Genomic DNA, 57,671 nt, shown 5'->3' with positions numbered 1-57,671 from the left:
CTCGTCGGCCTCGGATGCAGCGCGGGCGATCTCCAGATGCTGCTCGAGCTGCTCAACCGGCATCGGCCGGCCCAGCAGATAACCTTGCGCGAAGTTGACGCCGAGCGAGCGCAGTTGCACCAGCTGCTCTTCGGTCTCGACGCCCTCGGCGGTGATCTGGATGCCGAGCCCCCGCGCCAGCGTCACGACCGATAAGATCACGGCGGCACTTTCGTCGCGCACGCTCAGATTGGCGACGAAGGACTTGTCGATCTTGATCTTGTTGAACGGGAACGCCGTCAACGAACGCAGCGACGAATAGCCGGTGCCGAAATCGTCGAGCGCCAGAGAGATGCCGAGGCCCTTCAGCCGATCGATGAAGCTCTCGTTCTCGGCCGCGCGCTCCAGCAGCACCGACTCCGTGATCTCGATCTCGAGACGCTTCGGATCGAGGCCCGACCGCGCGAGCGCCGACTGGATCACGTCGAACAGCTCGGCCTGCTTGAACTGGACCGGCGACAGATTGACGGCGATCTTGACGTCGTCGGGCCATGCGGTGGCGTCGTCGCAGGCGCGCCCGATGATCCATTCGCCGAGCGGCACGATCAGGCCGGTCGACTCCGCAAGCGGGATGAACTTGTCCGGCGGCACCAGCCCCTTGACCGGATGGCGCCAGCGCACCAGCGCCTCGACGCCGCACCGCTCGCGCGTCTCGGCGTCGTAGAACGGCTGATAGTGCACCTCGAACTGGCACTGCGCGATGGCGTCACGCAGATCACCCTCGAGCGTGTTGCGCGCCTCGAGCTCGGCCGACATCGCATCGTCATAGAGCGTATAGCAGCTGCGGCCGGCCGATTTCGAGCGGTAGAGCGCGAGGTCGGCCTTCTTGAGCAGGTGCTCCTGGTCGCGGCCGTGCTGGGGCGCGAGCGAGATGCCGATGCTGGTGCCGATCTCGACGCGCTGTCCGCCGAGCTGGTACGGCTCCGCGATCAGCCGGGTGATGCGCTGCGCGAGCTCGATCGCGGCGGCGCGCTGGTCGGAGGCGCCGGCCTGGATCAGGGCGAACTCGTCGCCGCCGAGCCGGGCCAGCACGTCCTCGTCGCGCAACTGCGATCTCAGCCGCTGTGCCACCTGCACCAGCAGCTCGTCGCCGGCGCCATGGCCGAGCGAATCGTTGACGTTCTTGAAGCGGTCGAGGTCGAGAAGGAAGACGGTGAAGCGGCCGCTCTTCTCGTCGTTGATGCGCTCCATTTCCTCGAGGAAGAAGGCGCGGTTCGCAAGGCCGGTCAGCGCGTCGGTCTGCGCCAGCTCGAGCACGCGGCGATTGGCGAGGGCGAGCTGCAGGGCGTTGCGGCTCGACAGCGCGAGATACACGGCAAGGAAGATCGTCGTCGCCATGCCGGCCGCATACAGCGCCAGCGCGCGATTGTGGCTCGCCATCAGGCTGCCACCGGCGGGCGCCGCCTGGAAGACCCAGTCGGCATCGCCGATGCGCAAGGTCGTCGACCAGATGCTGGGGTCCGCGGGCCAGCGCTGCGGGTCCACGCCGGAGGCATTGATCACGCGCTCGGGCGGCAGCAGGTTGATCGCGAGCGCCGGGCTGTTGGGATTGTTCGCGCGCACCGACTGCAACAGCGTCGGCAGGTCGAACACGCCGATGATGAAGCCAGAGAGATTGCGCCGGCGGTCGGCGACAGTCGTGCGCGACGTCCCCTTGGCATAGACGGGGATGCCGATCATCACGGCGTTATTGCGCTCGTTCTGATTGATCAGGTTCTGACGCGTGCGCAACGCGCCGATCACGTCGTAGTCGCGCGACTGCTCCAGCACGGCGCGATGGTCGGGAATGCTCCAATAGTCGAGACCGTAGACCGGCGAGGTCTTCGCCTCGGTGGAGAAGTAGACCGGATAGTATTCGTCGCTCTCCGGCGCGACGGTGCCGTCGGGATAGGACTTGATGCGAAACGCGGGAACGCCGTCGGTGATCGCCGCCGCCTCGTATTCGCCGCGCTCCTTGCGCTTGATCCGCGGCAGCCACGCTAGCCGCAGCATGCCGCGATGCGACTCGAACAGGCGCGCGCTGAAGGTCTGGTACTCGCTGCGCGTAATGTCGTCGTTGGCGGATTCGAAGCGGGTGCGCAGCGCGGTCAGCCGGCTGACATATTCGTTGACGCCGTTCTGGACCAGGATCGCCTGGGCTTCGGCCAAGCCTTCGAAATCGGTGCGCGCCAGCCGGTTCTCCCAGCGTCCCACGGCAACCGTCCCGACGACCGACAGCACGACGCCGACGCATGCCGCGATGATCGCAGGGCGATAAAGGCGGTATCGCGATAACGAAGCGCGCAGCCTCTCGCGCCCGCTACCGCTGCGAGCATCATCCTTTTCCTGCAGCGTCGGTGCGCTGTACTCTTCAACCTGCAATATGGCCCCCGCCAAACGGCTGCCCCTCACCACGATGCGGCCGATGCTGGCCGCGGTAAGTTAAGGACGGTCAAAGATGATCCGTTGTGGCGTACCAGAAACCGGGGCTTGGTTAACGGCTGACTGTTGAGGGCCGCCCAAAACGCGATCAAGCGCGGGCTACGTCTTTAGCGAGGTCTTCATTCAACACGCCTAGACTGAGTTGTCATCAAGTGTACCCCGTGCATCGAAGATCGCAATGAACTGGTTTTCAAGCCTTCGGATCTCCTTCATTCTCATCTTGATCGCCGGCGTGCTCCCGCTGGGGTCTGCGCGCGCCGACGAGCTCGGCGTCACCAACGACACCATCATGTTCGGCCAGGTGGCGGCGCTGGAAGGCCCGTCGGCCGCGCTGGGCCAAGCGGCGCGCCAGGGACTGCTGGCGGCCTTCAACGAGCTCAACGCCAAGGGCGGCGTCTACGGACGCAGGCTCAAGTTGTTGAGCCGGAACGACGGCTACGACCCCGATCGCTCGGTCGTCGAGACCATCAAGCTGATCTACGAGGACAAGGTGTTCGCGCTGATCGGCGCCGTCGGCACGCCGACCGCGATGGCCACTGCGCCGATCGCGGCCTCCAACGACGTCCCCTTCATCGGGCCGATCTCCGGCGCCGAATTCCTGCGGACGCCTGAATTCCAGAACATCGTCAACATCCGCGCGAGCTACGCGGCGGAGGCGGAAGCCTCGATCAAGTATCTCACCGAAGAGCTTCACCTGACCCGCATCGCGATCTTCTATCAGGATGACGCGTTCGGCCGCGACGTACTGGCCGGCGTGAAGACGCATCTCGATCGCCGCGGCCTCGAGCTCGCGGCCGAAGGCACGTTCGAGCGCAACACGCGCGCTGTCGGCGCGGCGCTCAAGGTCATTCGGCGCGCGGAGCCTGAAGCGGTGATCCTGGTCGGCACCTACGGCCCGTGCGCCGAGTTCATCAAGATGGCGCATCGCAGCGGCTTCAATCCGACCTTTACGGCGGTCTCCTTCGTCGGCGGCAACGCGCTCGCCAAGGAGCTCGGCCCGGAAGGCCGCGGCGTCGTCGTCTCCGAGGTGGTGCCGTTTCCGTGGGACACCGACCTCCGCATCGTCGCCGACTATCAGGCCGCGATGAAGACGCTCGATCCGAGCCAGACGCCGGACTTCATCGGCCTCGAGGGCTACATCACCGGCCGACTGGTGGCGCGCGCCCTGGCGATGACCGGGCCGAACCCGACCCGCGCCGAGCTGCTCCGCATCATCAACGAGGTCGGCCAGTTCGACATCGGCGGGCTGGTGGTCAGCTTCGGCAACGCGCGCAAGGAGAATCCACCGCCGGTGTCGCTGACGGTGATCCAGAGCGACGGCAGCTTCAAGCCGATCTGACCTGAGCGCGCGCGCCCGCCGAACTGATCAGCTTGCCGGCTTCTTCGGCTTCGGCGGGCCTTCCACCGGCGGCAGCGATTTCAGATAGACCGCCATCGCCTTGCGATCCTCGGGCGAGAGCTGCGAGGTGTTGCGGATCACCCGCGCCATCGAGCCGCCGACGTTGTCGCCGTCGGGCAGTTGTCCGGTCTCGAGGAAATAGCTGATGTCGCTCTCGCTCCAGTCCGACAGGCCCTTCTGGGTGATGTTCGGCACGAAGCCCTGACCTTCCGGCTCTGGCCCACCCGCCAGCCGCTGCGCCGAGACGATGCCGCCGAGCGCATTGCGCGGGCTGTGGCACTCGGCGCAATGGCCGAAGGTGCTGACCAGATAGGCGCCGCGATTCCACTCCGCCGGGCGCGAGGCGTTGGCGGCAAAGGGCTTGCCGTCGAAGAACAGCAGCTTCCAGACCCCGACGGTGCGACGGATGTTGAACGGAAATGGCATGTCGTGCGCGCGCGAGGCGCCCGCAACCGGCGGCAGCGTCTTCATGTAGGCGAAGAGATCGCGGACGTCGTCGATCTTCGCGGCCGCGTAGGAGGGATAGGGAAACGCCGGGTAGTAGTGGCTGCCGTCCGGCGACACGCCCCTCACCACCGCATTGACGAACTCGGCCTCGCTCCAGCGCCCGATACCGTCAGTGGGATCGGGCGAGATGTTGGGCGCATAGAACGTCCCGAACGGCGAGCTCAGCGGCAGGCCGCCGCCGAGCTTCAGTCGATCCGGCTGGTTCGGCACGGCGTGACAGGACGCGCAGCCACCGATGTTGAACATCTCCTGCCCGTTGGCGAGATCCGGCGCGCGCGTCGCCGCTGCGAGCGTGATCGTCGACGGCTGGGTCAACCACCAGAACACCGTCAGGCCGGCGGCGCCGAGCACGCAGAGAGCAAGCAGGAGGCGGCGTAGCATGGTGGCTCCGTCACAGCAGGAGGAGATCGTCGGCCCGGCGATCATTACCGGAGCTCGGCGGCGCCGTGATACGTCAGGACGCCCGCACGGCGCAAACAAACGGGGGCGGACGCAATGTCGCGTCCGCCCCCGTGGATGGCAGGTCAGATCAACTGTTCTTGAGACGGAAGGTCTCGTGGCAACCGCCACATTCCTTGCCGATGCCCGGCGCGGTCGCCTTCAGACTGTCGAGATCCTTGATCTTCGCCTTGGCCTCGGTGACGACCTTCGCGAAGCTGTCGATCTTGGCCTTGAAGCCGGCCTGGTCTTCCCAGATCTTCGGCGACGGACCGTAGTCGCCCTCGAACTTGGCGCCCTTCAGGCTCGCCGGATACATCGTCGGCAGCTTCTTGGCGGTGTCCTCGAGCTGGGCCAGAGCGGCATTGACGGCGGCCTGGTCATACGGCTTCTCGCCCTTGACCATCGCGATCAGGACACCGCCGAGGTTCTTGGCGTTGGCCTTCATCGTGTCCTGGCTATGCTTGACCAGATCCTGCTGTGCCATCACGGCGCCGGCCCCTAGCAGCAAAGCTGCGACAGCCACGACAGTCCGCTTCATCAATTCGCTCCTTTGTTGTCACAATCCCGTCCAGCCCACCCGGACGGGTCGCTCGGTTGGTCAACCCCTCAGCCGGCGGATTATTCCGGAATTGAGGCGGATATCGGAGGAGATCCGGAGGGAGAGTACTCAGAGACTATGACGGCGATGCTGCTCCCGGATCGCGATCCAGACGCGCTCCGGGGTCGCCGGCATGTCGATGTGATCGATCTTGTACTCACGCCAGAGGGCTTCGACGATCGCATTGACGACGGCCGGACAGGAGCCGATCGCCCCCGCTTCGCCGGCGCCCTTGACGCCCATCGGATTGGTCTTGCAGGGCACGTTGTGGGTCTCGAAGGTAAAGGACGGCGCGTCGGCGGCGCGCGGCAGCGCGTAGTCCATGAAGCTGCCGGTGACGAGCTGGGCGTCGGAGTTGCTGTAGACCACCTGCTCCATCAGCGCCTGGCCGATGCCCTGCACCGCACCGCCATGCACCTGGCCGGCCAGCAGCAGCGGATTCAGCGTCACGCCGAAATCGTCGACGATGACGTAGTTGACGATCCGGATGATGCCGGTCGCCGGGTCGATCTCGACCTCGGCCACGTGGGTGCCGTTCGGATAGGTGCCGTCGGCGCTGGCGAAGGTGGCGCTGCCCTTGAGCTTGTCAGGATCGACGCCGGGACGCTTGGCGAGGTCGGCAAACGAGATCGCGCGGTCGGTGCCGGCGACGCGGATCACGCCGTCGGCGATCTCGAGATCGCCGAGCCCGGCTTCGAGCGCTTCGGCCGCGATCTGCTTGAGCTTGTCGCCGAGCTCGTGGGTGGCGCGCTGCACGCTGACGCCGCCGGAGGGGATCGAGGCCGAGCCGCCGGTGCCGAGGCCGGTCGCGATCTCGGCCGTGTCGCCCTGATGGATGTGCACGCGCTCCGGCGCCAGGCCGAATTGCTCGGCGACGATCTGGGCGTAGGCGGTCTGGTGGCCCTGCCCGCTCGACTGCGTGCCGATCAGGATGGTGACGTCACCGTTCGGGTCGAGCCGCACGTTGGCGGTCTCCTCGCCCATGGTGCCGCAGACCTCGACATAGCTCGCGAGCCCGATGCCGCGAATGAGACCGTGCTTCTTGGCGGCCTTGGCGCGCTTCGAAAACTCCTTCCACTCGGCGATCTCCATGGCGCGCTTGAGGTGCGCGTTGAAATCGCCGGAATCATAGACCTTTCCGGTCGCGGTCTTGTAGGGCAGCGCGCGCGGCGGGATGAAGTTCTTGCGCCTGATCGCATCGACGGACATGTCGAGCTTGCGCGCGCAGGCGTCGACCAGACGCTCGATGACGTAGGCCGCCTCGGGACGGCCCGCGCCGCGATAGGCGTCGACCGGCACGGTGTGGGTGAAGATCGTGCGCACGCGGCAGTGGAAGGCCTGGATGTCGTAGAGGCCCGGCAGCATGCCGGCGCCGCCATGCGGGATATAGGGCGCGAAGGTCGACAGATAGGCGCCCATGTCGCCCATCAGGTCGACGTCCATCGCGAGGAACTTGCCGTCCTCGGCCAGCGCCATCTTCGCCGTGGTGACGTTGTCGCGGCCCTGCGCATCGCCCATGAAATGCTCGGAGCGGTCGGCGGCCCAGCGCACCGACTTGCGCAGTCGCTGCGCGGCGACCGCGACCAGCGCGTATTCCCGGTAGGGAAACAGTTTTGTGCCGAAGCCGCCGCCGACGTCGGGGCAGATCACCCGCATCTTCTCGGTCGGGATCTTCAGCACGTTCTGGCAGAGGATGTCGCGCAGGCGGTGGCTGCCCTGGCTGCCGGCCGTCAGGGTCAGATGGTCGCGCTTGGTGTCGTAGTCGCAGACCGCGGCGCGGGTCTCCATGAAGCTCGCCACCACGCGCGGATTGACGATGCGGATCTCGGCGACCGCATGCGCCTTCGCGAACGCCGCCTCGACCGCCGCCTTGTCGCCGATCCCGACATCGAACAGCACGTTGCCCTTGTGCTCGGCCCAGACCTGCGGCGCATCCGGCTTGATCGCGTTCACGACGCCGGTCACCGCCGGCAGCGTCGTCCACTCGACCTTGATCGCCTCCAGCGCATCGCGCGCGTGGTCGAGCGTGTCGGCGACGACGAAGGCGATGGCATCGCCGACGTGGCGCACCTCGTCCTTGGCGAGGATCGGATAAGGCGGCGCGGTGAACGGATCGGTCTCGAGATTGAACAGGCACGGCAGCCCGCCGAGCTCGGCGGTGTCCTCGGCGGTCAGGATCAGCGCCACGCCCGGCAACAGCCGCGCCTGGGTGACATCAATGGTGAATTTGGCATGGGCATGCGGCGAGCGCAGCACCAGGGCATGCAGGGCAGCGGATGGCGCGAGATCATCGGTGTAGCGGCCCTTGCCGCGAATCAGCGCGTCATCCTCTTTCCGGAGAACGCTTTGTCCCATACCGAACTTGATCGGAGCTGCCATCTGGTTTCACTTCCCACTGCATTGTCGCGACGATTGGCCAGCATATTGCAGCGGATCACGCCCTCGCGCAAACGGCATATGGCCGCTCCCCGAACACGCGCGGTCAACTCTCGGCAGGCATGCCAGCACGCCATGCTGCAGCGCAAACGTCAGCGCCGCACGAGGGCCTTCAGCCAGCGCGGACCGAACAGCACGAGGATGGCGCCCACGTAGATGACGGCGCCGACGATGATCAGCAGACCGAGAACGGCTTCGTCCTGCATGCGGCCGAGCGACGCGAGCCGGGTCGATGCCACCAGGGCCGTTGCCCACAACGCCGCCGCGAGCACCACGCCGGTCCCGGCGAACTTCAGCAGCGACGAGGTGAGCCGCCGATCGAAGTGCAGATAGCCTTTGTGCACGGCGAAGCCGAGCACCAGCAGCAGATTGATCCAGGCGCCGACGGCCGTCGCCAGCGCGAGTCCGACCTGGGCGAGCGAGCCCATCAGCAGCACCTTCAGCACGACGTTGGCGGTCAGCCCCGTCAGCGAGGCCTTCACCGGCGTCGCGGTGTCCTTGCGCGCGTAGAAGGTCGAGACCGCGCTGCGAATCATCACGAACGGGATCAGGCCCACGGCATAGGCGGCGAGCGTCGCCCCGGCCGCGGCGGCGTCGCCCTTGGTGAAGGCGCCGCGCGCGAACATCGCGCGGGTGATCACGTCGGGGACGGCGAGGAAGGCGGCGACGAACGGCACCGAGAACAACAGCGTGAACTCGAACGCCCGGCGCTGCTGCTCCATGGCGCCATCGTGATCGTTCGCCGTGAGCCGCCGTGACATCTCCGGCAGCAGCACCGTGCCGATGGCGATGCCGATCACGCCGATCGGCAACTGGTTGAGGCGGTCGGCATAATACAGTGCCGAGATCGCGCCGGCCGGGAGGAACGTCGCGATGATGGTGTCGGCGAACATCGCGACCTGCGTGCCCATCGAGCCCAGCGTCGCCGGTCCCAGCGCCTTGAAGAAGGCGCGGATGTCGTCGTCGAGCTTCAGCGGCGCGAACCGCGGCAGCCCGCCATGGCGGGCGAGGTCGCCGGCGAGCAGGAAATATTGCAGGAAGCCGGAGATCAGCACGCCCCAGGCGGCGGCATGGCCGACACCGGGGAAGAACGCCGCCAGCGCCAGGGTCGCCATCATCGCGAGATTGAGGAAGATCGACGCCGCCGCCGCGCTGGCAAAGCGCTGCATCACGTTGAGCATGCCGCCATAGAGCGTCACCAGCGTGATCAGCAGCAGATAGGGAAAGGTGATTCGCGTCAGCGTGATCGCAAGCTCGCGCTGCCCGGGATCGTCGGTGAAACCGGGCGCCAGGATCGTCATCGCCTGTGGCATGAACACCCAGGCGAGGATCAGCAGCACGACCTGAGAGGCCAGCAGCAAGGTGAAGATGCGGTCGGCAAACAGGCTCGCAGACGCCGGCCCCTTCTCGCCATGGACATGCGCGTAGGCCGGCACGAACGCCGCGTTGAACGCCCCCTCGGCGAAGATCGCCCGGAAATGGTTCGGCAGCCGGAACGCGATGAAGAACGCGTCGGCGACCGGCCCGGCGCCGAGAATCGCCGCCAGCATGATATCGCGGGCAAAGCCGGTGAGCCGCGACAGCAGCGTATAGCCGCCGACGGTGAAGATACGTCCGAGCATGGGGGGCTTCTAGAGCATCGGGGGGCGAGTTTGAAGCGGGGAACGTGGCCTCCTTCTGCTTACGGCCAAAGTGTGGCGACTGGGCGCGCGGCCCCCCTCCCCCACTTGCGAGCCGAGCCGGCACACATCGTCTCGGGCTTTTCGCCGCGCCGCCCGGGAAGCCTCTCCCCGCTTGCGGCGGGGCGACTGCCTCCACGTATTGCGTCCGTCTGCTGCCACGTCGTCATGGCCGGGCCTGTCCTGGCCATCCACGTCGTCGGGCGCCTTCGGAACGACGTGGATGCCCGGGACAAGCCCGGGCACGACGGACTAACTCATTGGCAGCGCGTAGGACGAACGAGCGACGGGCAATCCGCCGCGCCCGATGCGAACACTCAACGAATGCCGCGCCTTTGCGCAGATCGTTGATTACGGTATGCAGACGAGACCAACTCACGCATTTTGGTGCGCAACATCAAATGTGACATGATGGCGGACTACGCTGCGCTGATCCGCCCTATGCGCTCGGGAGGTTGCCAAGGTGTCGAGTGACATTCAGGTTGGGGACCGTGTGAGACTGCGTGGCCTACCTGATTGGCTGCTGCATGACCTGCCCGCGAGCGAGCAGGCGGAAATGCGCGCCTTTATTGGCCAGTCATGTGTGGTGAGTGAAATCGACGCTTTTGGCTACTATTGGCTTGGATTCGGTAGGACTATCGTCGACTCGGATGGAACTCGCTGCGGTGGCCATTCATTCTGTGTTCCACGAGAGTTCATTGAACGAGCCCCCATGGACAAGCCTATTCCGCAAGAGTCGCACCTCGACTAATTTCGCGAGCCGCTCAAGCGCATCCCTCTAACCAGTCCGTTTCTGGAAAATATTCCTCTTTCTTTTTCTCCGAAAACATGATTGTATGTCGCCGTCCCGTCTCGATCAGAGGGGCGCTTCGCGGTCGTCACGGACGTTGAGGCGGGATGCGGTGGGCGTGTCGATGTTGCAGCGTGGTTCGCCACGCCGACGAACAACGTCGATGCGCACGGTCAAGTCGCGTGGTCCTGGCATCCCGACGCTGATGCCCCGCGTAATGCGCGAAAGCGCATTGCGCGCACGGTGGCCAAAAAGCCCGGAGCACCGGGGAGAACGCGAAGCAGCCGTCAAAACCATCGCGCGGGGAATGCCGGGATGTCTCGGCTGAACCTGTGGTTCCTGCCGCCTGCATTTTTTCCGCAGGCGGGCCATGGGTGCGGCCAGCGCCCGGCATTCCCCGTGCCCTCTTTTAAGGAGAGGGCATGACGAACAGCAAAGCTCGGACGCCAGATGCGCCGCGAGAAGGTGAACACATGTCTCACCACCGTCATTGCGAGGAGCGAAGCGACGAAGCAATCCAGGACCGCACGCGCAGCCCTGGATTGCTTCGCTTCGCTCGCAATGACAGTGAGCATGCCGGTCGCACGTCGGCACTTGCGACGCTGGCGGGGAGGCGCACCACGCACTCCGCTGTCGTCCCGGACAAGCCTGCCGACGCGAAGCGGCGGCGGGCGCCGATCCGGGATCCATACGCCGTGCAGCCGATGGGGCGCGCGGAACGGGCCGCCTGCCCCTTCCAGACATCACGCGGTATGGGTCCCGGCGTTCGCCGGGACGACAGTGTTTGTTGGAGCTGCCGGTGGGACAGATCATTCATACACGCTGCGGCCGGTCGGGCCGCCAGCGGAGATGCGCGACGATGCGTAAGACCTCAGGCCAGTGCGCCGCGCACGACGTCGATGATGCGCCCTTGCGTCGCCTCGTCCAGATAGGCGTGCATCGGCAGGCTGATGACGTCGCTGGAGAGCTGCTCGCTGACCGGCAGGCCGCCGTCGGCGCTCGGGAAGATGCGGTAGGCGGTCTGCTGGTGCATCGACTTCGGATAATAGATCGCGGTCGGGATGCCCTGCGCCTTCAACGCGGCGGCGAAGGTGTCGCGATCGACGCCCTTGGGCAGGCGGATGGTGTATTGCGCCCAGACCGAGGTGCAGCCGTCGACCAGGCGAGGCACCTTCACGACGTCGGCCAGCGCCGCCGTATAGCGCTCGGCGACGACATTGCGCGCGGCGATCTCGTCGTCGAAGATCTTGAGCTTCTCGAGCAGCACCGCCGCCTGAATCGTGTCGAGCCGCGCGGTGAGGCCGAGGCGGACGTTGTCGTATTTGTCGCTACCGCCGCCATGGGCGCGCACGCTGCGCAGCCGCTCCAGCAGGCCGGCATCGTCGGTGAGGATGGCGCCGCCGTCGCCGAAGCAGCCGAGCGGCTTGGCCGGATAGAAGCTGGTGGCGGTGGCAAGCCCGAAGGTGCCGATGCGGCGGCCCTTGTAGCTGGCGCCAAAGCCCTGCGCGGCGTCGTCGAGCACGAACAGCCCTTCGGCTTCGGCAATTGCGGCGACCGCATCATGGTCGGCGCTCTGGCCGAACAGATCGACCGGGATCACGGCCTTCGGCTTGAGGCCGAGCCGCTTCGCGGTGGCGATGCCGCGGCGGAGCGAGGCCGGATCGATGTTGAAGGTGTCCTCCAGCACGTCGACGAACACCGGCGTGGCGCCGGTCAGCGCCACCGCTTCGCCGGTCGCGCAGAACGTGAAGGACGGGCACAGCACCGCGTCGCCGGGGCCGATGCCTTGGGCCATCAGCACCATCAGCAGCGCGTCGGTGCCGCTGGAGCAGCTCACGGCGTATTTGGCGCCACAATACGCCGCCAGCTCGGCCTCGAGCTGAATGATTTCGGGGCCGCCGAGGAACTGGCAATGCGCGAGCACGCGGGCGACGGCGTCGTCGAGCGACTTGCCGAGCCGCTGGCGCTGCGCGGCGGTGTCGATGAACGGAATGGGCTGATGACGCAGGTGCTGGTTCATGAGCTCTGACAAAGGTTCGGAAACGGAAATGAGGGTGAAGCGGAGGCCTGGGCGGCTAGCCGGCCACGGCGCGCCGCTTGGTGGCAGCCGCCTCGGCCGGACGATGGCTCGAGGTCTCCAGGCACTGCGTGGCGATCGCCAGACTCGCGACGCCCTCGTCGCCGGTGACGGCCGGCGCCGTGCCCGAGCGCACCGCATGCAGGAAGGCGATCAGCTCGGCGCGCAGCGGCTCGTCATGGCCGACCGGGAGATGACGCATCGAGTAGCTGCCGTCCGGCTTGAAGCCGAAGCACTCGGTGACCTGACGGGTGAGCAGATCGCCCATGATGTACTTGCCGCGCGTCGCCACCGTCACGTTTCGCGCCTTGAACGGCGTAAGCCAGTTGGTGTTGATGTGGGCGAGCACGCCGGAGGCGGTGCGGAACTGCAAGAGCGCGATGTCCTCGCGCTCGGCCACCGCGCTCGACAGTTGCGGCTGCACCTCGATGATGTCGGATTCGGTGAACCACCGGATGAGATCGATGTCGTGCACGGCGAGATCGATGACGACGCCGACATTGGACATGCGCGGCGGGAACGGGCCGACGCGGGTGATCGCGATCGACAGGATGTCCTCGCCGGCGATCGCCTTCTTGATCGCGGCCACCGCCGGATTGAAGCGCTCGACATGGCCGATCATCAAAGTGACGCCGGCGCGATGCGCGGCCGAGACGATCTCCCTGCCCTCGTCCACCGTCGAGGCGATCGGCTTCTCGACCATCAGGTGAACCTTGCGCGCGATGCAGGCCAGCGCAAGCTCATGATGCAGATGCGTCGGCGCCGCAATGGTCACGGCGTCGACGCCCTCCGCGACGAGCTGGTCGAGGCTCTCGAAGGTCGGGCAGTTCGCAAGCTCGGTGACGCGGCTGCGATGCGCGGGCAGCGGATCGACCACGCCGACCAGATGCACGTCGGGCAGTCCGGCGAGCACGCGGGCATGATTGCTGCCCATCACGCCGGCTCCGATCACGCCGACGCGCAGCGCCTGCCTCAGCTCGGCCTTGTGGCCCGCCCCCTTGGAACTCATGTCATCGACCCCATCAATGCCCCCGGCTTGCGACGTCACGGATTGGCCGCAACGGTTAACGAACTGCAAATCACCGGTCGAAGCTCTCCTAGCATGCCGCTCGAAGCGAGGCGAATGCGGAAAGCCTTTTCAGGACACGATTTGATTCAGAAAGTTACATCCGGCCCGGACAAAAAACGCTGTCTTTTGAACGGCGTGCGCGATGCGCTTCAGGTGTGGCGGGCGCCCTGCTCACGCGTCACGACAGGTCGCGAAAGTAACGGTGGATGCGTCTTCACGCCTGCGTGTTGGCTACGGCAGGAGGTAACGCGATGGCCCGCGCCAGCGAAGGAGATCACGTCACAACGCGGGAGAACACCCATGTCCCTCAGCCTCGCCTCGTTCCGCCACGCCTCCGCCTTCGCCGTGCTGCTCGCATCGCTTGCCCCGTGGTCGCCATCGGCCGCCGCAACGGATCGGCCCGTCGTCATCGAGCTGTTCACCTCGCAGGGCTGTTCCTCCTGCCCGCCTGCAAATGCCTATCTCAACGAGATGGTGCGGCAGCGCCGCGACGTGCTGCCGCTCGCCTTTCACGTCACCTATTGGGACCGGCTGGGCTGGAAGGACCCGTTCTCGCTGCCGGCCGCCACCGATCGCCAGGCCCGCTATGGCAGCCGCTTCGGCGACGGCTCCTACACGCCGGAGATCGTCGTCGACGGCACGACGAGCCATGTCGGCTCCAACCGGGCCGAGGTGGGACCCGCGATCGATCGCGCCAGAAGCGCGAGCGCGACGGCGGCGCCGCTCAAGCTCGCACGCAATGGCGACAGGCTTACGGTCGAGGTCGGCGGCGGTGAAGGACGCGGACGCCTGCTCCTGGTCGGCTTCGATCATCGGCATGAAACGTCGATCCGCCGCGGCGAGAATGGCGGCCGCACGCTGGAGGAGCTGAACGTGGTGCGCTCGGTGCGCCCGCTGGCAGATTGGAGCGGCAGCGCGCTGCGCCTCACCGAGCCGATGCCGGAGGGCGAAGACGCGGCCGTAATTCTCGAAGCGGCGGATGGGCGCATCGTCGGTGCAGCGCGGCTGTAGCCGCCACGATCAGGAGGAGGCGCAATAACGGCGCCAGAACAGACGATAGCCCTCCTCGACCTTGCGGGTGTAGGTCTCGACATTGCCGGCGGCGGAGTTCGCGACCATCGCCGGCAGTTGCGCCCGCAGCTTCGCCAGCTCAGCGGGCTGCGCTGCGAATCTGAGGGCGATTGCGATGTAGCCGTCATCGTCCTCCGCCACGAACTCGGCGAGCCCGACCGCCGTGTTGATGGCGGCCGCGGCACGCGCCGCGGCGCCGTGGCCGAGCTTGGCGATGACGGGCACACCGGCCTGCAGCGATTCCCAGGTGCTGACGCCGCCATTCTGCGGGAATGGATCGAGCGACATGTCGATCGCAGCGAATTGCGCGATGTGCTGATCGCGCGTCGACAGGCCGAGGCAGGTGATGCGCTCCTGCGCGATGCCGCGCGCCACGAACCGGGCAACGAGGCCATCGCGCAGCAGGGGCTCGTCGAGCGCGCCGTTCTTGATGACGATCCGCGAGTCCGGCAGCGCGCCCATCAGCCGGGACCAGAGCGCGAGCGCCGGCTCGGAGATCTTGTCGATGCGGTTGAAGACGCCGAACGTGATATAGCCGTTGCGCAGCATCGGCAGCGGCGTCGGCTGCCATCCTGGCAAGGGATCGGTGGTGATCACGGCCGGCAGATCGTAGACCTGCTCGGCGAACAGCGGACGCGCGGTCTCCGGCACGGTCACCGGATCGGCGAAGAAGTAGTCGATGGTCGGAAGCCCCGTTCCGGTGCCGCTGCCCCACGCGGTGACCTGCACCGGCGCCGGCTTGCGCGCGAACACCGGCAGCCGGTTGCCGGCGGAATGGCCGGAGAGATCGACGAGGATATCGACCTGATCGGCCTCGATGCGATCGCTCAGTTCCTCGTCGGACATCTGCCAGGCGTCGACCCAGACGTCGGCGGCGGAGCGACAGCGCTCGGTCATGCCATCCTGCTGCGGCGAGCAGGAGTAGCAGACGACCTTGAAGGCCTGGTGGTCGTGATGGCGCAGGACCGGCAGGAATACCAGCGCAGCCGAGTGATTCCTGAAATCGGACGAGACGTAGCCGATGGTCAGCCGCCGCTCCGGATCGCGGTCGCGAAACGGCGGCGGCCTACGGGTGATCTTGCTGCCGATCCTGGTCCACCATTCGCGGCGCACCGCCTGGTGCCGAGCAAAGTCGGTGTCGGGCATGAAGTCGAGCAGGAAGATCTTCGCGGTGATCGCATCACCGAAATCCGGCTTGATCTCGAGCGCGCGCTCGAAGTGCTGCAAGGCCGTCGCGAGATCGCCCTGCTTGCAGAAGCATTCGCCGAGCCAGGTCCAGGCGACCTCGGACTGCGGGTTCTGCTCCAGCACCTTGCGGCACGCGTCCATCGCCGGCGCGATATTGTCCTTGATGGCGCTGAGCTGCGCGAAGCCCAGCAACGCCACGTCCTGCCATGGATCGAGCGCCAGGGCGGCCTTGAAGTCGGCCATGGCCCGCTCGAACCGTCCGGCCTGCTGGTGCAGGCGGCCGCGCTGTGCCAGCACCTGCGCGGCATTGGACTTGATTGCAAGCGCGGCGTCGAACGCCGCGAGCGCCTCGTCGGAATGGCGCAGATTGATGCTGGCGAGGCCCTTGCCGAACATCGCCTCCATGTGGCGCGGGTTGAGCGACAATGCGCGATCGAAGCTCGCATTGGCCTCCGCATTGCGGGCGAGCGGAAGCAGCGCCATGCCGCGATTGCAATAGGCGTCGGCATAGTCCGGCTTGAGCGCGATCGCCCGGTCATGCGCGGCGATCGCCTCCTCCGGCCGCCCCAGCCGCATCAGCGTGTTGCCGAGGCCGGTGATCGCCACGAGCAGATTCGGCTTCAGCGCGATTGCCCGCTCCTGGCATTTGCGCGCCTCCTCGAAGCGCTTGCGGTTGAACAGCGCCAGACCGAGATTGGAGAGCGCCTCGGCATTCCGCGGCTCGATCTCGACGGCCTTGATGAGCGCCTGCTCGGCCATCTCCATTTGTCCGCCGTCGAGCGCCGTCACGCCGAGCAGATGCAACGCATCGAAATGATCGGGCAGCAGCGCCAGGATCTGGCCGCAGACCGCCTGCGCCTCGGCGCGACGGCCGCCGCGATAAGCGGCGACGGCCTGTTGCATCAGCGCATCGGCCTGCTTGCGATGCTTCTTCTGCAGCCTCGCATTCTGAAACGCGCGGGAACCGACGTCGCTTGCCAAAAGACGGCCTCCGGAGTGACGCGTAGATCGACAGAACAGGCGTACTGCGGACGGCGCTCAGCCGCCGGCGGCACAATAGCGGCGCCAGAACTGGCGATAGCCTTCCTCGACCTTGCGCGTGTAGGTCTCGACATTGCCGGCAGCGGAGTTGGCCACCCGCGCCGGCAGCTCGGCGCGGAGCCGAGCCAGCTCGGCCGGCTGGGCCGCGTGTCGCACGGCGATCGCGATGTAGCCCTCGTCGTCCTCGGCCACCCAGTCGTCGAGCCCGACCGCCTTGACGATCGCGCCGCCGGCCCGCGACGCCGCGCTGCTGCCGAGCTTGGCAACCACGGGCACGCCGGCCTGCAGCGATTCCCAGGTGCTGACGCCGCCATTCTGCGGGAACGGATCGAGCGAGATGTCGATGTTGGCGAACGCTGCGATGTGCTCATGGCGCATCGACGCGCCCAGACACGTAAGGCGGCTCTCGCCGACGCCGTGCGCGGCGAAGCGGGCGATCAGCGTGTCGCGCAGGAATGCATCCTCAAGCGCGCCGTTCTTGATCACGACGCGGGCGTCCGGCAGCGCCCGGAGCAGCGCCGACCACACCGTCAGCACCTCGTCGGAGATCTTGTCGACGCGGTTGAAGACACCGAAGGTGACGTAGCCGTTGCGCAACATCGGCAGCGGTGTCGGCTGCGCGTCCGGCAGAGGATCCGTGGTGATCAGTGCCGGCAGATCGTAGACCTGCTCGGCGAACAGCGGCCGTACTGCCGCCGGCACCGTCACCGGATCGGCGAAGAAGTAGTCCATGGTGGGCAGGCCGGTGCCGGTCGCATTGCCCCACGCGGTGACCTGGATCGGCGCGGGCTTGCGGGCGAACACGGTGAGCCGGTTGCCGGCCGAATGACCGGAGAGGTCGACGAGAATGTCGACCTGATCGGCCTGGATGCGATCGGCGAGTTCATCGTCGGACAACTGAGAGGCCTCGATCCAGCCATCGGCCGCAGCCTTGCACTGCTCGGTGACGGAATCGACCAGCGGCGAGCACGAGTAGCAGATGACCTTGAACGCCGCGTGGTCGTGATGGCGCAGCACCGGAAGGAAGGTCAGCGCGGCCGAATGGCTGCGGAAGTCGGACGACACGTAGCCGACCGTGATGCGGCGATCCGGATCGCGGTCGATGGCGGCAAGCTGGCGCTGCGGGATATGCGCGCCGATCCGCTCCCACCATTCGCGGCGGACGGCCTGATGCAGGGCGACGTCGGCGCCGGGATAGAAATCGAGCGCGAAGATCTTCTTCATGATCGCATCCTCGAAATCCGGCTTGATCTCGAGGGCGCGATCGAAGTGCTGGATGGCGCCGGCCGTGTCGCCCTGCTTCGCGAGGCACGTGCCGAGCCAGATCAGCGCGACTTCCGACGCCGGATTCTGCTCCAGCACCCGCTTGCAGGCCAGCATCGCTGGCGCGATCCGCTCGGTGAGCACGCAGACATGCGCCTTGCCGAGCAGCGCCGCTTCGAGCCCGGGGTCGATCGCCAGCGCGGCATCGAAATCGGCCTCGGCCTCGGCGAACCGTCCCATCTGCACATAGAGCCGGCCACGCTGCGCGATGACGGCCGCCGTCCCCGGCTTCATGGCAAGCGCGGCGTTGAAGGCGGCCAGCGCCTGCTCGAGGTGCCGCAGATTGACGCTGACCAACCCCTTGCCGAACGTCGCCTGCATGTGCCGCGGCGCCAGCGCCAGGGCGCGGTCGAAACTCTGCCGGGCCTCCTCGTTGCGCAGGAGGAGCAGTTGCGCCATGCCGCGATTGCAGTAGGCGTCGGCGAAATCGGGCTTCAGCGCGATGGCGCGGTCATGCACCTCGATCGCCTGCGCGAACAGCTGCATGTTCATCAGGGTGTTGCCGAGGCTCGTCAGCGCCGTGGCGAAACTGGGCTTGAGCGCGACGGCGCGCTCCTGCACCGCGCGCGCCTCCTCGTAGCGCTTCATGCTGAACAGCGCGAGGCCGAGATTGGCAAGGGCTTCGGCATTGCGCGGCTCCACCGCGACGGCGCGGGTCAGGGCCTGCTCGGCGAGATCGAGCCGGCCGCTGTCGAGCGCGGAGGCGCCGAGAAGGTGAAGAGCGTCGAAATGATCGGGCACGAGGGCCAGCGCCTGACCGCAGATGGCCTGGGCATCGGCATGCCGGCCAGCCCGATAGGCCTCGACGGCCTTCGGCAGCAGGCCGTCGGCCTGCTTGCGGTTCTTCTTCTGCAGGCGCGCGTTCTGGAACGCACGCGATCCGATCGTGCTTTGCAAGGAAGCTCTCCGGCGGACGACTCCGGGGCTGTCTAGCACGGCTCGCGTGATTCGCGGCGAGACCCCGCCCTACTCGCGGCGGTAATCGTCCTCGATGCGGATGATGTCGTCCTCGCCGAGATAGGACCCGGTCTGGACCTCGATCAGCTCCAAGAGGATCTTGCCCGGGTTCTCCAGCCGGTGCACCGCGCCCATCGGGATGTAGATCGATTCGTTCTCATGCACGGTCTGAACGGTCTCGTTCACCGTGACCCGCGCCGCGCCGCGCACCACGATCCAGTGCTCGGACCGGTGATAGTGCTTCTGCAGCGACAGCCGCTGGCCGGGCTTGACGATGATGCGCTTGACCTGGTGGCGCTCGCCATTGTCGACCGACTGATAGCTGCCCCAGGGCCGGTGCACCTTGATGTGCGCCTCGGTGACCTCCGGCGCGACGGTCTTGAGCTTGGCGACCAGCCGCTTCAAGCCGTTGGCATCGCGCTGGCGCGACACCAGCACGGCATCCTGCGCCGCCACCACGACGAGATCGTCGACGCCTTCGAGCGCGACCAGCGCCTTGTCGGTGACGACGTTGCAATTGCGGGAATCCTCGAACACGGCGGTGCCGCGCGCGGCGTTGCCCTGCCCGTCCTTGTCGGACAATTCCCAGACCGCATGCCAGGAGCCGACGTCGGACCAGCCGCACGACACCGGGGCCACGGCCGCACGCTCGGTCTTCTCCATCACGGCATAGTCGATCGAGATCGGCTTGGCCGCGGCGAAGGCGTCGGAGTCGAGGATGATGAAGCTGAGGTCGCGGCCGGCCTTGGCAACGGAGTTGGTGACCGTCTGCACGCTGTCGGCATCGAACTTGCGGTATTCGTCGAGCAGGACCGACGCGCGGAACATGAAGTTGCCGCTGTTCCAGAGATAGCCCTCGCGAATGTAGCGCTCCGCGGTCGGCTGGTCCGGCTTCTCGACGAATTTCGCGACCGCCCGCACCTCCCCGGATACCGGCGCGCCAGGACTGATGTAGCCGTATTCTGTGGCCGCGCGCTCCGGATTGACGCCGAAGGTGACGATGCGGCCGGCCTCGGCGGCAGCGAGCCCCTGGCGGCACGCCGCGAGAAAAGCGGGGGTGTCACGAACGACGTGATCGGCCGCGAGCGCCAGCACGACAGCATCCTGATGGCGCGACTGGGCAAAGGCGGCTCCGGCGGCGATCGCCGGGCCTGAATCGCGTCGCATCGGCTCCAGCAGGACGTCGGCCTCGATGCCGATCTCGGCCAGTTGCTCCAGCACCATGAAGCGATAGGCCAGGTTGGTGATGATGATCGGCCGCTCGAACAGATCGGCATCGGAGACGCGCAGCAGCGTATCCTGGAAGGTGGAACGGGCGCCGAACAGCGGCAGGAACTGCTTCGGCCTGACCTCGCGCGAGGCCGGCCACAGCCGGGTTCCGGCGCCACCGCACATGATGAGAGGAATGATGCGTCCGGTCATGAAATCAATCCGTCAAATCCCGTGATACTCGCGGTACCATTTTGCAAAACGCCCAATGCCGTCGGCGATCGAGGTCGCCGGCCGGAAGCCGATGTCGCGCTCGAGGTCGCTGACATCCGCGTAGGTCGCCTCGACGTCGCCGGGCTGCATCGGCAGCATCTCCCTGATGGCTGGCCGCCCGAACTCCTTCTCCAGCAGCGTTATCACGTCCATCAGCTGTTCGGGATGATTGTTGCCGATATTGTAAATCCGCCATGGCGCCCGGCTGCTCGACGGATCGGGCCTGTTTCCGTCCCAATCCGGGTTTCCCTGTGGCGGCCGGCCGAGCAGGCGGACGATGGCCTGCACGATGTCGTCGACATAGGTAAAATCACGCCGCATGCGGCCATGATTGAACAGCTTGACCGGCTGTCCGGCGAGGATGGCCTTGGCGAAGATGAACATGGCCATGTCGGGCCGGCCCCAGGGACCGTAGACCGTGAAGAAGCGCAGACCGGTCGCCGGCAGCCGGTACAGATGGCTGTAGGAATGCGCCATCAGCTCGTTGGCCTTCTTGCTCGCCGCATAAAGGCTGATCGGATGATCAACATTGTCCCTGACCGAGAACGGCAGCTTGGTGTTGGCGCCATAGACCGATGAGGACGAGGCGAACAGCAGATGCTCGCAGCCATGATGGCGGCAGCCTTCGAGGACGTTGATGAAGCCTTCGAGATTGGCGTCGACATAGGCGTGCGGATTTTCCAGCGAGTAGCGCACGCCGGCCTGGGCGGCGAGATGCACCACGGCTGGAAAGCGATGCTGAGCGAACAACGCCTTGATGCCGGCGCGGTCGACCAGATCGAGCTTGTGGAAGGTGAAGCCGGGCTGCCTCTTGAGAATGTCGAGACGCGCTTCCTTCAGCTTCGGATCGTAGTAGGCGTTGACGTTGTCGATGCCGATCACCTGGCGTCCGTCGGCGAGCAACCGCTGCGACAGGTGAAATCCGATGAACCCGGCGGCGCCGGTCACGAGGATGGGATGATCAGCCATGGTCGCTCCGTCAGGGTCGCCACAGTTCGATGGCGGCGGGTTTGCTCGCGCGGTCGAGCTTCATCTTCACGTCGAGCACGAGGCCGCTCTCCTCGCGCAGCAGGCCCTGTACGAGAGGCCAGCCTCCGGCGAGATATCGATCGTGCGACACGGCCAGCACGACCGCGTCGGCCGGACGCAGCGACTCGATCGCCGTCAGGCCGATGCCGTACTCCTCATGCACGGCCGCAGCATCGGCCAGTGGATCGGCGACCTGCACCTCGACGCCGAACGACTGCAATTCGCTGATGATGTCGATCACGCGCGAATTGCGGATGTCCGGCACGTTCTCCTTGAACGTCATGCCGAGAATGGTGACGAGGCCACCCCGGCCCTTCCGCCGCAGCAAGCCGCGGATGCATTCGCGCGCGATGCGCCGGCCCATCTCGTCGTTGATGCGGCGGCCCGCCAGAATGACCTCGGGATGATAGCCCGCCTTCTCGGCGCGGTAGGTGAGGTAGTAGGGATCGACGCCGATGCAGTGACCGCCGACGAGGCCGGGCGTGAACGGCAGGAAGTTCCACTTGGTGGCGGCGGCGGCGAGCACGTCACCGGTATCGATCTCCAGTGCCTGGAAGATCAGCGACAGCTCGTTCATGAACGCGATGTTGAGGTCGCGCTGGGTGTTCTCGATCACCTTGGCCGCCTCGGCGACCTTGATCGAGGGCGCGCGATGGATGCCAGCGGTGACGACCGAGCCGTAGACGGCGGCGACGATCGCGAGCGTCTGCGGATTCTGTGCCGAGACCACCTTGGTGATGGTCTCGAAGCGATGCGTCTTGTCACCGGGATTGATGCGCTCCGGCGAATAGCCGACGTTGAAATCCGTCCCCGCCTTCAGCCCCGAGCTGCTCTCCAGCAGCGGGACGCAGTCTTCCTCGACGGCGCCCGGGTATACGGTCGACTCGTAGACGACGATGTCGCCGCGCTTCAGAACGGCTCCCACCGTGCGCGTCGCGGCCAGCATGGCGCCGAGATCGGGCCGCCTTGCGTTGTCGATCGGGGTCGGAACGGTGACGATGAAAAAATCGGCAGTCGCGATATCATCCGGCTCGCTGGTGAAGCGCAGGCCCGGCCGGCGCAGATCGGCCGCATCGACCTCGCAGGTCCGGTCCCTTGCGTCCTTCAGCTCCGCGACCCGGACCGCATCGATATCGAACCCGATCGCCGGGCAGCCTGCCCGCGCGAACGCAGCCGCGACCGGCAGGCCGACATAGCCAAGGCCTATCACCGCAATCTTCCGGCCATGAGACATAAATTGATATTCCGGTCGTTTCGGAGGCCATTGACGCCACCCCTGCGACTGTTTAGCCACCGGGGCATCAGGACCGCAAGGGGCGGCTACGGCTCCCCCTGGACCCGGGGTCCAGCCTTGCCAGGACGGGAGTTGCGCGTATCGCACTCGGCTTGGAGCGTTTCAACCAAGAGCGAAGCCAGCCTGGCATGCGTGCGTTTTTGATTCTTCTCCTCCGGATCGTGGTGTCGCTGGCTCTGCTGTATCTCGCTCTGCGCGGGATCAACTTTGCGGCGATCCGTGAGCGGCTCAGCCAGATCAACATCGGCTGGATCGGACTGGCGGTGGCCATCACGCTGGTGCAGATCTTCATCGGTGCCCTGCGGTGGCGCGAGATCTCGGCGCTGTGCGGCGCGCCGCTGACGGACATGCAGGCGTTCCGCTACAACATGATCGGCGCCTTCTTCAATCAGACCCTGCCGTCCTCGATCGGCGGCGACGCCGTGCGTCTGTGGCTGATCGGGCGCACCGGCGCCGGCTGGCGCGCAGCCAGCTACTCGATCCTGACCGACCGCGCCGTCGGCTTCATTGCGCTGGCACTGATCATCGTCGCGAGCCTGCCGTGGAGCTATGGCATGATCGCCGACGAGCACGGGCGGCTGGCCCTGGTGCTGGTCGACGCGGCGGCGCTGGCCGCCGGCGTCGGCTTCCTCACCATCGGCTATCTGCCGGCCAAATGGATGAAGGCGTGGTGGCCGACGCGGCACGTCTATGCCTGCTCGGTGATCGCGAACAAGGTGATCTTCGGCCCAGGCACCGCTGCGAAGATCGCCGTGCTGTCGCTGTCGATCCATGTGCTGGCGGTCGTCATCGCCTGGTGCGCCGTGCGCTCCATCGCGGCGCCCGCCGCGTTCGAACAACTGTTCCTTCTGACCCCGCCGATCATGCTGATCACGATGCTGCCGATCTCGATCGCAGGCTGGGGCGTGCGCGAGGCGACGATGATGGTCGCGTTCGGCTATGCCGGCCTGGCGCCTGCCGACGGCACCGTCGTCTCGATCCTGTTCGGCGCGGTCTACTTCATCGTCGGCGGCATGGGTGGGCTGGTGTGGATCCTCAGCGCCGAAAAGGGCGCCGGCCGCCTGGCGGTTCCCGCTACGGTCGAAGACTGACCTGGATCATGATGCGATTCCAAGGAATCGCATCATGATCTCATCTCTTTGTTTGAGCATGATCTTTTCGGAAAACCGGTTTCCACTTTTCCGGATCATGCTCTAAGCGGCGCGCGCCCATTCGTCGTGCCAAGCTTGCGCCATCAGCACGTTCCACAGCCAATAGGAATGATTATGGCGGCGGCTGACGTGCTCGTCGAACATGCGCGTCACCCGCACCGGATCGAACAGACCCTGCCGCCTCAGCCGCTCCGGCGACAGCAGATCCGATGCCCAGGATTTCAACGGCCCGCGCAGCCACGCGTCGAGCGGAATGCTGAACCCCGTCTTCGGCCGATCGATCATCTCAGCCGGCACGTGGCGATACAGCACCTGCCGAACCAGCCATTTGCCGCGGCCGTCCCGCACCTTCATGCCGGAAGGCACCTTGGCCGAGAACTCGACGACGTCCTTGTCGAGGAACGGCACGCGCGTCTCCAGCGCCACGGCCATCGCCGCGCGATCGACCTTCTGCAGGATGTCGTCGCTGAGATAGCTGAGGGAATCCGCCAGGGTCATGCGGTCGAGCGGATCGAGCTTCGCCGCAAGCTGCCGCATCTCGTTCCCCGCCCAACTCTCCCGCTCCGTGCCGCCCACCACCGTCCCGGCCGGATCCTGATCGACCGAGCACAGCGCCCGGTAGAGGCCATCAAAGCCGTCGGCGGCAATGACGCGGCCGAGCTTGGCGACCTGATCACCGGCATGCCGAACCTTCAGTCGAGCCGGCAACAGCGGCTGCAGCGCCCTGAGGACCGTATCGGCCGGCTCCGGAGCAATCGCGCCGAGCACGACACCGATCGCGCGCCGCAGCGGCATCGGCACACGGCCCAGGCGCGCCTGCAGCGTGCCGCCCCAGACATGCCTGTTGTAGCCGCCGAACAGCTCGTCGCCCGCGTCACCTGACAATGCGACGGTCACGTGCCGGCGCGCGAGCTGAGCGACCAGATGCGTCGGGATCTGCGAGGAGTCGGCGAACGGCTCGTCATAGATCCGCGGCAGCTTCGGTACCACGTCCATCGCGGTCCGCGCATCGACATACAGCTCGGTATGATCGGTACCGAGATGCAGGGCGACCCTGCGGGCATCCTGGGCCTCGTTGTAGCCGCCCTCGGCAAAACCGATGCTGAAGGTGCGGACCGGCTGGCCCGACTGCGCCTGCATCAAGGCCACGATGGTCGATGAATCGACGCCACCGGACAGGAACGCGCCGAGCGGCACGTCCGACAGGCACTGCCGCTTCACGGCGGCCGACAGCAACTGCTCCAGCCGATCGACGGCCTCGCGCTCGTCGGCAATGCGATCGCCCTGGGCGGCGACAACGCGATCGCGCAGCGACCAATAGGATTGCGGCACCGGCCAACTGTCGGGAGCCGCATCCGCCGAGAAGCGCACGAACGACGCCGGGGGCAGCTTGCGGATGCCGGTCCAGATCGTGGCGGGCGCAGGCACGTAGGAATAGCGCATGAACGCCGTGAGCGCCGCGCGGTCGAGCGACGGCGCCCAGGTGGGATGCGCCGCCAGCGCCTTCAGCTCGGAGCCGAACACCAGATCGGCGCCGCTCCAGCCGTAGAACAGCGGCTTCTCGCCGAAGCGGTCGCGCGCCAGGATCAATTGCCGAGTCTCGGCGTCCCAGAGCCCGACGACGAACATGCCGATCAGGCGCTGAAGCGCCGGCTCAACGCCCCATCGGCTGATCGCGGCGAGCAGCGTTTCGGTGTCGGAATGACCGCGCCAATTCGGTGCGGCGCCGGCGGCCTCCAGCTCGGCACGGACATCGAGATGGTTGTAGATCTCGCCGTTGAAGGTGACGGTGTAGCGTCCGCAGGCACCGTGCATTGGCTGCGCCCCGGCCTCGGAGAGATCGAGGATCGCCAGACGGCGATGTCCGAAGGCAACTCCCCTCGCAGCACTGATCCAACTGCCGGACGCATCGGGGCCGCGATGCGCCAGCGCCGCCGTCATCCGTTCGACGATCCCGGCCAGTTGGGCCTCGTCGGCTCCGCCGGGGCGAAACAGGCCGGCTATGCCGCACATGGTGTCATCTCCGCCGCTTCGTCCCCCCTCTGCATGGCTCAGTCACCCTCACCGGTGTCGTGCAGCAACTCCGTCTCATGATTGGCCAGGAAACCGAGGCTCGGACGGCTGGTGCCATAGTAATAGGGCAGCTCCAGCGCGCGCCTCCAGCGCGACAACAGTCGCGCGCCATCGTGACCAGCTTCGAATTCGGCCAACCGACCGTCGGCGACGGCCAGGACCTCGTCCGCCGTGTGGCGGATGTCGTCCGCCGAGTTGGTCTCCGGATGCGCACCGCTCCGGCCCAGCACGGCCGCGTCGAACACGCGCCAACGCCAGGGCGACGTTGTCAGTTGGTGCTGCGTCAGCGCGGCGCCGTCTGCCAGTCTGACGGGCTTGAGGGCAAAACGGACGTTGCTGTTCCAGAGCTGGGCGTCGGTCGTGATCGCATTCACGATCGCACAGGGAATGCCGAAACTGACAGCGACATTCGTCAACCCGGACGTCGTCCCGATGAAGGCGTGGGCGTGGCGGATCAGGTGGATGTCCATCGGCTCCGATCTAAATTCGCCGAGCGCATAATCGATCGTGCGCGCCATCGGCGGAAGCCTCGGCGAGTTCGGACCACCGAGTTTGATGACCCATCCGCCACGGGCGGTGATCAGGCGAATGGCGTCCAACGACGTTTCGATCGGCGCGTTGCGATGGGTCTGCCCTGTGCCCATGAACTCGAAATAATGCGCCGCGTCCCGGGTGTGCAGGCACACATACCAGTCGTCGGGCTTCATGCCGTACCTGGAACGGAACGCGTCGAAGCGAGCCGTTGCCGCTGCCGCCTCGCTCCGATCGTAGGCATCACGCAACGGATGCCCTCTTCCTTCGCGCTCCCATTGCTCGATGGCGATCGCACCCGCATCTTGCCAGGGAACGACCCGCCCATCCGGCAGCCTGAAGGCGTTGAAGTTCAACCCGCACCATCGCTGCAAGGACAGCAGTTCCTCACCCAGTCGCTCCGATACCGTTTCGCCGATCACCACGACCTTGCCGAAACTTTCAAACAGCTTGAAGAAGACCGCGTTGGCGATGCTATCGGGACGGACGACGATCACGGCTTCGCCTGACCACCAGCCCAGCGCTCGCATCCGAAACAGAATGTCGAGCATGCCCAGATGGCCGATCTGCGTCGCCCATTCCTCAGGAACGAGCCGCAACGTATCGAAGGTGACGCCGAGCCGGTCGAGCAGACGCTTCAACTCATCAGAAAGCGGTGGCGGCGATGCCCGCAGTTCCTGCTGCGCATCCAAAGCGCGCTCGTACAACCGAATTGCAATCTCGCCGCGACCGACATGCATCACACGCTGGCCCGTGAAGTTGCACAGGTCGAACAGCCGGCCTCGAGCGCCGCAGAGGAAATCGAGGCTGTTCGGGACATAATACGGTGAATTCCGAGCCGCGATATTCTGGTGGGGACGGAGAAAATGCAGGCTGCTCCGACACGCCCAGAACATCGCGTCGAGCGCCGCCGCGTCATCCCCTCCGATCACGTCGACCATGGCCTTGTAGAAGGCGAGATCGACCATCGCTTCGAGCTGTTCGGGCTTCGCTCCTGCCGCGGCATCGCGCGCTTCCGAAAACTCGCCCAGCTCGAACAAGGATCGAACCAGCGCGTATCTGGTCTCCGCATCATCGAACGCCAAGGTTTCGCGGCCGACAGTCCCGGCCGCCTCGCGATAGGCGCCGATGCTGCTCAGGGCTTGAATCGAAGGGCCGGGGAAATATCGGCTGAGAGCCGTCGAAAAACGAAACTCCGGCCGAGCTGCAAGATGCGACGTCACATAGGGAAAATACGCCTGAGCCAGGCGCCGCCGGAGTGGAAGTCTCGCGGCGAAAGCGATGACCAGACCAAGGAACACCGCGCGTCGCGGCAGCAGGTTGAGGGTCGCTCCGACTATGACGAAGACCTGGTAGACAATCCGTCGGCGGCCGCCGCGCATCGGCCTTTGCTTTTGCAGTTTCATACGACCAAGTTCCACACAACCTTGAAATCCCGGATTCCGCGCGTTCGGATCAAGGCGGAGCCTGGACGACCGGCCGTTCAAGTCGCCTGCGCGCCAAGGATCACGTCTCGGGATGAGGACAGTACGCTCGCCGGGTCCAATGCGAGAATTCCCCGTGCAGACATCGCCGCCGCAAATGCCAACCAAGGATTGAGCCGATTGGATCGCAGCTATAACAGAGGTGCCGGGAATTTTCCAAGCCGAACATGGGGATGAACGCAAGCAAAACTGGACGAAATGAGAATTCAGAATTCTAAGCCCCGGTGGCGATTAGTCTCGGGGAGCCCCACCTTGAGCGAGGGCCCTCGATGGCTCGGACGAAGCGTGTCGGACGAACCCGCGTGGAGCCGGCGGCTCCTTGGCTGGAATTCAGCAACATCGGCATCATTTGCCGTCGCCAGTTCCGACTGGAAATGCCCGTTTGAAAGCCGCCGTCTTGACGATCTCGCGAGCGAGATAGCTCGTAAAGACTTGCGCGCCGTGCCTGTCCAAATGGCCGCCGCCGTCGATCGTCGTCAGGCCATCGAATGGCGGCGCGATCAGTTCGATGTTCAATTCCTTCGCCAGCTCTGCCGCCTGCTGGACGCAGGACTGGCTGTGCGGGACCAGTGTGAGCACGACCTCTCCGCCCACCTCGTGGAGAAATCTCTTCGCATAGTCGACAATCGCGGGGGTCGTATGACAGTCCGGATCACGGGCCGATAGCATCGGCTTGTTGCCCGCGGCGACATAGCCCGGATTGGCATCCAGCCCCATGTCGCCGTCCGTGATGTTGCGATAGAGGCCGGTGGGCGAAAAATGGCCATTCTGATAGGCCGCAACGAGGTCCTCGATGCGCCAATGCAGATTGCGGCCGATCACCGTCAGGTACCCCCGCATTCGGTTGCGCTGGACGGCGGCGATGGGCTGCTTCTGCGGACCAAGAGTGACGCTGAGATCGTTGCTGAAAAAGTGCACGAACTGATCGTCGGCATTGATGACCCACAAACGCGGACGGATTTTCCAGCGCTGGATCACGAGCCGCGAGAACTCCCCGCCGCGAATGCCCACGAAGGCCATGTTGTAGATCCCCAATCGACCGAGCACCGGTGATTGCGCGAGCGTCTGCCGGTCTACCGCATAGCTGACGAAGGACGGGCCGAGAAAGACGAGATCGGCCTGCTTTGCGGCTTCGACCGATCCTCCCAGATTGCTGTAGAAGATATCCTGGTCCTGGATCTGCGGAATGCTGCGGCCGCCGAAATCACGATACCAGTTGGTGTCGCCTTCCCGTGGAATCTGCAGCAGCCCATCACGCAACGTCCACACGTCCGACGAAAAGAGCGACAGACCGAGCGAAAACGCGAGCGCGGCCGCCACGCCGACAATTCCGACTGCGATGAGATAGCGCCCGAATCCGCCCGGTTCAGCTGACTTTTCCGGTGCAGACCGGCCGACTGTCGACATGACGCAATTCCCGCTCGATAGGTTGTCTCGGTGGGTGTCGTGGCAGCTGCTTCGGCTCCGACAACGAGAGTCTAGACACGACGTCAGCCGGTGGAACAGAGGGCTTTCCACTCCTCCCCAGCTTGCTTTGCGCGCGAGAGCGCAGACCTATCGAGATGTCATCGGCATGGTCCATCGAGGGGTTTCTTGGCCGCGGCGGTCATCGGCGAGAGTGATTGCGCGAAACCCCATCATGGCATCATTGGATTGGCGTCGTTGGTCGAGTTGAGCTGCCATAGCAGAAGAATCATTGATCGAAAAGTGTCCGCCCCATTCGAGAGGCTGGTCCACGTCGCTGTCGTCAGGGGGCGACATCCCCCGAAATTCGCATCGCGAGAGGTGCACCCAACTTGGCAGCGCCCTCAATCATTGATAAAGCAGCGCAATATGCAGCAACATCAAGAAACTTGTTATGCTCTTCACGCAGTTTGAGTTTCTGTTTCTGTTCCTGCCGGTGACCCTGGTCGGTTATTTTCTGCTGGCTCGCTTTTTCGCCGCCCCTGTCGTGCGCCTCAGCTGGCTCGCCGCGGCGTCGCTGACCTTCTACAGCTATTGGGACATTCACTTCCTCCCGGTCATCCTGGTCTCCATCGTCTTCAATTACACGATGGGTCTGCTGATTGCCGGACAGACCGGAAAGCTCCGAACCGGCCTGTTTTCCGCGGCCATCACGCTCAACCTGGCCGCGCTCGCGTTCTACAAATATACGAATTTCGGCATCCAGATCCTCAATGCGATCACCGCGTCGAAACACCCCTCGCTCGCGATCGTTCTCCCGCTCGGCATTTCGTTCTTCACCTTCACCCAGATCGCCTACCTCGCCGACGTCTATGGCGGTTATTCCGACGAACGAAGCTTCGTGAAATACGGCCTGTTCGTCACGTATTTCCCGCATCTGGTCGCCGGCCCGATCCTCCATCACCGCGAGATGATGCCGCAATTCGGCTCGGAGGAGAGCCGACGGATTTCCATCGAGAAGGTCGCGGTCGGCCTCACGATTCTGACCATTGGACTTTTCAAGAAGTCGTTCATCGCGGACGGGTTCGGCCTGATCGCGAATCCCGTGTTCCAGGCCGCCAATTCGAGCCACCTTCACCTGATGGACGCCTGGGGCGGCGCCCTCGCCTACTCGCTGCAGATCTATTTCGATTTCTCGGGCTACTCCGACATGGCGATCGGCATCTCGATCATGTTCGGGATCCGGCTGCCTTTCAACTTCGATTCCCCCTACAAGTCGCTGAGCATCGTCGAATTCTGGCGCCGTTGGCATATCTCACTGTCGCGCTTCCTGCGCGACTATCTCTACATCCCGCTTGGCGGCAACCGCTACGGCGAGCACCGGAGAAACGCCAACCTCTTCGCCACCATGCTGCTCGGCGGTCTCTGGCATGGCGCGGGTTTCACCTTCATCATCTGGGGCGCGCTGCACGGGCTGTTTCTGATCGTCAATCATCGCTGGAGCAAATTCGTCGCGCAGCGACCGGGCCTCACCCGCCTGTCGGCGACCGCCTGGTATACGGTGGCGGCGCTCTTGTTGACACAGTTCGTCGTGGTTCTGGCATGGGTTTTCTTCCGGGCCGACAATCCGAATGCCGCGGTCAGGCTCATCAAGGGAATGCTCGCCCTGTCCAACCCGGAGAAGATCACGGCAACGAACCTCGTCGATCCGCGCCTCATGATCGCGATCCTGGCAGGCTATGTTGCCTGTTTCACCCTGCCCAACGTGAACGCGATGTTCGAGCGTTGGAAGGTTGGGCTGGAAACCTATCACAACCCTCGTCCCTGGAGCATTCTGAACCTGAAGTGGCGGCCGTCCCTGCCGTGGGCCATCGGAACCTCCATCGCGCTCGTGGCGGCGGTCTTGATGAACATCATTGCCGGCGATACCTCCCAGTTCCTCTACTTCCAATTCTGAACTATCATCGCGTGCGCGGCAGCGCCTTGCGCTGATCTCAATGAGCATGGATTCAGACGATAGCTGCATGGATGATCACCCGCGGCCACCGCCTTCAGCGCAGTCGATAGATTGCACGCGGCGCTACGTCACGACGGTGCTGGCGACCTCCGCGTTGGCCGGTTACCTGCTTCCCACGGCTCTTTTTCAACTCGCCCGACCATTCGGCGCGACGAGAACGCTGCATGAACTAGCGGAATCGCAGCGAAAGAACCCAGAACAGATCGTGCTGCCCTTTGATCTGCGCTACAACGCAGCGTTCAAGCTGGCGAGGCTCGAGCACGAGCGTCCCGAAGTCATCTGGATCAGTTCGTCGCGCGCGGGTGCGTTTCGTGCAGCCCATTTTGCTCCGTACAGCTTCTACAATCTCTCGTTCACGGCTTGGACGACCGACCAGATGGTTGAACTGTTCGAGCGCGCCACACGGCAAGCACCTCCCCGAGTTGCCATTCTCTCACTGGATCATTTCCTGTTCGCGGAGCGGTGGGAAGAATGGTTCGCTCTTCCTAGAAAGATGCATTATGACTTTGCGCTTGCCTATGTGAGATCGAGCGTTTTGGATTTCGCGCGTACCGCAGCGCGGAATCCGACGCCGTTCCGGAACTACTCTAGCGCTCCGACGGCCTTCGTCGGCACCCAGTCCATCGTTCACGAAGAAGGCTTCCGCAGCGACGGGTCCTACGTCTATTCGCCGGCACATATCGCCGACGCGCGCTCACGCTATTTGAATGCCGAAACGCTCGCCGGGAGCCTTCCTCGCGCGCCGGGCGTGTCGCCGCGGCTGGAACAGCCGATTGCTCGCCTCGCCAAAATCGCAAAGTCTCGCGAGGTAAAGCTCATCGGCGTTCAATTGCCGTTCATTCGGGCCGGCGTTGATCTTCTTGATCGCGAACAGAGCGGTCCTCAGGGGTTCGGTGCTTGGCGAGAGTTCGCGAGCAAGGAGACCCGAGACTGGCTGCAGGAGATAGGAATCCGCTTCTTCGATCTGGCGCGTCTAACGCTGGAGCATGAAACGGTCAGTTTCGTGGACGCGTATCATCTGGCTGAGACCGGCGCCGCCCGGACGATGCTGCATCTACTGGACGACCCGGATTTTCGAGCCGAGTTTCCGAGAATCGACCCCGTAGAGATCCGGCGATCACTCGCTTCTTCAACGCAAACCTGAGCATCATACAACGTTCTTTGGGCACCGGCGGCTCAAGCGATCGTCGCAACACCAAGTTTTCACGGGGGCAGTCAGCGTCCGGATGTTGCTCGTTGGCAACCAAAATGGCCGCGCCTTGCGGGAGGAGACGGATTGGATACAAGACCGTGACCCGGTATATCGCGATAGTCATAACGCTGTTCGCTGCCGTGTTCGTGCCGCTCCTGGCGGCGCTGGAATGGGCCGGCTGGCGGCTGGGCGCCACGGTTCCGCTTTCAGTGATCGCAGCGGAGCAATCACGCAGCGACCGGCTCGTCTGGCTCGGGACGTTCAAGGACTATGCGGCTTACAAGCTGGAGCGAATCAGGCGAACTCGTCCTGAGATCTTGCTAGTAGGAAGCTCACGCTGTGGCCAGGCCCGCGAGCAGATGTTTCGTCCCTATCGCACCTACAATGCCTGCCTGACGGCTTGGCCTCTCGCGCAAATCGTGGATTTCGTCGATCGCGCGACCTCATCTACGAAACCTCGCGTCGTCGTCGTGGCGCTTGACTACTTCCTGTTCGACGATTCCCTTGCCGATGCCTGGAGAAAAGAACGCACGATGGATTTCGCGCAGGGGCTCGATGCGCACCGGCGAGAGTTGCACAGCGTTGTAGAGTTCTTGATCCGGACCGGCGGAAACTTCGAAGCAATCCGGTCCGCACTCTTTGTTCCGCAATTCGATCCTGTGGATAACAATAAACTGGTCGGACCAGAGGCAATTCGCGGGAAGTTCGGATTCCGCAACGACGGCTCGGTCATTGTGGCCCCACCCTATCGACGCGCGTCGGCCGAAACGATGTCCAATGGCGCTCAATACATCCTGTCGTTCTGGGGCACATCCCACCTCAGCGAACGGCAGTTCCTGGAAATCGACCGCTTGGTCCGACTGTCTCGCGAACGAGACTTCTCGGTGGTTGCGATCCAATATCCCTTCCTGGAAAGCGCGGCAGCCTTCCTCGATAACGATGAAGCCTACCGGCCCTATTCCGGGCACTGGCGCGAGATCAGGAGTCCACAGACCGTCGAAAGATTTGCGCAGCTTGGCATCCAGTTCTTCGATATGAGCCGCACCGAGATCTCGCGGGATTCCGGCAACTTCTTCGATCCTGCGCATCCCTCGGAAAGGGGCATGCTCAAGACCTACCTCGCCCTGCTGGACCGGCCCGAGTTCAGCAAGCTGTTTCCGCGGATCGACCGCAGCGCCTTGGCAGCCGATCTTGAAAAGGGACAGCACGAACAGTTCGATCTCTATCACTGAGGCATGCTGCGAGAGACTTGCGTCTCCGAGGCTTTTCCGCATAGCCCGCCCACCAGCGCGCCCCGCTGTTCGTCTTTTTTCGTCGGAGCATCCTCGGATCCATCCCCCGCCTGATTCGTGAGCACGGGCGTTCAGCATCGTCGTGAAAGGACGATGAGCACTCCGGAGCCGCGTTCCGATGCGACCGCACAACCGTAAGCTAACAGGACTGTTTGTGCTGCTGCGCACACCTGATAAAGAGACCATTGGAAATGATCGGCCGCAGGCCCCTCCATCGCTCCGATCGCGGGACCGCGCTTGTTTTTTCGCAACGAAATCAATGTCGAGCATGAAAGATGCAGATCGGAACGGGATTCGCGGTGCAGATGTGCCGGGCGACAGCGACGCTTTGCATCGGAGTCGCTCGGCCGGCGAATGACACGGTGGCCGATTGTCCGACCTCAGCCCGATCGAGCCGGAGGCGAATTCCTTGGATCAGGTGATCGATATGAGTGAGATGGATCTGGCCTGTCAGACGGTTCGCGCCTCCTGTGACTCCGGGCAGACGATTGCATTCGTGTCCGGCAATTTCAACGTCGTGCACCCCGGACATTTACGGCTTTTGAAGTTCGCTGCCGAGCAGGCCGACGTGCTGGTCGTGGGCGTCAATCCCGATTCGACGCCAGGCGTGACCCTGGCGCAGGACATGCGCCTCGAAAATGTGCGTTCCATCGCCTTTGTGCACCATGTCGTGCGCTTGGAAACGTCGGCGTCCGACTTCATCGCGCATCTGAAGCCGACCGTTGTCGTCAAGGGCAAGGAGTTCGAGGATCGCGCCAATCCAGAGCAGGAGGCCGTGGACGCCTATGGCGGACGGCTGATCTTCTCGTCCGGTGAATTGCGCTTTGCGTCGCTGTCGCTGCTGGAACGCGACGCCAACATCGACATCTCCACGGTCCGCAAGCCGCAGGAATTTCCAAGGCGCCACGGCTTCGAGATCGGGAATCTGAAGGACCTGCTCCGCAAGCTCTCCGGCATGCGAGTCGCCGTTATCGGCGACCTGATCGTCGACGAATATGTCACTTGCGATGCGGTCGGCATGTCCCAGGAAGATCCGACCATCGTCGTGACGCCGCTGATGACCCGTACCTTCGTCGGCGGCGCTGGCGCGGTTGCGGCCCATGCGCATGGCCTCGGCGCAGACGTGAAGTTCTTCACCCTTGTCGGCGACGATGAAGCGGCGCGGTTCGCCCGCAACACGCTGGAACAGCATGGCGTGAACTTCAACGCCTTCACCGACCAGAGCCGGCCGACCACGCGCAAGCAGCGTTTCCGGGCGCTCAACAAGACCTTGCTGCGGGTCAACCATCTGCGCCAGCACGCTTCCGACGCCGACCTGCAGCGGCAGATGCTGACCTCGGTCGAGCGCGCCTTGAAGACCTGCGATCTGCTGCTGTTCTCCTGCTTCAACTACGGCTGCCTGCCGCAGGATCTGGTCGACGCGATCGCCGATCGCGCCCGCGCCCAGGGCGTGATGATGGCGGCCGACAGCCAGGTGTCCTCGCAGACCGGCGACGTCTCGCGCTTCAAGGGCATGACCCTGCTGACGCCGACCGAGCGCGAGGCCCGCGTCGCGCTGAACGACTTCATTTCCGGTCTCGCCGTCATCAGCGAGCGCCTGGTCGAACGGGCCCGCACCAAGAACCTCGTGATCACGCTCGGCGCTGAGGGCGCGCTGATCAACACCATGGCCGAGGGCATCTTCACCTCCGACCGCCTGCCGGCGTTCAATCCGTCGCCGAAGGACGTCTCCGGCGCCGGCGACAGCTTCTTCATGGCCTGCTCGATGGGCCTGCGCGCGGGCGCCGATATCTGGCAGGCCTCCTATCTCGGATCGCTGGCGGCCGCGCTCCAGGTTTCCCGCGTCGGCAACCTGCCGTTGACGACGGCGGAGCTGGTGCGGGAAATCGACGAGACCGGATTCAGCCAGGAGTAGGATGTCGACATGCGTGCCCTCCTGCTCGCGGCGGGGATCGGAAGCCGGCTGCGCCCGCTGACCAATACGACGCCGAAATGCCTGGTGCGTGTGCACGACCGACCCTTGCTGGACTATTGGCTCGACCTCGTCTTCGAAGGCGGCATCGAGCGGGCGTTGCTGAACACGCACTGGCTCGCCGAGCAGGTCCGCGCGCACGTGGCGCAGTCGCGCTGGCGCGACCGGATCGATCTCGTTCACGAAGATGAACTGCTCGGGACCGGCGGCACCGTGCTTGCGAACCGCACCTGGTTCGGCGACCAGCCGTTCCTCGTGGCCCATGCCGACAATCTGACCGATTTCGACGTCGCAGGGCTGCTCGCCGCCCATCGCACCCGCCCTGACGGCTGCATCATGACGATGCTCGCGTTCCGGACCGACGATCCGAGCTCGTGCGGGATTCTCGAGCTGGATGCTCAGCACAGGGTGATCGCCTTCCACGAGAAGGTCAAAAATCCGCCTGGGAACCTCGCCAATGGCGCGGTCTACGTCTTCGATCCCGCCGTCATCGCCGACATCGCCGCGCTGGGAAAGCCGATCGTCGATCTCTCCACCGAAATCATCCCCAACTATTTGGGACGCATTTTGTGCGTGGAAACCAGCGGTTATCATCGGGATATCGGTAACCCGGAAAGCTTGCGCCGGGCCCATTTGGAGTTTAATCACGAACCGCGCCGTGGCGGGGACGCTTGACGGGCGATTTTCGCCGCTGGGCTGGTCGCCTTCCCCCGCCAATTTGTATAAAGGTGCGCGCGACGCGCCAGCCGGCGACACGACAGGCGAGCCACGGGGATTGCTCAGATGAAGATATTCGTGACCGGAGCGTGCGGCTACAAGGGCAGCGTGCTCGTGCCGAAGCTCCTGAAGGCCGGCCACAAGGTCGTCGCATTCGACATCATGTGGTTCGGCAACTTCCTCGATCCGCATCCGGATCTCACCGTCGTCCAGGGCGACGTGCGCAATCCCGACGCCATCGACCTCACCGGCGTCGATGCCATCATTCATCTCTCCAGCGTCGCCAATGATCCCTGCGGTGATCTCGATCCCAAGCTGACCTGGGAGATCTCCTGCCTCGCCACGATGCAGCTCGCCGATCGCGCCTACCGCCACGGCATCAAGCGCTTCATCTACGCGTCCTCCGGCAGCGTCTACGGCGTCAAGGAAGAGGAGCAGGTCACCGAGGATCTCGAGCTGCTGCCGATCTCGGAGTACAACAAGACCAAGATGTGCGGCGAGCGCATCGTGCTGTCCTACAAGGACGACATGGTGGTGCAGATCGTGCGTCCCGCCACCGTGTGCGGCTACTCCCCGCGCCAGCGGCTCGACGTTTCCGTCAACATGCTGACGATGCAGGCGCTGATGAACGGCCGCATCACGGTGTTCGGCGGCGACCAGACCCGCCCGAACATTCATATCGACGACATCACCGATCTTTATCTGTTCCTGCTCGATCATCCTGAGCACACCGGTGTCTACAATGCCGGCTTCGAGAACATCTCGATCCTCGACATCGCCAATCTGGTCACCAAGCACGTGCCGGCCGAGGTCATCGTGACGCCCTCGAACGATCCGCGCAGCTATCGCGTCAACTCCGATCGCCTGCTGGCGACCGGCTTCCGCCCGAAGAAGACGGTGGAGGACGCGATCAAGGAAATCATCGGCATGTACTCGCAAGGCCAGCTCAAGAACGAGGACCGCTGGTACAATCTGAAATGGATGGAGAAGGAGGTCGTGAAATGAACGTCCTGGCCTTCAAGACCCCCGGCAGCCTGTTCGCCGACTACACCAGCCGCTTCAGCACCGTGCTGAAGGATTTCGACTGGTCCCCCGTCGAGAAGCTCGCCTACGATCTGCGCGACTGCTGGCAGACCGGCCGCCAGGTGTTCTTCTGCGGCAATGGCGGCAGCGGCGGCAACGCCAACCATCTCGCCAACGACTTCCTCTACGCGCTGTCGAAGACGCCCGGCTCCGGCCTGCGCGTGCACTCGCTGTCGTCGAACCCGTCGGTGATCACCTGCCTCGCCAACGACGAAGGCTATGACCAGGTGTTTTCGCTGCAGCTCGCGGTGCTCGCGCGCAAGGGCGACGTGCTGATCACCTTCTCCGGCTCCGGCAACTCGCCGAACATCCTGAAGGCGCTCGAAGAGGGCAAGAAGCTCGGCATGACCAGCTATGCCGTACTCGGCTTCACCGGCGGCAAGGCCAAGGCGCTGGCCGACGTGCCGATCCATTTCGCGGTCGACGACATGCAGATCGCCGAGGACGCGCAGATGGTGATCGGCCACATGATCATGCAGTGGCTGTACGCCCAGCGCGGCGACATCATCACGACGCGCGAGGTCTGACGGGCAAGGACGATGGCTGCGAACGAAAAGTACCTGATCCTCGGCTCGAACTCCTTTTCGGGCGCAACCTTCGTCGACTTCCTGGCTGCCGCCGGTCACGACGTGATCGCGACCAGCCGCTCGGACGAGCCGCATGATGCGTTCCTGCCCTACAAATGGCAGAAGCGCCCAGGCAACGTGCGGTTCAAGCGCGTCGACCTCAACCACGATCTCGATGCGCTGAAGGCGCTGCTGGTGGCCGAGCGGCCGACCCATGTCGTGAACTTCGCGGCGCAGAGCATGGTCGGCGAGAGCTGGCTGTACCCGGACCACTGGATGATGACCAACGTCGTCTCCGCGGTCCGCCTGCACGACATCCTGCGCAACTATGACGGCCTCGATCGCTACGTTCATGTCACGACGCCGGAGGTCTACGGCTCGACCGAGGGCTGGGTGCGAGAGGACGCGCCGTTCAACCCGTCGACGCCCTATGCGGTGTCGCGCGCCGCCGGCGACATGAGCCTGCGGACCTATTTCGCCAACTACCAGTTCCCCGTGGTCTTCACCCGCGCGGCCAATGTCTACGGCCCGGGCCAGCAGCTCTACCGCATCGTGCCGCGCACCATCGTCGCCGCGATGACCGGGCAGAAGCTGCGGCTCGACGGCGGCGGAAAGTCGGTCCGCGTCTTCATCCACATGACCGACGTGTCGGACGCGACGGTCAAGATCGGCCGCAGCGGCAAGCTTGGCGAGACCTATCACATCTCCGGCTACGAGCTGGTGTCGATCCGCACGCTGGTCGAGATGATCCTCGCCCGGCTCGGCAAGAACTTCGAGGATTGCGTCGAGATCGGCCCCGAGCGGCCCGGCAAGGACACCGCCTACACGCTCGACAGCTTCAAGCTGCGCACCGAGCTCGGCTGGCGCGACACGTTCTCGCTGGAGCAAGGCATCGACGACGTCATCGCCTGGGCGCGACGCTTCGAGGATGTCATGGCCAAGCTGCCGACCAAGTACGAACATAAACCCTGATCGAGACCCCTGCGCTTTCAAACGAAAGCGCGACTGGAGAGCACGATGAACGTGGCAGTCCGGAACACCGCGGCCAAGCCCGACGTGGCCGCCCTGAAGGCGCAGGCCGCGAAGCTGCGCGGCAAGATCATCGAGATGTCGCACAAGGCGCAGGCCGCGCATCTCGCCTCCTCGCTGTCCTGCGCCGATGCGATGACCGCCGCCTATTGGCACGTCCTGAACATCGACCCGAAGAACCCGACCGATCCGCTGCGCGACCGCTTCATCCTCTCGAAGGGCCACGCCGCCGCGGCGCTGTTCGCGACCTTGGCGATGAAGGGCTACTTCCCGATCGAGGAGCTCGACACCTATTGCCAGGACGGCGGCCGGCTCGCCGAGCATCCGCCGGCGAACCTGCTGCCTGGCGTCGAGGCCGCCACCGGCTCGCTCGGCCACGGCCTGCCGCTCGGCTGCGGCATGGCGCTGGCCGGCCGCATCAAGGGCGAGACCTACCGCGTGTTCGCGCTGCTGTCCGACGGCGAGAACAACGAGGGCTCGGTGTGGGAAGCGGCGATGTTCGCCGCCGCCCAGAAGCTGGAAAACGTCTGCGTCGTGGTCGACTACAACAAGTGGCAGGCCACCGCGCGCTCCAACGAGACCCTGATGCTGGCGCCGCTGCGCGACAAATGGGCCGCCTTCGGCTGGGACGCGCACGAGATCGACGGCCATGACGTCGGCGCGCTGGCGGAGGCCATGCAGAACATCCCGAACGGCTCCGGCAAGCCGGTGGCGCTGATCGCCCATACCGTCAAGGGCAAGGGCGTGTCGTTCATGGAGGACGACAACAACTGGCATTACCGCGCCCCCACCGCTGAGGAAGTCGTCAAGTCGTTCAAGGAGCTCGGCCTGTCATGAGAAATGCTTTCGCCGACGAGCTGACCAAGCTCGGCAATGAGGACAGCCGCGTCGTGATGCTCTCGGGCGACATCGGCAACCGCCTGTTCGACAAGTTCAAGGACAAGCACCCGAGCCGCTTCTTCAACTGCGGCGTGGCCGAAGCGAACATGATGGGCGTCGCGGCTGGCATGGCCATGAACGGCCTGCGCCCGGTCGCCTACACCATCACCCCGTTCGTGACGACGCGCTGCCTGGAGCAGATCCGCACCGACGTCTGCTATCACGAGGCGCCGGTGACGATCGTCGCGGTCGGCGCCGGCCTCGCCTATTCCGGCCTCGGTCCGACCCATCACGCCTGCGAGGACATCTCGTTCCTGCGCTCGATCCCGAACATGGTCGTGATCTGCCCGGGCGATGCCTTCGAGGTCCGCGGCGCCCTGCGCGCGGCAATGCAGCAGGACCGGCCGGTCTACATCCGCATGGGCAAGAAGGGCGAGCCGGTCGTTCACAAGGGCCCCATCGCTGACTTCAAGATCGGCAAGGCGATCACGATCGAGGAAGGCTCGGACGTGTGCCTGCTCTCGACCGGCAACATGCTGCCCGAGGCGATCGAGGCCGGCCACAGACTGAAGGAAAAGGGCATCTCCGCCGAGGTCGTGAGCTTCCACACCGTGAAGCCGCTGGATGAGGACAAGCTCAAGCAGGCGTTCAGCCGCTTCAAGCTGGTTGCGACCATCGAGGAGCATTCGCTGATCGGCGGCTTCGGCGCTGCCGTGTCGGAATGGCTCGTCGATTCAGAGACATCGGCGAAGAAATTCCTGCGCTTCGGCACCCCGGATGCCTTCTTCAAGAAATCCGGTGAACAGGAATATGCCCGCGAGGTGCTCGGCCTGACCGGCCACCAGATCGCGGACAAAATCATCCACGCCTTGAGCTGAGACATCACATGAAGACCCAAGCTGCCCTGCTGGTCCAGACCGGCCAACCGCTCGTGCTGGCCGAGATCGAGACCCCCGCCCTCAAGCCGGGCCAGGTGCTGGTCGAGATCGCCTATTCCGGCGCCTGCGGCACGCAGGTGATGGAGTGGCGCGGCGACAAGGGCGAGGACAAATGGGTGCCGCATTGCCTCGGCCATGAGGGCACCGGCACGGTGATCGAGGCCGGCAGCGCCGTCACCAAGGTCAAGGTCGGCGACAAGGTCGTGCTGTCCTGGATCAAGGGCAGCGGCATCGAGGCCGGCGGCGCGGTCTATGACTGGGACGGCAAGAAGGTCAATGCCGGTGGCGTCACCACCTTCCAGCGCCATTCGGTCGTGAGCGAGAACCGCCTGACCCTGCTGCCGCCTGGCCTGCCGATGGATGTGGCGGTGCTGCTCGGCTGCGCCGCGCCGACCGGCATGGGCGCGGTCTACAACGTGCTGAAGGTGCAGCCGGGCGATGCGGTCGCCGTGTTCGGCACCGGCGGCATCGGCCTGAACGCGCTGATGGCCGCCGCCCTCGCCGGAGCGATGCCGGTGATCGGCATCGACCCCAACCCGACCCGCCGCGCGCTCGCCCAGATCTACGGCGCGACGCATGTGATCGACGCGGCTTCCGACGTGCTGGCCGAGATCAAGAAGATCGTGCCGCAGGGCGTTGATCTCGCGGTCGAATCCTCCGGCATTCCGGGCGTCATGGATCAGGCCGTCAACGCCACCCGCCAGCAGGGCGGCCGCGCGGTCGTGATCGGCAATGCCAAGCATGGCGCGGCGCTGACGCTGAATCCGGGCGTGTTCAACCAGGGTAAGAGCCTGCTCGGCACCTGGGGTGGCGACAGCGTGCCCGATCGCGATTACGGACGCTATGGGCGCCTGCTGAGCTCCGGCCGCTTCCCGGTGCGGGACCTCTTGTCGAAGCCCTACAGCCTCGCCCAGGCCGACCAGGCGCTGGCCGATCTCGCCGCCGGCAAGGTCGGCCGTCCGCTGATCGACATGTCCTTGCGTTAAGTCCAGGTCATTTAAGTCCAAGCCATGCGGATCGGGATCGACTTCGACAACACGATCGCCTGCTATGACGGCGTGTTTCATGCGGCAGCCCTCGAGCGCGGCCTGATCCCGGCCGATCTCGGCCGCGACAAGAACAGCGTCCGCGACCATCTCAACGGCAGCGGGCGCAAGGACGACTTCACCGAGCTGCAGGGCTATGTCTACGGCGCCCGCATGGACCTGGTGTCGCCCTACCCCGGCTTCGCCGCGTTTGTCACGGCGGCCCGCGCCGCCGGCCATGACCTGTTCATCGTCAGTCATAAGACGAAGCACCCCATTCTCGGGCCCAAGCACGACATGCATGCCGCCGCGCGCGGCTTCCTGACCGATCGCGGCCTGATGGGCGAAGCGCCCGGACAGATCGCGCCTGACCGGGTGTTCTTCGAGCTGACCAAGGACGAGAAGGTCGCCCGGGCCCATGCGCTGGCCTGCGAGCTGTTCGTCGACGACCTGCCGGAGATCCTGGCCATGACCGGCTTCCCCGAGGGCATGCGCAAGGTGCTGTTCGATCCGGAGAACCAGTTCGCGGCCAAGGCCGTGCCGTACGAGCGCCGAGTCTCCTGGGCCGAGATCGCGGCGGATGTCGTCCGTGACCCCCACTGACGCCGGCGCGGATCGTGATGCCGCCCTGCTGGCGCTGGCGCAGCGCCTCACCGCGCAGGCCGGCAGAGCGAGCCCGACGGCGCTGACCCGGCTCGCCGGCGGCCGCAACAACCAGGTCTTTCGCGTCGACACCGCAAACGGTCCGCTGGTCCTCAAGCGTTACTTCACCGACGCGCGCGACACCCGCGACCGGCTGGGCGCCGAGTGGAGCTTCATCAGCCATGCCTGGTCCCACGGCGTCCGCGTCGTGCCGGAGCCCTTGGCCTGCGACCGCGCCGAGCAGGCGGGCCTCTACAGCTTCGTCGCAGGCCGCAAGCTGACCGCGGCAGAGCTCGCGCCCGCCCATGTCGATGCCGCGATCGACTTCGTGCTCGCGGTGAACGCCCCGCCCCGCCCCGCGCTGGCGCCAGGATCGGAAGCCTGCTTCTCCCTCGCCGAGCACCTCGCCACCGTCGAGCGCCGGGTGGCGCGACTGGCCACGCTCGATGCCGAGGTGCCGCATGTCGCCGACGCCCGGGCATTCGTGGCGGCGCGGCTGCAGCCGGCCTGGACCGAGGTGAAGGCAACCATTCTGCGCGGAGCGGCGGCCGAAGGGCTCGCCTTCGAGGCCGCCATCCCCGCCGATCAGGTCTGCCTGTCGCCATCCGATTTCGGCTTCCACAACGCGCTGATCGACGACCAGGACAAGCTCACCTTCCTCGACTTCGAATATGCCGGCCGCGACGACCCGGCCAAGCTGGTCTCCGATTTCTTCTGCCAGCCTGAAGTGCCGGTGCCGCTGCCGGTGCACGAGCATTTCATCGACCGGCTGACGGACGGCCTCGGGCTCGACGCCGCCAGCGTGGCGCGCTGCCGGTTGCTGATCGACGCCTACCAGGTCAAATGGACCTGCATCATCCTGAACGACTTCTTGCCGCTCGGCGCCACGCGTCGCGCCTTCGCCGACACCGGCGCCTGGGCGCAGCGCTGCGCTGCGCAGCTCGCCAAGGCCGAGGCACAGCTCAGCCTGATCGGCGCCACATCCGATTAACCGACACTCACACGCCCGGAGATATTCATGGCCTATCGCGAGTTCGTCAGTCTCGTCCACAAATCGACCAAGCGCGACTATCTCGCGCGCGTCACCCAGCGCGACAAGGCCGATGTCGCGGAGATGGCGATCAAGTTCGACTACGACTACTGGGACGGCAGCCGCGAGACCGGCTATGGCGGCTACAAATATGACGGCCGCTGGCGCAAGGTCGCCGACGCCATGATCGAGACGTACGGCATCAAGCCGGGCATGCGCGTGCTCGACGTCGGCTCCGGCAAGGGTTTCATCCTGCACGATTTCCGCGAGGCCATCCCGGATCTCGAGGTCGCCGGCATCGACGTCTCCTCCTACGGCGTCGAGCACACGATGGAGAGCGTGAAGCCGTTCTGCCAGGTCGGCTCCGCCGCCAAGCTGCCCTACCCCGACAAGTATTTCGATCTCGTCATCTCGATCAACACGCTGCACAACCTCTACAACTACGATCTCGATGCCGCCTTGCGCGAGATGGAGCGCGTCAGCCGCGGCGCCAAATATCTCTGCGTCGAGGGCTACCGCAACGAGCGCGAGAAGGTGAACCTGATGTACTGGCAGCTCACCTGCCGCATCTTCCACACGCCCGAGGAATGGGCCTTCGAATTCAAGCGCTCCGGCTACACCGGCGACCACGAATTCATCTTCTTCGAATGAGCTTGAACTGACAGCGTCGACAGACGTTCTCGCGACGCATTGGCGTCCGAGTGATGAGCGGATCATCGCCCTCTCGAACGAGAGGGCGCGAGGAAGGCCGGACCTCGGCTGAGGCCCGTGGCCCGCCTGCTCAAAAGAATGCAGGCGGCAGGTACCACAGGTACAGCCGGACAGATCCGGCCTCCCCGCGCGATCGGTTTTAACGGTATCTTTCGTGCTCTCCCTGGGGATCGGGCTTTCTTGCCCCCATCGCCCGCGCGTGCCCATAAGCAACGACCACGGACTTGACCTCAGCGTCGAGAGGCCAGGACCACACGACTTCGCCGTCCGCAACGCCTACGCTCGTCTGGCGCAGCCGTCACGTCCATCGCAGCCCACCTCACGTTCGTGACGACGCGTACGTCCCTCTGCTCGAGGCGGGATGACGAGAGAGAACCATATTTTTCGGAAAAACGAAAGATGAATATTTTTCGTCGGGGGACTGGACAAGGGTGATGCACCTGAAGACGCGAGCCAATTCGTCGTCGCCGCGCACGTCCGACCAGCTCGAACACCAGCAGCACTTCGCCGGCCGAAACCCACGCAAAACGAGTGCAGAGCGCGAATGCCGCTTTTGCGATCTTCGCAAAATGTATCTATAAAATGGCAGCCGACAACGTAAGCGGCAGGGAACGGGGCTGTCATGACGAAGTCATTGAAAGTGGCGATTGCCGAAGGTCTGCCACCCCAGACCCTGTTCAAGTTGCGCTCGATCAAGCGCGCGCTGATGGGACGACCGCCCCCGGAACGGCCGCACGCCGCTCCGTCAGAAGCCGAGCCTGAACCGGCCCCTGCGCCGGCTGCAGAACTGGCTCCAGACGTGCGCGAGCCGCGGACACGGCAGACCGAAGCCCTGGAGCGGCTCGACGCCCACAAGATCAGCGCGCCGTATTTGTTCTTCGACGTCGACGATGTTCTGATCCTGCCCGCCAAGGAGATCGCGCGCACGCTGACCTTGAGCGCGATGTACATCAACAGCGCCGATGTCAAAGGCGACATCGCTGAATTCGGCACCATGGGCGGCTTCACCGCACGCACCCTGGCGAACGCGATGGTGTTCGACCCCCGCTATCAGCCGAACCAGCCGCTGCGCAAGCTGCGCCTGTTCGACAGCTTCGAGGGGTTACCGGAGATCACCGCGCAGGTCGATCTCGAATCGCAGCATGTGAAATCAGGCACCTGGTCGAAGGGCGGCTGCCGGATTCTCAGCGCCAATGAATTGCGGACCATGGTGGAGGCCATCATTCCGCCGAGCCGAGTGCAGATCTACGAAGGCTGGTTCGCCGATACGGTCAAGCAGCTCCCGGACGACACGCGCCTCGCATTGATCCACTTCGACGGCGACCTCTACTCGTCCACCATGGACGCGCTGGTTCCCTGCTTCGAACGCGGCTTCATCTCGAAAGGCGCCGTGCTCTGCTTCGATGACTGGAACTGCAACGAGGCCGATCCCGAGGCCGGCGAGCGCAAGGCCTGGGCGGACCTCGTCAGCCGCTTCGACATCGTCGCCAGCCACTCAGGCGACTACTCCATTCAAGGCACGAAGTTCATCGTCCATTCCTATCGCGGCATGAAGCCGCGGGAGGCCTGAGCCGGCCTCCCCCGCCGTGCCTCAGGAATAGGGCTTGATCATCAGGCCCTGCCCGGTCGGGAGCGCCAGGATGGCGACACCGCGCTCCGCTGCAAACTTGTCGAACGCTTCCTTCTGGGCCTCGTAGCGCACGAACCCGTAGTCATCGAGCAGGATCGGCGCGCCGGGCAACAGCCTGTCCCAGAAGTAGGTCACGGCAGCGATCTCCGGGGCCGCATTGTTCATATCGATGGAGAGGTAGGCAACCCTGCCGATGTCGACGCTGGCCAGCGTCTCCGGAACGCTGCCGCGGACAATCACGACGTCCTTGAACTCCGAGAAATTCCTGACGACGTGGTCGTAGATGTCCTCACCGTAGCCAATGCGGAAATGCGGGATGTTGATCAGTTCTTCGTCCGCCAATTGCGTTTCGTCGACACCTCTGAACGTGTCGAACAGGAAGAACTTCTTGCCGACGCGATTCCAATCGTAATAGGACGCAATGGCGGTGCTCAGCAGCCCCTTCCAGACGCCGCATTCGACGAAGTCTCCCGGCAATCGCAGCGCCAGACCGGCACACCACAACGCCACGTGCACGCGCCAGTAATAGCGATGGTCGATGACAGTTGCCTGAACGGCCCGCTTGTAGGCGGCGACGAAGCGTGGATCCCGCATGAAGTCGTGGTTGTGAACGATATAGGGGTCGTTCCGCAGGCCGTCGAAATCGTAGATCGGCACGTAGATGCCGTCCCCTGCCGGCTCCGCCTGCGGCCCGGACGGCGTCGACGCATGCTGCGCGGCCGATCCGCCCGCCGTCAGCAATTCGACCGTGCGACGCAGGCGCACGAGTTCGTCGCCCTGGACCCGCAGCGCGGCCGATTCACGCTGCAGCGTCGTGAGATACGCCCGGCTGACCGTCTCGACCGGCTCACCATCGCGTGGCATCATGCGAAACGTGTGGGCTTCAACACTGCTCTGAAAAGCGGCCTCCGCCTGCTCGGCAACCGGGTCGGCATCGGCCGGCACCTCGGCGGCGATCGGCTCCGGTCCCCCGGAAGGAGGCGCTTCGGACGCGGTGGCGCGTTGAGCTGCCGCCAACCGGTCGATCGTCTCGGTTCGCACCAACTGCAAACCAACCGCTCGTAACATCTGGTTGGTGACGCCTTTCCCGGCCGTGATCAGTCCCACCTGCCATCCCCAACATCGACGCACAGAGCCTATGAGTTGTGGCAGGTCCCTGACGCGTTGTCCAACGCCCGGACCGTGTAGAAGTCGGTTGTGCTCACTGATAGATCGACGTCCAACGCTGTTCCCTTCGAGATGATGCGCTCGCGGGCACGGAACTGCTCGGCGTCGCCGGCCGACCTTTTCCTTGCACAGCCATCGCGGGAACGTTAAGCGGGATAGCCGGGCCGAAACGGTCTTGATGACCGCTTCTTTCGAGGTCGCATGGCGCCTGGGTGACACCGCGTCGGAGATATTTGAATGCTTACCCCGTTGAAGAATGGGCTCGCCAATGCGCTCTCGCCGGCGGCGCTTTACTGGCTGCGTTCGGTCAAGCGCGCAATCATGTCCGAGCCCCCATTGCCTTGGCCGTATGGCGCCCAACAGGAGCCTGGGACGAGCATGTCGTCCCCGCCTGCGATCGCTGCCCCGGCTCCACTTCCGAGCGAGGATGGCCGGCCGATACAGGACATCGCACTCGAGAGATACAAGCTTCGCCAGCTTCCTTCGCCGGACTCCTACTATACCTACGAAGACGTTCTCATCGTTGCGGCACAGGAAATCGCAAAGATGCTGACGCTCTGCGTGCAGTATGTCAACGGGTCACATGTCTATGGCGACGTCGCCGAGTTCGGCACCATGGGAGGCTTCACCGCGAAGACTCTTGCCACGTCGATGGTCTTCGACCTGCAGCGTCAGCCGCTGAGCAAGAGCGCATCCGGCGAGAATCCCTTTCGCGTTCTGAGATTGTTCGACAGCTTCGAGGGACTGCCGGAAATCACCTCCCCTGTGGACATGACATCTCCCCATGTGGTCTCCGGGGCGTGGGCGAAGGGCGGATGCAAAGTGCTGGCCGCACCGGAGCTGCGCGAGCGGATCGGCAGGATCATCCCACCCCATCGGTTCGAGATCTATGACGGCTGGTTTGCAGACACTGTCAAGACACTGCCGCCGGAGACGCGCTTTGCGCTGATCCATTTCGACGGCGATCTCTATCAATCGACGATGGACGCTCTGGCGCCGTTGTTCCAGCGCGGGATGGTCTCGACGGGCGCGGTGCTTCTGTTCGACGATTGGAATGCCAATCGCGCGCTTCCAAGCACGGGCGAACGCCGAGCCTGGCGTGAACTGGTCGCAGAGTTCGATATTGAAGCCAGTGACTGCGGCGACTACTCGGTCGCAGGAAAGCGCTTCATCATCCACTCCTATCGCGGCATCCCGGCCGATCCGGAATAGCCGGCTCAGCGAGACGGCTGCCGGGACAAATTGAGCAGGCGGTCGAGGGTGTGGCTCGCCAGGAAGATGGAGCCGGGCACCGTGAGATGCGCGGCATCGAAGGCCGTCAATTGAGACCCGCTGGGACCGATCCGGCTGAGGCAGCCCTCGTCGTTGCAGAAGATGTCGCGCACCGAGATGTAGTCCACCCCGAGTTCGCCGGCGAGCGCGCGAAGCAGCATTTCGCGGCCGCGCGTCCACTCGTCGCTGGAACGAAACCACGTTCGCTCCGGCAATATCTTCCCGGTCTGACGGTAGTAGTCCAGCACGTTGTGAGACAGGCCGATACCTTGCCAGCTTGGCGGGGGGCCCATCACCACGATCCGGCCAATGCCGGTCGCCCGGAGCTCCGCCACGGTGCGCGGCAAATCCTCGCGCAGCACGGCTTCTGCATGTCCCCAGGTGGCATCGAGGATGACCAGGTCCGGCCGGAGATGGCCGATCCGCTGCACGACGTCATCGTTGATGCTCTTGCAGAATGGGCGCGCCGCGAGGGTGTAGCCGATCAGCGGCGGACAGGCCGAGGCCGTGTACTGGGCGACGTCGTAGCCGCGCTCCGGCGAGAAGTGCAGCAGCCCCGGATACAGCGCGGCCCCGTAGGAGTCGCCCCAGATCAGCAACAGCGGCCGGCCTCCCTGCCCCGCGCAGTCGGCGCCGAACTCGGATGCGGGTTGCAGGATCAGCAGACAGCGGCCACGGCGCCAGTGCGACGTGGTCTCGCTGCCCGAGAGCATGAATCCCCTGATCTCCGGGGCGAACCGAACCGGCAATCCGCGCGTGGCGGTCGCAGTGATGCCGACCGCCCCAACCATGGTCATGGCTGCCAGCAACGGCCCGACCCGCCATGCGACCGGGGCCGCTCCGAATCTGAGCGGCCGCTCGATGGAACGCCACGTGACCCAGGCCAGCACGGCGCTGAGCCCAATCACCGCGAACAGCGCCCATTCCGGGGCCGCGCCGGCGAAATGCAGCCTGGTGAAGACGAGGAGCGGATAGTGCCAGAGATACAGCGGGTAGCTGATGAGACCGACGAAGACCAGCGGAGCCCAGCGCAACATCCGGTGAAACAGCGTGTCGCCGGTTGCGATCAGGAGCATGGCGGACATCACGACAATGATGGTCCGGACGCCCGGCCAGGGCGAGGCGCCGCTGAAACTGAAGAATGCGGCGAAGAGACCTGCCGCCGCGATCGCGGCGAGCAGGCTTCCGCTCACCGCCGTCGTTCGAAGGATGGGACGCTGCCGCAGCCAGACCGCCAGGAGCGAGCCGGCCAGCAACTCCCAGCCTCGCGTGGTCGGCGCGTAGAAGGCCCAGGCCGCCTGCGCGGCAGGGGTCGCCAGGCAGACCACGAGCGAGCCGAGGCCCAGCGCTGCGACGATCGCCACCTTATGCGACGGCCAGCGGGCGATCAGCACGAAGGTGGCCGGCCATAGGATGTAGTACTGCTCCTCGATGCCGAGCGACCACAAATGGAGCAGCGGAAGACGCTCGGCGCCCGGATCGAAATACCCGACGATCTGCTCGTGCAGCATGAAATTCTCGATGAACGCTGCCGCGCCCGTGATGTCGGACCCGAGTGCTTCCATCTGGGCCACCGGCAGCACGAACCACGCGATCAGGAACGTCGTCAGCACCACCACGATCAGGGCCGGGAATATCCGCAGGATGCGGCGGGCGTAGAACGTCGTGAAGCTGAAGCTCTTGTCTGCGCACTGGCGGTCGATGATGCCCGTGATCAGATAGCCCGAGATCACGAAGAAGACGTCGACGCCCGCAAAGCCGCCGGGCAGCAGCTGCGGAAAGGCGTGATAGACGAGCACGGCGATCACCGCGATCGCACGCAGCCCGTCGATGTCCGGCCGGTACGTCAACGCGTGCGCCGTGCTCGACTGCGGCGACGAGACGCGGCCGGCGGCTAAGTGGTCAACGCTGCCGGCGATCGTCATTCTCGCGCATCCGTTGAAACGCGCTGGTCGTCTCCAGAGCGTTGACCAGGTCGTTGGTGAAGTCGCCGGCGCCCCTGCGATCGAGATGGCCGCCGCCGTCCCAACTCGAATAATCGGTCCGCGCCGGCATCGCCGTCTCGACGCCGATCGCGTCCGCGATTTCGCGCACCTGGGTCCGACAGCCGTGGAAATTCGGCACCAGAGTGAGCACGACGGGCGCTCCGAGCGACTGCACCAGCTCGCGCGCATTGGCAATCATATCCGGCGTGCTGTGGCAGTCCGGATCGCGTGTCATCTTCACGCCAGGGTTGCCCTCGGCGAGGAAGCGTGGAAACCCGCGCATATCGGCTGCGCCGGTCCGATCATCGCGCTCGAAAGCCGGTATGGCACCCACCCTCGGAGCAGCGAAGGACCGACGCACATCGCGCGTCGCGTCCTCGAACCGCCAGCGCAGATTGCGCCGGATCACCTCGTAAGTGGCACCGAAGCGGCTCAGCCTGACGCTCGGGATGGGACGGACGTCGGCGCCGAAGGAGCGGGTCAGGTTGCGGTGGAAGAAACTGCCGCCACCGCCACCGTCATCGGCATTCACGATCCAGAGGCGCGGATGAAGATGATGCTTGAGGGCGACCTGCCGCGTGAACTCGCCGCTCGCGACGCCGACGAACGCCATGTTGTAGAACTTCAGCCCATGGATCTGTTCGAGGCGCTCGCGAACGACGCTCTGGTCGATCGCGAACGACACCAGCGAGGAGCCGAGGATGATGATGTCGGCCTGCCGCGCATGCTCGATCGAACGGCCGATGGCGTGGAAGAACAGATCCTGATCCTGGATCTCGGTGACGCCGTCGCCACCGAAGTCGCGGTACCACGCCGCGTCGCCGGGCCTGCTGATCGCGCTGAAATGGTCGCCGCCCCGCGCGGCCAGCACGAGGCAGAGGCCCCCCAGCATCAAGGCCGTCACACCGAGCAGGCAGCCCAGATAGCGGCGGCCGTCAGGGCAACCCTTCCCGACTTCCGCTCCGGCGAAACCGGCCTGCTCCGTCCGACGATCCATGGTGACCCCGAGGCTCGGACAGCGTGTCTATTTGTCGAAGCCAGGCACGGCGTCCAGTACCTGCTTGGCCACGAAGATGGAGCCGGGATAGGTCAGATGGCCGAGGTCATAGGCCGTCAGTTCCGATCCGTCCGGGCCGATGCGCGCGAGGCAACCGTCCTCGTTGCACATGATGCGCCGCGCCGAGATGTACTGAATCCCCACGCGCTGCGCCTGCGCCTCCAGGAATTCGTCCTGCACCCGCGTCCAATTCTCGTTCGACCGGAACTTGGTACGCGCCGGCAGCAGAGAATGGGTCTGGAAGTAGTAGTCCAGCAGGTTCGCCGGCAAGCTTTCCCCGAGCCAGCTCGCCGGCGGTCCCAGCAGGACGATTCTCGGGACCTTGAGCTCCCTCAATGCCGGGACGGTTCTGTCGAGCCCGCTGCGAATATCGTCCGGACCATAACTCCAGGTCGAATAGAGAAGGACCAGATCCGGCTTCAGCTCGGCGATCTTCTGAATGACGAAATCGTTCGCGCCCTTGCAGAACCGCCGCTCGGGATGGACGAAGCCGAGGAGCGGAGGACACGCCGAGGCGGTGAATTCAGCAACGTCAAATCCCCGCTCGGAAGCGAAATGAGCAAGGCCCGGATAGAGCGAGGCCGCATAGGAATCGCCCCAGGCGAGAACCAGCGGATGGCGACCGGTGCCGGCGCATTCTGCCGCAAAATCGGCGGCGCTCTGGTCCGGCTTCAGCAGGCACTTGTCCGCCCGCCAGAAGCGCGCCGTTTCGCTGCCGTCGAGCATGAAGCCGCGCAGGCTCTGCGGAATCCGGATTGGCAATCCGTTGGTCCGATCGGCGACCAGTCCCACGATCCCCAGTGCGGCCATGCTGCCCACCAGGGCACCGACCTTGAGAGGGACCCAGTTCCGCCCGAATCGGATCGGCCGCTCGATGAAGCGATAGGTCAACCAGGCCAGCACGACGCTGGCGATCACGATGCCCCACATCACCGAAGGTGCGACGCCGTCCACGAAATGGATCCGCGCATAGGCCATCAGCGGATAGTGCCAGAGATAGAGCGGATAGCTGATCAGGCCGACGAAGACGGCGGGGCGCGCGCCGAGCACATGACGATGGACCAGCGTGCCGCTCGTCCCGATCAGCGCCGCGGCTGCCAGCACCGGGACCAGCGTGAGGAAGCCCGGGTGCGGCAGCTTGCGATCGTAGAGCCAGAACGCCGCCACGATCGCCAGCAACGCAGCCACGGCGATGATCTCGCGACCGATGGACGCCGCCGGCCCTGGCTCATTGCCGATGGCCCGGCCACCGGCCCACAAGGCGAGCGCCGAACCGGCCATCAGCTCCCAGGCCCGGGTGACCGGAAGATAGAACGCATGATCCGGCGCCCGCGTTTGCACGACGATGCAGGCGATGAACGAGGCGGCGGCCAATGCCAAGGTGATCGCAAGGCTCTTGCGCCGCCACGCGCCGATCAGCATCAGAAGCAGCGGCCAGACCACGTAGTACTGCTCCTCGATCGCCAACGACCAGAGATGCAGTAGCGGTTTCTTGTCAGCGGCGAGATCGAAATAGCCGACCTGGCCGAGCAGAATGAAGTTCTGGATGAAGATCGCGCCGCCGGCGATGTTGGTGCCGAGCGACTTCAGCTCCCGTGGCGGCAGCACGAACCACGCGATCAGGAAGGTGACGAGCACGACCGTGATCAGCGCGGGAAAGATGCGGCGGATGCGGCGTGCATAGAAGTCGGCGACGCTGAACCTGCCCGACAGCATCTGCTTGTGGATGATGCCGGTGATCAGGTAGCCGGAGATGACGAAGAAGATGTCGACGCCGTAGAAGCCGCCGGGAACGGCCTTCGCAAATGCATGATAGAGCAGAACGGGCAGCACGGCGACCGCGCGCAGGCCGTCGATATCCTTACGATAACCGAGGGGCGTCGCGCGGGCCTCATCGAGGGCAAGGTTCGGCTGGACAAAGTTCATCGGCTCGGGGCGCTCCAGAACAGCTTCGGCAGAAAAGCTGAATCGGTCCAAAGGACGTAGCAACAAGGCCGCCGGCTGCCGACAAATTCGGAGATATTCACACGTTTTTCCCGGGACCTCCTCAACCGTCCCGATGTCATGCAGCGCGCTGGCGACAGGGCCGGTCTCTTGTTGGTCCAGACGACCTCGACGGTCTTCAGGGCACCCTCGCCATCCCCTCTGCTTACGATCCGCCTCGCATCGATGGCGGCGTCGCCTTTGCGAGATCCGCGACCTGCGAAACGCATCCGGATCGACGACAACTCACGAAAATGCCGGCAAAGGCTATCTGCCGGCCGGTCCATTGACAAGAGCGAGGACATCGAACGAACCGAGATCTCCACCTCTGATCATTCGAGGCTGTTCTACATTCCGCCCGCCTCTCGCCGCGCAGCGCCGCCGGCGACGGCTTGCGGCCGGCGGGATAGCGCTATATTCGAAGAGCAGTATGGTCATCAGCTGCACAGCCGTCGCGGTCGGCATAGGGCTCCAGAATGTCCTTCGAGTCCATCCATCCAGATCCGGCCGGCCAACCCGCGCCACGCCGGCAGGGCATGATCCGATCACTGAAATCGAGCCTGGCTAAGCGTGGCGTAAAGGCGATCAGCTGGTACCTCAACGTCGTCGGCGAGCGGGCCGAATCCCTCAAGGACCTGATCTTTGCGCTGTTGCCGTTCCGCCAGGCATTCATGGTCGCACTCGTTTTTCACCGCTATGCACATCGAAATGAGTTCGACCGGCAGTTTCGCTATTTCTGCGGACCCGATCTGGACAAGGAAATGAGATGGGTGCTCGCCAGTCCCCGTTCGGATCAATACTGCAACGAGCTGATCCTCTTCCTTCTGATGTGCGAAAAGGACAAGCATGCTCTCCAGCTGTTTCCCAACATCGACTGGGGACGGGTCGACGATGAGTTCATGGAGGCAATTGGCAGGCTGACGAACAAGCTGACGTCCGGCTATTTCATGGAGTTGCTGGCGCAGGCCCACACGATCGATTGGATCGCCCTTCGCCCCCGGGACCTGCGTCGGTTTGCCGAACTGATCAACGTCATGCTGGAGCATCGGAACTTCCGTTATGAACAGAGGTCCTTCGAAGGACGACAATACGATGCGCGCAGAGACGGCGATCCCGTGCCGCTCGAAGCCCCTCTCGACCGCTACGTCCACGAATACTTCTGCGACAAGGAACTGATCGAGACCCTGGTCACTGAGCTGGACCTTGCCCGCTACGACGATATCCTCGCCACACGCGAGGACCGCGGCCAATATTGGGAACGGTTTCCCGCCGAACATCCGCAGCGCAAGGTGTTGTCCGAGATCAACCTGTTCTACGCCTATCGCAACCTTCTGCTGACGACATACCACAGCGGCGAGGGGTTCCACGTTCCCCAGGTCTACACCAAGCTGACGGAGACACAGAAGCGCCTGCGCCGCCACCTTCCCGCTCCCAGCCCTCAGCTCAAGGCCCTTCTCAAGAAGCTCGACACCGATCTGTCGGAAGTCAAGCTGCTCTCTCCGGACTGGAGCGCGCTGATCGGCCATAATGGCCACCTCAACGTTCATCTGATGATGCGCGAGATGGGGTGGTGGCAGGGCCAGCCGCTGCTGCTGGCCTACAAGGACCGGATCGCCAACAAGCCGTTCCTGTCGCTGTTCTCCGACATCTGTCCGACGCTCACTCTGGGCGAGAACGTCAGCACCGGCGTGTGGCACGAGCTCGCCAGCCTCACGCCCTTCATCGGCGATTCCCACCAGGCCTTCCGCTTCGAGGACGGGCGTGCGGTGTACTGGAACGATGCGGGGTCACTGGCGCTCAAGCGGTGGGAAAGCCGGCGGCGAACCTTTCCGCTGCGCGACATCTACGACCGCCGGCTGCTCGCCGACAACCGCATCGAGCTGACCTACCAGGACTACCGTCGCAGATGGGGCATGGCGGACAGCGACTGGTTCGTCTGCCTGCACGTGCGGGACGCCCAGACCCGCAATGATACCGACGGCGTCGGCGAATCCATCCGCAACGCGTCGCTGGCGAGCTATCTCGATGCGGTCCGTCACATCACCGGATGCGGCGGCTGGGTTATCCGGATGGGCGGTGGCAAGGTGCCCCCGTTCCCGCAAATGGAACGTGTGGTGGACTATGCCCGCAGCGACGATGCGTTTCCGGAGATGGACATTCATTTGATGCGTCGTGCGCGCATGTTCATCGGGACCACTTCCGGCTTTGCCTACGTGGCAAGCAGCTTCGGCATTCCGACCGCCATGGTGAATGCGTTGAGTTCGATCGGGCTGTTGTGGTCGAGGGACACCCGCTTTGCGCTGAAGCCCGTGCACAGGGCCGATGGCCGGATGCTGTCATTGAGCGAATGGACCTCGGAACGGTATCGTTGGGCTTATCCGACCCATGAATCCGTGGCGCGCGCCGAGCTCGTCGTGAGCGAAAGCAGTTCCGACGAAATTCTGGAAACCGTGCGCGAGGTGCTCGAAATCTCCGATCCCCTGCGGAAAGGACCCGCGCCTGGCGTGGACGGCAGCTGGGAACGTCACGTCCAGGTGCCGGGCTTCTTCGGCAGTTCGCGGCCAAGCCGGTATTTTCTGGAGAAGTACGCGAGCGACCTGCTGAGGGGCGAATGAGTTCGACGTGATCGACATCTCGTGACGGCCAGCACCTTTCCACGACAGGATTTGGCCTGAGAGCTCGACATCGACGTCTGTGTGAGAACGCGGCCTGGTTCCGCAAGGGATCGAAGATATCGATGCGAGAGCGCTCGCCGAAATCCGTCAGTTCGAGACCTTGTCCGGCGCCAGAAATTCATTCTCGTACTTGGCAAGGTAGTAGGCGCTGATGCTGCCCGCGCCATAATAGTGTGATGCCGAAAGCTGTCTCTTCCACCGCGCCAGGAGTTGTGGCTCGGCGCTCCTCGGGCATCGGGACGCAAGATCGAGCACTTCCTCTGCGACGGCCTGGATCTCGTCCGACGTGTTGTTCTCCGGCTGAGCTCCGCTGCGGCTCAGAACACCGGCATCGAACAGGCGCCAGCGCCACGGACTGGAGGTGAGCTGCGCCTGGGTCAGGATGGTTCCGTTGGCAAGGCGCACCGGCTTCAGTGCGAAGCGGACGTCACTGCTCCACAACTGCTGGTCCGTCGTGATGCAGTTCAGCAGCGCGGTTGGAATGCCCAGACTGATCGCGGCGTTCGTCAGCCCGGAGGTGGTGCCGATGAACATCCGGGCGTTCCGAATGAGACAAATGTCCATCAGTTCGGAGCGGAATGGGCTGAGCGGATAGTCGATCGCGCGCTCGAGGCATGGCAGCGCCGGCGAGTTCGGACCGCCGAGCCTGATGACCCAGCCGCCCCTGGACGTGATCGCGCGGATTGCGTCGAGATACGTTCCGATCGGCGAATTGCGATGGGTCTGGCCGGTGCCGTCCGTCTCCGAATAGTGGGAGGCATCACGCGTATGCAGGCAGACATACCAATCGTCCGGCTTCATCCCCCAGGCTTTGCGCATCCGCCAGAAATCGTGCTGCACCTGCAGCTTTGCCCCATAGATCCGATCATACTCGTCTCGCAACGGATGGCCCCGACCTTCCAGCTCCCACTGCGTGATTGCAAGCGCGCCGGCGTCCTGCCACGGCACCACCTCACCGTTCGGCAGCCGAAAGACGTTGAAGTTCATGCCGTACCAGCGCTGCAGGGACAGCAATTCTTCGCCCACGGCTTCGGAGACCGTCTCCCCGATAACGACGATATCGGCAAATCTCTCGAACAGCCGGATGAACGGCTTGTTGGCGACGAGGTTCAAACGCACGACCATCAGTGGCTTTCCCGACCACCACCCCAGCTCGCGCATTCGAAACAGGATGTCGAGCATTCCGAGATGACCGATCTGGGTCGACCACTCCTCGGGAAGGATCCGCAATTGGTCGAGGGGAATGTTCAGCCGGCCAAGCAGATGGCTGACCTCTGCCGAGACCGCCGGCGAACCTTGGCCGCGCAAATCTTCCTGCGCGGCCA

At 64.7% G+C, this 57,671-nt stretch carries 40 protein-coding genes (2 of these 40 cut by a window edge); 20 read left to right on the top strand and 20 right to left on the bottom strand.

The window, feature by feature from the left end:
• Positions 1-2,400: the 5' portion of a bifunctional diguanylate cyclase/phosphodiesterase gene (locus ACQR1D_RS09065; protein ID WP_434893836.1), read on the bottom strand. 123 nt of this gene lie to the left of the window's left edge; the window shows 2,400 of its 2,523 coding nt (coding positions 1-2,400); the start codon lies at positions 2,398-2,400; its stop codon lies beyond the left edge, outside the window.
• A gap of 238 nt (positions 2,401-2,638) precedes the next feature.
• On the opposite strand from ACQR1D_RS09065, the gene ACQR1D_RS09060 reads away from it, so the two are divergent.
• Positions 2,639-3,799: an ABC transporter substrate-binding protein gene (locus ACQR1D_RS09060; protein WP_315805321.1), complete on the top strand. Its 1,161-nt coding sequence runs from the start codon at positions 2,639-2,641 to the stop codon at positions 3,797-3,799.
• Between the two features lie 27 nt (positions 3,800-3,826).
• Here ACQR1D_RS09060 and ACQR1D_RS09055 read toward each other — a convergent pair whose 3' ends face one another.
• From ACQR1D_RS09055 to ACQR1D_RS09030, 6 genes are all read right to left on the bottom strand, one after another.
• A complete protein-coding gene (locus ACQR1D_RS09055; protein ID WP_316218785.1) occupies positions 3,827-4,747 on the bottom strand; it encodes a cytochrome c in 921 nt (306 codons plus the stop codon).
• Between the two features lie 148 nt (positions 4,748-4,895).
• On the bottom strand, positions 4,896-5,345 hold the full coding sequence (locus ACQR1D_RS09050) for a c-type cytochrome (RefSeq protein ID WP_315805319.1): 450 nt from the start codon (positions 5,343-5,345) through the stop codon (positions 4,896-4,898).
• 129 nt (positions 5,346-5,474) lie between these two features.
• Positions 5,475-7,784 carry a xanthine dehydrogenase family protein molybdopterin-binding subunit gene (locus ACQR1D_RS09045; protein WP_316182945.1) on the bottom strand — a complete coding sequence of 770 codons (2,310 nt, stop codon included), beginning with the start codon at positions 7,782-7,784 and terminating at the stop codon, positions 5,475-5,477.
• Positions 7,785-7,933: 149 nt separating this feature from the next.
• Complete coding sequence (gene murJ / locus ACQR1D_RS09040) at positions 7,934-9,463, bottom strand: murein biosynthesis integral membrane protein MurJ (protein ID WP_315805317.1); 1,530 nt, start codon at positions 9,461-9,463, stop codon at positions 7,934-7,936.
• Between the two features lie 1,718 nt (positions 9,464-11,181).
• A complete protein-coding gene (locus ACQR1D_RS09035; RefSeq protein WP_434837829.1) occupies positions 11,182-12,330 on the bottom strand; it encodes a DegT/DnrJ/EryC1/StrS family aminotransferase in 1,149 nt (382 codons plus the stop codon).
• 55 nt (positions 12,331-12,385) lie between these two features.
• Complete coding sequence (locus ACQR1D_RS09030) at positions 12,386-13,396, bottom strand: Gfo/Idh/MocA family protein (protein WP_316183697.1); 1,011 nt, start codon at positions 13,394-13,396, stop codon at positions 12,386-12,388.
• Between the two features lie 360 nt (positions 13,397-13,756).
• Between ACQR1D_RS09030 and ACQR1D_RS09025 the strand changes: the two genes are divergently transcribed.
• Positions 13,757-14,467, top strand: coding sequence for a DUF1223 domain-containing protein (locus ACQR1D_RS09025; RefSeq protein WP_434837828.1), 711 nt, complete (start codon positions 13,757-13,759; stop codon positions 14,465-14,467).
• A 9-nt stretch (positions 14,468-14,476) separates the two neighbouring features.
• Here the strand turns inward: ACQR1D_RS09025 and ACQR1D_RS09020 are convergent, their stop codons facing one another.
• From ACQR1D_RS09020 to ACQR1D_RS09000, 5 genes are all read right to left on the bottom strand, one after another.
• On the bottom strand, positions 14,477-16,696 hold the full coding sequence (locus ACQR1D_RS09020) for a tetratricopeptide repeat protein (protein WP_434837827.1): 2,220 nt from the start codon (positions 16,694-16,696) through the stop codon (positions 14,477-14,479).
• 57 nt (positions 16,697-16,753) lie between these two features.
• Positions 16,754-18,976, bottom strand: a complete 2,223-nt coding sequence (locus tag ACQR1D_RS09015) for a tetratricopeptide repeat protein (RefSeq protein ID WP_434837826.1) — start codon at positions 18,974-18,976, stop codon at positions 16,754-16,756.
• A 69-nt stretch (positions 18,977-19,045) separates the two neighbouring features.
• Positions 19,046-20,458 (bottom strand): mannose-1-phosphate guanylyltransferase/mannose-6-phosphate isomerase, encoded by a 1,413-nt coding sequence (locus ACQR1D_RS09010; protein ID WP_316218705.1) that lies wholly within the window; start codon positions 20,456-20,458, stop codon positions 19,046-19,048.
• A 12-nt stretch (positions 20,459-20,470) separates the two neighbouring features.
• Complete coding sequence (locus ACQR1D_RS09005) at positions 20,471-21,487, bottom strand: NAD-dependent epimerase (protein WP_316218704.1); 1,017 nt, start codon at positions 21,485-21,487, stop codon at positions 20,471-20,473.
• Positions 21,488-21,497: 10 nt separating this feature from the next.
• Entirely contained in the window at positions 21,498-22,781 is a 1,284-nt protein-coding gene (locus tag ACQR1D_RS09000) for a nucleotide sugar dehydrogenase (protein ID WP_315805309.1), read from the bottom strand.
• A 188-nt stretch (positions 22,782-22,969) separates the two neighbouring features.
• On the opposite strand from ACQR1D_RS09000, the gene ACQR1D_RS08995 reads away from it, so the two are divergent.
• Positions 22,970-23,932: a lysylphosphatidylglycerol synthase transmembrane domain-containing protein gene (locus tag ACQR1D_RS08995; RefSeq protein ID WP_315805308.1), complete on the top strand. Its 963-nt coding sequence runs from the start codon at positions 22,970-22,972 to the stop codon at positions 23,930-23,932.
• Between the two features lie 102 nt (positions 23,933-24,034).
• On the opposite strand, the gene asnB is transcribed toward ACQR1D_RS08995, so the two are convergent.
• From asnB to ACQR1D_RS08980, 3 genes are all read right to left on the bottom strand, one after another.
• Positions 24,035-26,005, bottom strand: a complete 1,971-nt coding sequence (gene asnB, locus ACQR1D_RS08990) for an asparagine synthase (glutamine-hydrolyzing) (protein WP_434837825.1) — start codon at positions 26,003-26,005, stop codon at positions 24,035-24,037.
• 38 nt (positions 26,006-26,043) lie between these two features.
• Positions 26,044-28,002 carry a TIGR04372 family glycosyltransferase gene (locus ACQR1D_RS08985; protein ID WP_434837824.1) on the bottom strand — a complete coding sequence of 653 codons (1,959 nt, stop codon included), beginning with the start codon at positions 28,000-28,002 and terminating at the stop codon, positions 26,044-26,046.
• A 423-nt stretch (positions 28,003-28,425) separates the two neighbouring features.
• On the bottom strand, positions 28,426-29,487 hold the full coding sequence (locus tag ACQR1D_RS08980; protein ID WP_434837823.1) for a hypothetical protein: 1,062 nt from the start codon (positions 29,485-29,487) through the stop codon (positions 28,426-28,428).
• A 451-nt stretch (positions 29,488-29,938) separates the two neighbouring features.
• On the opposite strand from ACQR1D_RS08980, the gene ACQR1D_RS08975 reads away from it, so the two are divergent.
• The 15 genes from ACQR1D_RS08975 to ACQR1D_RS08905 all read left to right on the top strand — a co-directional run bounded on the left by ACQR1D_RS08975 (position 29,939) and on the right by ACQR1D_RS08905 (position 46,147).
• The gene (locus ACQR1D_RS08975) at positions 29,939-31,441 is read left to right on the top strand and encodes an MBOAT family O-acyltransferase (protein WP_316218700.1); all 1,503 of its coding nucleotides are present in this window, start codon (positions 29,939-29,941) and stop codon (positions 31,439-31,441) included.
• Between the two features lie 67 nt (positions 31,442-31,508).
• Complete coding sequence (locus tag ACQR1D_RS08970; RefSeq protein WP_316218699.1) at positions 31,509-32,645, top strand: hydrolase; 1,137 nt, start codon at positions 31,509-31,511, stop codon at positions 32,643-32,645.
• Between the two features lie 146 nt (positions 32,646-32,791).
• Positions 32,792-33,925, top strand: coding sequence for a hypothetical protein (locus tag ACQR1D_RS08965; protein WP_316218698.1), 1,134 nt, complete (start codon positions 32,792-32,794; stop codon positions 33,923-33,925).
• Between the two features lie 487 nt (positions 33,926-34,412).
• Positions 34,413-35,900 (top strand): PfkB family carbohydrate kinase, encoded by a 1,488-nt coding sequence (locus ACQR1D_RS08960; RefSeq protein WP_410051472.1) that lies wholly within the window; start codon positions 34,413-34,415, stop codon positions 35,898-35,900.
• 9 nt (positions 35,901-35,909) lie between these two features.
• On the top strand, positions 35,910-36,632 hold the full coding sequence (locus ACQR1D_RS08955) for a nucleotidyltransferase family protein (protein WP_316218697.1): 723 nt from the start codon (positions 35,910-35,912) through the stop codon (positions 36,630-36,632).
• A gap of 108 nt (positions 36,633-36,740) precedes the next feature.
• Positions 36,741-37,679: an NAD-dependent epimerase/dehydratase family protein gene (locus ACQR1D_RS08950; RefSeq protein WP_257170486.1), complete on the top strand. Its 939-nt coding sequence runs from the start codon at positions 36,741-36,743 to the stop codon at positions 37,677-37,679.
• Complete coding sequence (locus ACQR1D_RS08945) at positions 37,676-38,284, top strand: SIS domain-containing protein (RefSeq protein ID WP_316183390.1); 609 nt, start codon at positions 37,676-37,678, stop codon at positions 38,282-38,284. The genes ACQR1D_RS08950 and ACQR1D_RS08945 overlap by 4 nt, the downstream gene beginning before the upstream one ends.
• Before the next feature lie 12 nt (positions 38,285-38,296).
• Complete coding sequence (locus ACQR1D_RS08940) at positions 38,297-39,295, top strand: NAD-dependent epimerase/dehydratase family protein (protein WP_316183389.1); 999 nt, start codon at positions 38,297-38,299, stop codon at positions 39,293-39,295.
• A gap of 45 nt (positions 39,296-39,340) precedes the next feature.
• Entirely contained in the window at positions 39,341-40,189 is an 849-nt protein-coding gene (locus ACQR1D_RS08935; RefSeq protein ID WP_316183388.1) for a transketolase, read from the top strand.
• Positions 40,186-41,109, top strand: coding sequence for a transketolase family protein (locus ACQR1D_RS08930; protein WP_316183387.1), 924 nt, complete (start codon positions 40,186-40,188; stop codon positions 41,107-41,109). The genes ACQR1D_RS08935 and ACQR1D_RS08930 overlap by 4 nt, the downstream gene beginning before the upstream one ends.
• A gap of 8 nt (positions 41,110-41,117) precedes the next feature.
• Positions 41,118-42,155: a zinc-binding dehydrogenase gene (locus tag ACQR1D_RS08925; protein ID WP_434837822.1), complete on the top strand. Its 1,038-nt coding sequence runs from the start codon at positions 41,118-41,120 to the stop codon at positions 42,153-42,155.
• 24 nt (positions 42,156-42,179) lie between these two features.
• Positions 42,180-42,797 carry a hypothetical protein gene (locus tag ACQR1D_RS08920; protein WP_315805296.1) on the top strand — a complete coding sequence of 206 codons (618 nt, stop codon included), beginning with the start codon at positions 42,180-42,182 and terminating at the stop codon, positions 42,795-42,797.
• Positions 42,784-43,827 (top strand): aminoglycoside phosphotransferase family protein, encoded by a 1,044-nt coding sequence (locus tag ACQR1D_RS08915; RefSeq protein ID WP_316183385.1) that lies wholly within the window; start codon positions 42,784-42,786, stop codon positions 43,825-43,827. Before ACQR1D_RS08920 ends, ACQR1D_RS08915 begins: the two co-directional genes overlap by 14 nt.
• A gap of 27 nt (positions 43,828-43,854) precedes the next feature.
• Entirely contained in the window at positions 43,855-44,517 is a 663-nt protein-coding gene (locus ACQR1D_RS08910) for a class I SAM-dependent methyltransferase (RefSeq protein WP_434837821.1), read from the top strand.
• A 682-nt stretch (positions 44,518-45,199) separates the two neighbouring features.
• Positions 45,200-46,147 (top strand): TylF/MycF/NovP-related O-methyltransferase, encoded by a 948-nt coding sequence (locus ACQR1D_RS08905; protein WP_434837820.1) that lies wholly within the window; start codon positions 45,200-45,202, stop codon positions 46,145-46,147.
• A gap of 21 nt (positions 46,148-46,168) precedes the next feature.
• Here ACQR1D_RS08905 and ACQR1D_RS08900 read toward each other — a convergent pair whose 3' ends face one another.
• Positions 46,169-47,314 carry a TylF/MycF/NovP-related O-methyltransferase gene (locus tag ACQR1D_RS08900; protein ID WP_316218691.1) on the bottom strand — a complete coding sequence of 382 codons (1,146 nt, stop codon included), beginning with the start codon at positions 47,312-47,314 and terminating at the stop codon, positions 46,169-46,171.
• A gap of 297 nt (positions 47,315-47,611) precedes the next feature.
• Between ACQR1D_RS08900 and ACQR1D_RS08895 the strand changes: the two genes are divergently transcribed.
• Positions 47,612-48,586, top strand: coding sequence for a TylF/MycF/NovP-related O-methyltransferase (locus ACQR1D_RS08895; RefSeq protein ID WP_316218690.1), 975 nt, complete (start codon positions 47,612-47,614; stop codon positions 48,584-48,586).
• A gap of 5 nt (positions 48,587-48,591) precedes the next feature.
• On the opposite strand, the gene ACQR1D_RS08890 is transcribed toward ACQR1D_RS08895, so the two are convergent.
• Genes ACQR1D_RS08890 through ACQR1D_RS08880 form a run of 3 tightly spaced genes read right to left on the bottom strand, consistent with a single transcriptional unit; the run spans position 48,592 to position 53,614 of the window.
• The gene (locus ACQR1D_RS08890; protein ID WP_434837819.1) at positions 48,592-50,571 is read right to left on the bottom strand and encodes an acyltransferase family protein; all 1,980 of its coding nucleotides are present in this window, start codon (positions 50,569-50,571) and stop codon (positions 48,592-48,594) included.
• Complete coding sequence (locus ACQR1D_RS08885; RefSeq protein ID WP_434837818.1) at positions 50,549-51,628, bottom strand: hypothetical protein; 1,080 nt, start codon at positions 51,626-51,628, stop codon at positions 50,549-50,551. Before ACQR1D_RS08885 ends, ACQR1D_RS08890 begins: the two co-directional genes overlap by 23 nt.
• Before the next feature lie 27 nt (positions 51,629-51,655).
• Complete coding sequence (locus ACQR1D_RS08880; protein ID WP_434837817.1) at positions 51,656-53,614, bottom strand: acyltransferase family protein; 1,959 nt, start codon at positions 53,612-53,614, stop codon at positions 51,656-51,658.
• Between the two features lie 533 nt (positions 53,615-54,147).
• Between ACQR1D_RS08880 and ACQR1D_RS08875 the strand changes: the two genes are divergently transcribed.
• Entirely contained in the window at positions 54,148-56,286 is a 2,139-nt protein-coding gene (locus tag ACQR1D_RS08875) for a TIGR04372 family glycosyltransferase (protein ID WP_434837816.1), read from the top strand.
• A gap of 147 nt (positions 56,287-56,433) precedes the next feature.
• On the opposite strand, the gene ACQR1D_RS08870 is transcribed toward ACQR1D_RS08875, so the two are convergent.
• Positions 56,434-57,671, bottom strand: partial view of a TIGR04372 family glycosyltransferase gene (locus ACQR1D_RS08870; protein ID WP_316218685.1) — the 3' portion only. Its footprint extends 811 nt past the window's final position; 1,238 of the gene's 2,049 nt are visible here — the last part of the coding sequence; its start codon lies beyond the right edge, outside the window — the gene reads right to left on this strand; the stop codon is at positions 56,434-56,436.

Source organism: Bradyrhizobium sp. HKCCYLRH2047 (assembly GCF_051168175.1).
In the GTDB taxonomy this organism is placed as follows: Bacteria; Pseudomonadota; Alphaproteobacteria; order Rhizobiales; family Xanthobacteraceae; genus Bradyrhizobium.
The sequence above is the reverse complement of the archived record's forward strand: the minus strand, read 5'-3'. Positions and strand labels throughout refer to the sequence as shown.

Excerpts from the sequence above, each read along its gene's own strand:
- asnB (WP_434837825.1), bottom strand. The coding sequence starts at position 26,005 with ATGTGCGGCATAGCCGGCCTGTTTCGCCCCGGCGGAGCCGACGAGGCC.
- ACQR1D_RS08930 (WP_316183387.1), top strand. The coding sequence starts at position 40,186 with ATGAGAAATGCTTTCGCCGACGAGCTGACCAAGCTCGGCAATGAGGAC.
- ACQR1D_RS08895 (WP_316218690.1), top strand. The coding sequence starts at position 47,612 with ATGCTTACCCCGTTGAAGAATGGGCTCGCCAATGCGCTCTCGCCGGCG.
- ACQR1D_RS08975 (WP_316218700.1), top strand. The coding sequence starts at position 29,939 with ATGCTCTTCACGCAGTTTGAGTTTCTGTTTCTGTTCCTGCCGGTGACC.
- ACQR1D_RS08885 (WP_434837818.1), bottom strand. The coding sequence starts at position 51,628 with ATGGATCGTCGGACGGAGCAGGCCGGTTTCGCCGGAGCGGAAGTCGGG.
- ACQR1D_RS09045 (WP_316182945.1), bottom strand. The coding sequence starts at position 7,784 with ATGGCAGCTCCGATCAAGTTCGGTATGGGACAAAGCGTTCTCCGGAAA.
- ACQR1D_RS08925 (WP_434837822.1), top strand. The coding sequence starts at position 41,118 with ATGAAGACCCAAGCTGCCCTGCTGGTCCAGACCGGCCAACCGCTCGTG.
- ACQR1D_RS09005 (WP_316218704.1), bottom strand. The coding sequence starts at position 21,487 with ATGGCTGATCATCCCATCCTCGTGACCGGCGCCGCCGGGTTCATCGGA.
- ACQR1D_RS09030 (WP_316183697.1), bottom strand. The coding sequence starts at position 13,396 with ATGAGTTCCAAGGGGGCGGGCCACAAGGCCGAGCTGAGGCAGGCGCTG.
- ACQR1D_RS09010 (WP_316218705.1), bottom strand. The coding sequence starts at position 20,458 with ATGACCGGACGCATCATTCCTCTCATCATGTGCGGTGGCGCCGGAACC.
- ACQR1D_RS08985 (WP_434837824.1), bottom strand. The coding sequence starts at position 28,002 with ATGAAACTGCAAAAGCAAAGGCCGATGCGCGGCGGCCGCCGACGGATT.
- ACQR1D_RS09025 (WP_434837828.1), top strand. The coding sequence starts at position 13,757 with ATGTCCCTCAGCCTCGCCTCGTTCCGCCACGCCTCCGCCTTCGCCGTG.
- ACQR1D_RS08955 (WP_316218697.1), top strand. The coding sequence starts at position 35,910 with ATGCGTGCCCTCCTGCTCGCGGCGGGGATCGGAAGCCGGCTGCGCCCG.
- ACQR1D_RS08875 (WP_434837816.1), top strand. The coding sequence starts at position 54,148 with ATGTCCTTCGAGTCCATCCATCCAGATCCGGCCGGCCAACCCGCGCCA.
- ACQR1D_RS09035 (WP_434837829.1), bottom strand. The coding sequence starts at position 12,330 with ATGAACCAGCACCTGCGTCATCAGCCCATTCCGTTCATCGACACCGCC.
- ACQR1D_RS09000 (WP_315805309.1), bottom strand. The coding sequence starts at position 22,781 with ATGTCTCATGGCCGGAAGATTGCGGTGATAGGCCTTGGCTATGTCGGC.
- ACQR1D_RS09055 (WP_316218785.1), bottom strand. The coding sequence starts at position 4,747 with ATGCTACGCCGCCTCCTGCTTGCTCTCTGCGTGCTCGGCGCCGCCGGC.
- ACQR1D_RS08960 (WP_410051472.1), top strand. The coding sequence starts at position 34,413 with ATGAGTGAGATGGATCTGGCCTGTCAGACGGTTCGCGCCTCCTGTGAC.
- murJ (WP_315805317.1), bottom strand. The coding sequence starts at position 9,463 with ATGCTCGGACGTATCTTCACCGTCGGCGGCTATACGCTGCTGTCGCGG.
- ACQR1D_RS08970 (WP_316218699.1), top strand. The coding sequence starts at position 31,509 with ATGGATGATCACCCGCGGCCACCGCCTTCAGCGCAGTCGATAGATTGC.
- ACQR1D_RS08945 (WP_316183390.1), top strand. The coding sequence starts at position 37,676 with ATGAACGTCCTGGCCTTCAAGACCCCCGGCAGCCTGTTCGCCGACTAC.
- ACQR1D_RS09060 (WP_315805321.1), top strand. The coding sequence starts at position 2,639 with ATGAACTGGTTTTCAAGCCTTCGGATCTCCTTCATTCTCATCTTGATC.
- ACQR1D_RS08935 (WP_316183388.1), top strand. The coding sequence starts at position 39,341 with ATGAACGTGGCAGTCCGGAACACCGCGGCCAAGCCCGACGTGGCCGCC.
- ACQR1D_RS08995 (WP_315805308.1), top strand. The coding sequence starts at position 22,970 with ATGCGTGCGTTTTTGATTCTTCTCCTCCGGATCGTGGTGTCGCTGGCT.
- ACQR1D_RS08940 (WP_316183389.1), top strand. The coding sequence starts at position 38,297 with ATGGCTGCGAACGAAAAGTACCTGATCCTCGGCTCGAACTCCTTTTCG.
- ACQR1D_RS08950 (WP_257170486.1), top strand. The coding sequence starts at position 36,741 with ATGAAGATATTCGTGACCGGAGCGTGCGGCTACAAGGGCAGCGTGCTC.
- ACQR1D_RS08920 (WP_315805296.1), top strand. The coding sequence starts at position 42,180 with ATGCGGATCGGGATCGACTTCGACAACACGATCGCCTGCTATGACGGC.
- ACQR1D_RS08980 (WP_434837823.1), bottom strand. The coding sequence starts at position 29,487 with ATGTCGACAGTCGGCCGGTCTGCACCGGAAAAGTCAGCTGAACCGGGC.
- ACQR1D_RS08880 (WP_434837817.1), bottom strand. The coding sequence starts at position 53,614 with ATGAACTTTGTCCAGCCGAACCTTGCCCTCGATGAGGCCCGCGCGACG.
- ACQR1D_RS09050 (WP_315805319.1), bottom strand. The coding sequence starts at position 5,345 with ATGAAGCGGACTGTCGTGGCTGTCGCAGCTTTGCTGCTAGGGGCCGGC.
- ACQR1D_RS08890 (WP_434837819.1), bottom strand. The coding sequence starts at position 50,571 with ATGACGATCGCCGGCAGCGTTGACCACTTAGCCGCCGGCCGCGTCTCG.
- ACQR1D_RS08910 (WP_434837821.1), top strand. The coding sequence starts at position 43,855 with ATGGCCTATCGCGAGTTCGTCAGTCTCGTCCACAAATCGACCAAGCGC.
- ACQR1D_RS08905 (WP_434837820.1), top strand. The coding sequence starts at position 45,200 with ATGACGAAGTCATTGAAAGTGGCGATTGCCGAAGGTCTGCCACCCCAG.